At 61.4% G+C, this 57,671-nt stretch carries 41 protein-coding genes and 3 pseudogenes (1 of these 44 only partly in view); 11 read left to right on the top strand and 33 right to left on the bottom strand.

Annotated elements, in window-relative coordinates; all coding sequences use genetic code 11:
* Positions 1-2: 2 nt before the first annotated feature.
* Together rfbD and rfbB are read right to left on the bottom strand one after the other, a co-directional pair.
* Entirely contained in the window at positions 3-908 is a 906-nt protein-coding gene (gene rfbD / locus ACLCGK_RS10815; protein WP_103443882.1) for a dTDP-4-dehydrorhamnose reductase, read from the bottom strand.
* The gene (gene rfbB, locus ACLCGK_RS10820) at positions 905-1,975 is read right to left on the bottom strand and encodes a dTDP-glucose 4,6-dehydratase (RefSeq protein ID WP_103443883.1); all 1,071 of its coding nucleotides are present in this window, start codon (positions 1,973-1,975) and stop codon (positions 905-907) included. Before rfbB ends, rfbD begins: the two co-directional genes overlap by 4 nt.
* Before the next feature lie 654 nt (positions 1,976-2,629).
* Between rfbB and wecB the strand changes: the two genes are divergently transcribed.
* Entirely contained in the window at positions 2,630-3,772 is a 1,143-nt protein-coding gene (gene wecB / locus ACLCGK_RS10825) for a non-hydrolyzing UDP-N-acetylglucosamine 2-epimerase (protein WP_103443884.1), read from the top strand.
* A 572-nt stretch (positions 3,773-4,344) separates the two neighbouring features.
* On the opposite strand, the gene ACLCGK_RS10830 is transcribed toward wecB, so the two are convergent.
* From ACLCGK_RS10830 to mtnA, 19 genes and pseudogenes are all read right to left on the bottom strand, one after another.
* On the bottom strand, positions 4,345-7,416 hold the full coding sequence (locus ACLCGK_RS10830) for a glycosyltransferase (protein WP_410951987.1): 3,072 nt from the start codon (positions 7,414-7,416) through the stop codon (positions 4,345-4,347).
* Positions 7,417-8,700, bottom strand: a complete 1,284-nt coding sequence (locus ACLCGK_RS10835) for an ABC transporter ATP-binding protein (protein WP_374755427.1) — start codon at positions 8,698-8,700, stop codon at positions 7,417-7,419.
* A gap of 67 nt (positions 8,701-8,767) precedes the next feature.
* Complete coding sequence (locus tag ACLCGK_RS10840) at positions 8,768-9,607, bottom strand: ABC transporter permease (protein WP_103443877.1); 840 nt, start codon at positions 9,605-9,607, stop codon at positions 8,768-8,770.
* Positions 9,608-9,789: 182 nt separating this feature from the next.
* Complete coding sequence (locus ACLCGK_RS10845; RefSeq protein ID WP_103443876.1) at positions 9,790-10,956, bottom strand: glycosyltransferase; 1,167 nt, start codon at positions 10,954-10,956, stop codon at positions 9,790-9,792.
* A gap of 332 nt (positions 10,957-11,288) precedes the next feature.
* The gene (locus tag ACLCGK_RS10850) at positions 11,289-13,286 is read right to left on the bottom strand and encodes a polysaccharide biosynthesis protein (protein ID WP_103443875.1); all 1,998 of its coding nucleotides are present in this window, start codon (positions 13,284-13,286) and stop codon (positions 11,289-11,291) included.
* Positions 13,287-13,345: 59 nt separating this feature from the next.
* Complete coding sequence (locus ACLCGK_RS10855) at positions 13,346-14,359, bottom strand: MraY family glycosyltransferase (protein WP_410951988.1); 1,014 nt, start codon at positions 14,357-14,359, stop codon at positions 13,346-13,348.
* Positions 14,356-15,348, bottom strand: coding sequence for a UDP-glucose 4-epimerase family protein (locus tag ACLCGK_RS10860; protein ID WP_103443873.1), 993 nt, complete (start codon positions 15,346-15,348; stop codon positions 14,356-14,358). Before ACLCGK_RS10860 ends, ACLCGK_RS10855 begins: the two co-directional genes overlap by 4 nt.
* 522 nt (positions 15,349-15,870) lie before the next feature.
* Complete coding sequence (locus ACLCGK_RS10865; protein ID WP_103443871.1) at positions 15,871-16,794, bottom strand: glycosyltransferase; 924 nt, start codon at positions 16,792-16,794, stop codon at positions 15,871-15,873.
* 96 nt (positions 16,795-16,890) lie between these two features.
* Positions 16,891-17,209, bottom strand: a pseudogene (locus tag ACLCGK_RS10870) (transposase); the annotation flags it as partial.
* 240 nt (positions 17,210-17,449) lie between these two features.
* Positions 17,450-18,875, bottom strand: a pseudogene (locus tag ACLCGK_RS10875) (MBL fold metallo-hydrolase RNA specificity domain-containing protein).
* 102 nt (positions 18,876-18,977) lie between these two features.
* Positions 18,978-19,241, bottom strand: coding sequence for a lipopolysaccharide assembly protein LapA domain-containing protein (locus tag ACLCGK_RS10880; RefSeq protein WP_016715026.1), 264 nt, complete (start codon positions 19,239-19,241; stop codon positions 18,978-18,980).
* 19 nt (positions 19,242-19,260) lie between these two features.
* Complete coding sequence (gene ihfB / locus ACLCGK_RS10885) at positions 19,261-19,560, bottom strand: integration host factor subunit beta (RefSeq protein WP_013971456.1); 300 nt, start codon at positions 19,558-19,560, stop codon at positions 19,261-19,263.
* Between the two features lie 488 nt (positions 19,561-20,048).
* Positions 20,049-21,725 (bottom strand): 30S ribosomal protein S1, encoded by a 1,677-nt coding sequence (gene rpsA, locus ACLCGK_RS10890; protein ID WP_003252673.1) that lies wholly within the window; start codon positions 21,723-21,725, stop codon positions 20,049-20,051.
* 124 nt (positions 21,726-21,849) lie between these two features.
* Positions 21,850-22,536 carry a (d)CMP kinase gene (gene cmk / locus ACLCGK_RS10895; protein WP_013971455.1) on the bottom strand — a complete coding sequence of 229 codons (687 nt, stop codon included), beginning with the start codon at positions 22,534-22,536 and terminating at the stop codon, positions 21,850-21,852.
* Complete coding sequence (locus ACLCGK_RS10900; RefSeq protein ID WP_410952000.1) at positions 22,533-24,740, bottom strand: bifunctional prephenate dehydrogenase/3-phosphoshikimate 1-carboxyvinyltransferase; 2,208 nt, start codon at positions 24,738-24,740, stop codon at positions 22,533-22,535. Before ACLCGK_RS10900 ends, cmk begins: the two co-directional genes overlap by 4 nt.
* Before the next feature lie 110 nt (positions 24,741-24,850).
* A complete protein-coding gene (gene pheA, locus ACLCGK_RS10905; RefSeq protein WP_013971453.1) occupies positions 24,851-25,945 on the bottom strand; it encodes a prephenate dehydratase in 1,095 nt (364 codons plus the stop codon).
* Positions 25,945-27,030, bottom strand: coding sequence for a 3-phosphoserine/phosphohydroxythreonine transaminase (gene serC / locus ACLCGK_RS10910; protein ID WP_024086447.1), 1,086 nt, complete (start codon positions 27,028-27,030; stop codon positions 25,945-25,947). The genes pheA and serC overlap by 1 nt, the downstream gene beginning before the upstream one ends.
* Positions 27,031-27,287: 257 nt before the next feature.
* Complete coding sequence (gyrA, locus tag ACLCGK_RS10915; protein ID WP_085589990.1) at positions 27,288-30,053, bottom strand: DNA gyrase subunit A; 2,766 nt, start codon at positions 30,051-30,053, stop codon at positions 27,288-27,290.
* 347 nt (positions 30,054-30,400) lie between these two features.
* Positions 30,401-31,477: an S-methyl-5-thioribose-1-phosphate isomerase gene (gene mtnA / locus ACLCGK_RS10920; protein WP_410951989.1), complete on the bottom strand. Its 1,077-nt coding sequence runs from the start codon at positions 31,475-31,477 to the stop codon at positions 30,401-30,403.
* A 111-nt stretch (positions 31,478-31,588) separates the two neighbouring features.
* Between mtnA and ubiG the strand changes: the two genes are divergently transcribed.
* From ubiG to ACLCGK_RS10935, 3 genes are all read left to right on the top strand, one after another.
* On the top strand, positions 31,589-32,287 hold the full coding sequence (gene ubiG, locus ACLCGK_RS10925) for a bifunctional 2-polyprenyl-6-hydroxyphenol methylase/3-demethylubiquinol 3-O-methyltransferase UbiG (RefSeq protein WP_003260863.1): 699 nt from the start codon (positions 31,589-31,591) through the stop codon (positions 32,285-32,287).
* Positions 32,288-32,289: 2 nt separating this feature from the next.
* Positions 32,290-32,961, top strand: a complete 672-nt coding sequence (gene mupP / locus ACLCGK_RS10930) for an N-acetylmuramic acid 6-phosphate phosphatase MupP (RefSeq protein WP_024086445.1) — start codon at positions 32,290-32,292, stop codon at positions 32,959-32,961.
* Positions 32,962-33,120: 159 nt separating this feature from the next.
* Positions 33,121-33,861 carry a YciK family oxidoreductase gene (locus ACLCGK_RS10935; protein ID WP_013971448.1) on the top strand — a complete coding sequence of 247 codons (741 nt, stop codon included), beginning with the start codon at positions 33,121-33,123 and terminating at the stop codon, positions 33,859-33,861.
* Between the two features lie 118 nt (positions 33,862-33,979).
* Here the strand turns inward: ACLCGK_RS10935 and ACLCGK_RS10940 are convergent, their stop codons facing one another.
* The 7 genes from ACLCGK_RS10940 to ACLCGK_RS10970 form a co-directional block, all read right to left on the bottom strand.
* Complete coding sequence (locus ACLCGK_RS10940; protein ID WP_015269299.1) at positions 33,980-34,765, bottom strand: TenA family transcriptional regulator; 786 nt, start codon at positions 34,763-34,765, stop codon at positions 33,980-33,982.
* Between the two features lie 30 nt (positions 34,766-34,795).
* Positions 34,796-37,252, bottom strand: coding sequence for an EAL domain-containing protein (locus tag ACLCGK_RS10945; protein ID WP_410951990.1), 2,457 nt, complete (start codon positions 37,250-37,252; stop codon positions 34,796-34,798).
* 238 nt (positions 37,253-37,490) lie between these two features.
* Complete coding sequence (locus ACLCGK_RS10950) at positions 37,491-39,323, bottom strand: ABC transporter ATP-binding protein (RefSeq protein ID WP_054573485.1); 1,833 nt, start codon at positions 39,321-39,323, stop codon at positions 37,491-37,493.
* The gene (locus ACLCGK_RS10955) at positions 39,316-39,948 is read right to left on the bottom strand and encodes a DsbA family protein (RefSeq protein ID WP_015269296.1); all 633 of its coding nucleotides are present in this window, start codon (positions 39,946-39,948) and stop codon (positions 39,316-39,318) included. The genes ACLCGK_RS10950 and ACLCGK_RS10955 overlap by 8 nt, the downstream gene beginning before the upstream one ends.
* Positions 39,949-39,951: 3 nt before the next feature.
* Positions 39,952-40,884, bottom strand: coding sequence for a rhodanese-related sulfurtransferase (locus ACLCGK_RS10960; RefSeq protein WP_013971443.1), 933 nt, complete (start codon positions 40,882-40,884; stop codon positions 39,952-39,954).
* A 219-nt stretch (positions 40,885-41,103) separates the two neighbouring features.
* Positions 41,104-41,400 (bottom strand): BolA family protein, encoded by a 297-nt coding sequence (locus tag ACLCGK_RS10965; protein ID WP_003252644.1) that lies wholly within the window; start codon positions 41,398-41,400, stop codon positions 41,104-41,106.
* A gap of 10 nt (positions 41,401-41,410) precedes the next feature.
* Complete coding sequence (locus ACLCGK_RS10970; RefSeq protein ID WP_225776760.1) at positions 41,411-41,935, bottom strand: DUF2059 domain-containing protein; 525 nt, start codon at positions 41,933-41,935, stop codon at positions 41,411-41,413.
* A gap of 155 nt (positions 41,936-42,090) precedes the next feature.
* Here ACLCGK_RS10970 and ACLCGK_RS10975 point away from each other — a divergent pair, with 155 nt between their 5' ends.
* Positions 42,091-43,485 (top strand): class II fumarate hydratase, encoded by a 1,395-nt coding sequence (locus ACLCGK_RS10975; RefSeq protein WP_054573483.1) that lies wholly within the window; start codon positions 42,091-42,093, stop codon positions 43,483-43,485.
* A 124-nt stretch (positions 43,486-43,609) separates the two neighbouring features.
* Here ACLCGK_RS10975 and ACLCGK_RS10980 read toward each other — a convergent pair whose 3' ends face one another.
* Together ACLCGK_RS10980 and pap are read right to left on the bottom strand one after the other, a co-directional pair.
* Entirely contained in the window at positions 43,610-44,572 is a 963-nt protein-coding gene (locus tag ACLCGK_RS10980; RefSeq protein ID WP_410951991.1) for a DMT family transporter, read from the bottom strand.
* Between the two features lie 255 nt (positions 44,573-44,827).
* On the bottom strand, positions 44,828-46,321 hold the full coding sequence (pap, locus tag ACLCGK_RS10985) for a polyphosphate:AMP phosphotransferase (protein WP_085721647.1): 1,494 nt from the start codon (positions 46,319-46,321) through the stop codon (positions 44,828-44,830).
* A 153-nt stretch (positions 46,322-46,474) separates the two neighbouring features.
* Here pap and mnmC point away from each other — a divergent pair, with 153 nt between their 5' ends.
* The 5 genes from mnmC to ACLCGK_RS11010 all read left to right on the top strand — a co-directional run bounded on the left by mnmC (position 46,475) and on the right by ACLCGK_RS11010 (position 53,933).
* Positions 46,475-48,439 (top strand): bifunctional tRNA (5-methylaminomethyl-2-thiouridine)(34)-methyltransferase MnmD/FAD-dependent 5-carboxymethylaminomethyl-2-thiouridine(34) oxidoreductase MnmC, encoded by a 1,965-nt coding sequence (gene mnmC / locus ACLCGK_RS10990; protein ID WP_410951992.1) that lies wholly within the window; start codon positions 46,475-46,477, stop codon positions 48,437-48,439.
* Between the two features lie 231 nt (positions 48,440-48,670).
* On the top strand, positions 48,671-50,458 hold the full coding sequence (locus tag ACLCGK_RS10995) for an N-acetylglutaminylglutamine amidotransferase (protein ID WP_410951993.1): 1,788 nt from the start codon (positions 48,671-48,673) through the stop codon (positions 50,456-50,458).
* A gap of 3 nt (positions 50,459-50,461) precedes the next feature.
* A complete protein-coding gene (gene ngg, locus ACLCGK_RS11000) occupies positions 50,462-52,207 on the top strand; it encodes an N-acetylglutaminylglutamine synthetase (RefSeq protein WP_410951994.1) in 1,746 nt (581 codons plus the stop codon).
* Positions 52,208-52,337: 130 nt separating this feature from the next.
* Positions 52,338-53,522 carry an osmoprotectant NAGGN system M42 family peptidase gene (locus ACLCGK_RS11005; RefSeq protein ID WP_085617662.1) on the top strand — a complete coding sequence of 395 codons (1,185 nt, stop codon included), beginning with the start codon at positions 52,338-52,340 and terminating at the stop codon, positions 53,520-53,522.
* 183 nt (positions 53,523-53,705) lie between these two features.
* Positions 53,706-53,933 (top strand): YheU family protein, encoded by a 228-nt coding sequence (locus ACLCGK_RS11010; protein WP_013971435.1) that lies wholly within the window; start codon positions 53,706-53,708, stop codon positions 53,931-53,933.
* A 96-nt stretch (positions 53,934-54,029) separates the two neighbouring features.
* Here ACLCGK_RS11010 and csrA read toward each other — a convergent pair whose 3' ends face one another.
* Both csrA and ACLCGK_RS11020 read right to left on the bottom strand, forming a co-directional pair.
* Positions 54,030-54,218, bottom strand: coding sequence for a carbon storage regulator CsrA (gene csrA / locus ACLCGK_RS11015; RefSeq protein WP_003259056.1), 189 nt, complete (start codon positions 54,216-54,218; stop codon positions 54,030-54,032).
* Between the two features lie 126 nt (positions 54,219-54,344).
* Positions 54,345-55,148 (bottom strand): SDR family oxidoreductase, encoded by an 804-nt coding sequence (locus tag ACLCGK_RS11020; protein ID WP_410951995.1) that lies wholly within the window; start codon positions 55,146-55,148, stop codon positions 54,345-54,347.
* A 158-nt stretch (positions 55,149-55,306) separates the two neighbouring features.
* Here ACLCGK_RS11020 and ACLCGK_RS11025 point away from each other — a divergent pair, with 158 nt between their 5' ends.
* Positions 55,307-55,459, top strand: a complete 153-nt coding sequence (locus ACLCGK_RS11025) for a DUF3309 family protein (protein WP_003252624.1) — start codon at positions 55,307-55,309, stop codon at positions 55,457-55,459.
* A gap of 111 nt (positions 55,460-55,570) precedes the next feature.
* Here the strand turns inward: ACLCGK_RS11025 and ACLCGK_RS11030 are convergent.
* Positions 55,571-57,671 (bottom strand): annotated as a pseudogene (locus tag ACLCGK_RS11030) (transporter substrate-binding domain-containing protein); its annotated part runs 974 nt beyond the window's last position; the annotation flags it as partial.

Consider the following 57,671-nt stretch of genomic DNA (forward strand, 5'->3'; position numbering starts at 1 on the left):
TCCTAGTGCTGGATTTCGTCCAGCATGCGTTGCACACCCTGTTGCCAAGGCGGCATCTTGAGGTTGAAGTTCTCTTCGAGTTTAGCCAATGCCAGCCGAGAATTGCGCGGGCGCAGCGCGGGCAGCGGGTGGTCCTCGGTACTGATAGCGACCAGCTGCTCGGCTGACACCTTCAAGGCAAGCCCACTACTGCGGGCATGCGCCAATACGAACTGGGCATAGCCGTGCCAGCTAGTTTCACCGGCTGCTGCGAGATGGTAGGTGCCTGCCAGGCGACTTGCATCGTGAGCACTGAAGAGACGATGCAAAATATGGGCGGTGACATCGGCGATCAGATCTGCACCGGTAGGGGCGCCAAACTGGTCCGCCACAACCCTGAGTACATCGCGCTCGGCTGCCAGGCGCAGCATGGTCTTGGCAAAGTTCTGCCCGCGCGCAGCATATACCCAGCTGGTACGCAGCACCACGGCAGCGGCACCGCTGCTTAGAATGGCCAGTTCGCCCGCGCGCTTGGTACGGCCATAGACAGACAACGGAGCGCTGGGGGCATCCTCTTGCCACTGCGCCTGGCCACTGCCATCGAACACATAGTCTGTAGAGTAGTGAATCAGCCAGGCGCCCAACTTCGCAGCCTCACGCGCCAGAACGCCTGGCGCTTCGGCATTTATTCGGGCAGCCAGAGCAGGCTCGCTCTCGGCTTTGTCCACTGCCGTGTAGGCCGCCGCGTTGACGATTACATCTGGAGCCAGCGAGCGTACTGTAGCGCCCAGGTCTTCGAGATTGGTCAGATCGCCACACAGGCCGCTTTCGCCCTGGCGATCGAGAGCGATCAGTTCGCCCAATGGCGCGAGGGCGCGCTGCAACTCCCAACCGACTTGACCATTTTTCCCCAACAGCAAGATCTTCAAACTTTATTAGCCCCATATTGCTGCGCGATCCAGTCACGATAGCTGCCGTCCATGACGCCTTTGACCCATTCCTGGTTAGCCAGATACCAAGTAACGGTCTTGCGAATACCAGTTTCGAACGTTTCGGCAGGCTTCCAACCAAGCTCGCGCTCAATCTTGTGGGCATCAATGGCATAACGGCGGTCGTGGCCCGGGCGGTCGGTGACGAGGCTGATCTGGCTGGCATAAGACTGCCCGTCAGCACGAGGACGAAGTTCATCGAGCAGCTCGCAAATGCGATGGACAATGCCTAGGTTAGGCATCTCGTTCCTGCCGCCAACATTGTACACTTCACCCACGTGCCCTGCTTCCAGCACACGGCGGATGGCGCTGCAGTGGTCCTTGACGTACAACCAGTCGCGAATCTGCTGGCCATCGCCATACACCGGTAGTGCCTTGCCAGCCAAGGCATTGACGATCATCAGCGGGATCAGTTTCTCGGGGAAATGCAGCGGCCCGTAGTTGTTCGAGCAATTAGTGGTCAGGACCGGCACGCCATAGGTGTGGTGATAGGAACGTACCAGGTGGTCGCTGGCGGCCTTGCTCGCCGAGTACGGGCTGTTTGGCTGGTATTGATGGTCCTCGGTAAACGCAGGCTCATCGGCTTTCAACGAGCCATAAACCTCGTCGGTCGAAACATGCAGGAAACGGAACGCCTCCCGCTCCGCTGTATCCAGGCCATGCCAATAGCTGCGCACGGCTTCCAGCAACTGAAAGGTACCCACCACATTGGTTTCAACGAAGGCCTGGGGTCCATGAATTGAGCGGTCGACGTGCGACTCGGCGGCGAAATTGAGCACAGCGCGTGGGCGATGCTCTGCCAATAGCCTTTGCACCAACGGGCCATCGCCGATATCTCCATGCACGAAGACATGCTGCGGATTCCCCTCAAGGCTAGCCAAGCTCCGCAAGTTGCCGGCGTAGGTCAGTTTGTCTAGGTTGACGATGGTTTCGCCTGACTGGCTTACCCAATCCAGCACGAAATTCGCACCGATGAAGCCGGCGCCGCCAGTTATCAGGATTGTCATAGGGTTGAACGCTTCTCGAATGAGTGTCAGTTAGAAAATAGCTGGCGCAATTCTAGACGGGAATGTTGCAGGAGTGTTGTGGTAAGACGGCGCTCACGCTTTGAGAGTGGTACCTTCATTAGCGGCAAGGAACCCCATTCCTACAAAAGCGTGTATAGGCGCGCAGGCACGGTCTACACGCCTACTCCTCCGGTCGCTCTGCGGCCTTGTTTGCATCCACGCCTGCCTGACAGGTAGTCCTGCAGCTTGGTGACTGGATGCGCCCTCCCTATACATGGCCCATCCCCGGAATCACCGGGTAGCCATGACGAGCCGACGGAAACCACAGCCACATTTAAAAACGATTTAATTGATCGATAACGCACATTGACATCGATTTTATAGGCATCATCTGCGTTCAGCTCGACCAGGGGGAGCACGCCATTGGAGGTGTTTTTCCGATCGCCAGATGATAGATTTGGAGGTCCGGAAGGCTCGCTGCTCAGGACGGAATAGAGGCGAGTGGTTTATCAGATTCAGCGCCTGGTACCGCGGTATCCCGTCTGCTACCAGCCAATTGCCATCCAACCATAGGGGCTCCACTCTGCGCATCTCGTTTCTGGCCCCATTGCGCCTGCTCTATCCAACTCAATCCATCGCATAGAAGACGTTGCCGTGTTACTCAAGACTCTTACCGTGTTTGGCACCCGCCCAGAGGCCATCAAAATGGCCCCCTTGGCTCTCAAACTTGCCCATGACGACCGCTTCGAGTCGCGTGTATGCGTGACCGGCCAGCATCGCCAGATGCTTGACCAAGTGCTTGAACTGTTCGAGATCACCCCAGACTACGATCTGAACATCATGAAGCAGGGGCAGGATCTGACCGATGTGACCACTGCTATCCTGCAGGGTCTCAAGCCTGTGCTGACCGAGTTCAAGCCCGACGTGGTATTGGTGCATGGCGACACCGCAACAACCTTAGCCACCAGCCTGGCCGCCTACTATCAGCAGATTCCTATTGCTCACGTAGAGGCCGGCCTGCGCACAGGCAACCTGTATTCGCCCTGGCCTGAAGAAGGCAACCGCCGCCTGACCGGCGCCCTGGCCGCCCTGCATTTCGCGCCGACCTCCACTTCAGAGGACAACCTGTTGAAGGAAGGGATCGACGCCACGACCATCCATACCACCGGCAACACAGTGATCGACGCGCTGCTAGAGGTGGTACGCAAGCTGGAAAGCCCTCAGCTGAAAAGCCAATTCGAAACCCAGTTCAGCTTCCTGAACCCGCAACGCCGCATGGTGCTGGTCACCGGTCACCGCCGCGAAAACTTCGGCGGCGGCTTCGAGCGCATTTGCCAGGCCTTGGTACAAACCGCGCGTCAGTTCCCTGACGTGGACATCGTTTACCCGGTGCACCTCAACCCCAACGTGCGCGAACCGGTTAACCGCCTGTTGGCCGACGTCAGCAACATTCACCTGATCGAGCCACTGGACTACCTGCCGTTTGTCTACCTGATGAGCCGCTCGTACCTGATCCTGACCGACTCCGGCGGCATCCAGGAAGAAGCCCCTGCCCTGGGCAAGCCGGTGCTGGTAATGCGAGACACTACGGAGCGCCCGGAAGCAGTTGCGGCCGGCACCGTGAAGCTGGTCGGCACCGACGTGGCTTCGATCACTGAGCACCTGGCGCAACTGCTTACCGATGATGCGACCTACACTGCTATGAGCTTTGCTCACAACCCTTACGGCGACGGCGAGGCATGCGCGCGGATATTGGGCGTCCTTTCCAATTTCGCTAGTAGCAAAGAGTCAGCTTGAGTTTAAGATAGGGGCGGCGGCAAAAACTGAGCGCAACAATTTCAGTCTGTAAAAGCTGTACGACTTTGCATGCATTCATGCCGCTCCTCCTGCCACCACGTGCTGATAACGGCCGGTCAACGCCCCTTATCACAAAAGCTTCGTCACTCCTACGGGTGGCTTCGCCCCTGGACCTTGCATCGGTATTCTTCTCTGCGTTAGCACCGCTTAATCATCTCGCCCGGCATCAAAGTGAAACGCCCCTGGTGTTCTAGACATCAGGGGCGTTTCAGGATGCCGTGACAGTGGTAACCGAGGCGGGTCAGCCTGGCTACGCCAGGCTGTGTGGTGTTTGTGGATCGCTTACGATCTGGAGGCACCGATTAAGCACTACCTAGAAACGCACGATCAAAAACCGAAGCCAGTTCGGAGGCACAAAAGGCAGAGGACACACCTGCCTCAATCACTCGTGCCGCATTAAAAGCAGGAAAGCCCCATAGGCCTGAATGGGCCGAACAAGGTCGGGTAATTATCGGCCTTGTTCGGCTCTCATGATAAACGGAGATCATCCGTTAACCGTACGGCTACTCGAGTTAGTGCCCAGGGTAGTCAAGGAAAAACGTGGGATGGGCTTTCCATTTCTCTTTAAAATATTCTGCGTTTCTTACAAAAAGCTTGGTGTAGCTCTGACTCTGTGAGCTAGCGTTAGTGGTCTGATGCGGCTGATGCCGAATGCCGGTCAGGTCTCTAAAGCTAACCTTCAGTCCGAGCTTTTTAATTTGGAAACTCATATCGGTATCCTCGAAGCAGGTCGGATCGTAGAAAGTGTCGAATCCACCTGTCGCATCGAAGACAGATCGCGGAACAAAAAATCCACCTGTCCCCAAATAACCAATGTCGGCACGATAGCCCTTGAACAACGCCTCGACATTCATAGCGCGATTATGGCAATAGTCAGCGATCATGCCTCCCAGATCAGATCGGGTCCGATCAAACCACCCTGCTGCCCAGCCCACAACGCCCACGCTTGCATCGCGAGAAAGGATATGTAGGGCTTCCACAAAGAATGAAGAGCTGGTGAACCACTGATCCGAATCGAAAAAGGCGAGATACTTACCCGTTGCCAAACTTACACCGAGATTTCTTCCGGAAGCACAACCATTGACAGCATTGGTGACGACCTTAACACCCGGGAAGTTCTCAGTCACGAAGTCGGCACCACCATCCGTACTTGCATTATCAACGACGATGATTTCGCGCAGGAAACCTTCTCCGTGCCGCTGCAACGACTCCAGGCAGCGCCCAATGATGCTCCGATTGTTATGGATCAAAATGACAGCACTAACTGACGAAGCATACCGCTTTTTCGCCTCTTCTCCGGTCAGCTTATCAAGGCGAGCAAACCAGGAGTTCTGGGAAATAAACCTATCACTGTCTTGCGCAAGTGCAACAGAGTCAAAGGATCCATTACAGAGACGTGAAAATTCTTCGGGGGTGTCGGCAACATACACACCCGGATACTCGACAATTTCGGGGAGGCGCGTAGAGATCACCGGCTTGCCAATAAACAAATATTCAAAAACCTTGATAGGTGATACGGCATCAGAGATCTTTCCTGGAACAAAAGGAAGCAGAGCCATGTCCGAGTGCTGCAGATATCCAGGCAACTCATCGATGTTCTTTGATCCCAAGAAATAGATGTTATTCGGCAGCCCCTTCCTCTCGGGGCTATCCCCAATCAGAACAATGTCGAGGTGCGGGTTTGACGTGGCAGCTGCCACCACCCAGTCCCAAGCGAACCACTCGCCGTACAATGAGCCAAAATACAGCGCTGTTTTCTTGCCTCGCTTTGGCAGATCGCCAGGTCGCTCAAAAGACTTATACTTGTCAAAAATATATTCATTCGAGGCATTGGGCAGGTACAACGCATCTTTACGTCCTAGATCAACCAATCGCTTCACGAGCAATTTAGCCGTTCCAACCACCACAAGTGACTTGTCGACAAACTGGCGGTAGGTTTCCATGCTGAACCAATCGCCACCGAGACTCGTTTCCCAGTCGTCGATGAGTTCAAACACGCTTCTCAGTCCGCGGACATTACAGGCGTCGAGAAACGGCAGAATTTTAGGGTGTGGCAGCTCCATCAGAACAGTAGCGTGCTCCGAAACAAGATCAAGCAGACCGCTAGGATCGATTTTATCGATGGAAATATGCGTCAGGCCCAGAATATTAAGATCGGACTCGACATGCTGGCGAGTCGCGAAGTCATATTTCGGATAGACATAGATATAGATTACTTTTCGGCCAGCTTTCAGCGCGCAGCGGGCCAATTGAGCAGCACGCTGACCGCCGCCAACGTCGTCAAACGGCACGCCGGTGATCACAACGAGTTCGTCTTGGACCAGGGGGATAAAGTGATTGCCATTCATTGATCCGGCCGGATTCGCACCTTCCGAATGAGAAAACAACCCATGTGGTGCAGCCAGAGACAGCGCCCTTCTATGCAAAATCTTCGTTTTGACGGCCCGAATTAACGCTGAGACACCGCCCGTCGCCAACAACTGATGCGATCGATTAGCATAGTGCCGGATACGCTTGAGTCTCTGTTTCGTCTTCCAAACTGCGCCCGGCAGCCCACTATTTCTCATCTCGATTTCCTGTGTTAGCTGAGCAATGTAGATCTCTTTGTCGATCCGGTAGGCTTCCGCCGAGTGAAGCAAGGCATCGCGCTCGCTTATATCCTGAGTGAGGCGGACAATGCACTCGTTACGCTCATCCAGTGTCTGCTTGATGTTCGCAATGTAATCGTTACGCTCGTCCAGTGTCTGCTTGATGTTCGCAATGTAATCGTTACGCTCGTCCAGCGCCTGCTTGATGGTCACGATTTGGTCGTGTCGCTGGTCGAGAGTCTGCGTTAAATGTAAGATTTGAGCACTACGTTCCAATGCCTCTGTGTTCAGCAGAGACACTTGCGCCGCGAAATTATCGCTTTCAACATTATAGTCGTTTAGCGTAAGAGATAACTCGCTTGTCCAATGCGGATCTGCATAGACTAGAATAATCTGATACCCTGCCCAAAGTGTGTCTTGTATTGACCTGCAATCAACGACCCTTGACCAGCTAAGCCTGAACCCATTTGGTAGTTGGACTGGAATATTTTCAGCTAAAAATGAGAAAAAATGTTCATCAATACGCTCGATTTCCCGATAAGGCACGGCCAATATAACGGCCTTCCTTGCATAACCGGAGATAGTATTCAATACCTCATACGGCCGATGAAAGTGCTCAAGCGTATTAGAAGAGAAAACGACATCGAACATTTCCGACTGTTGAGCGTCCCCTGCGAGCCAGTCCGTACTGATAAAACGAATGGCGGGGTAGCGCTGAGTGGCCTGTTCTATCGCCACGGTCGAGAAATCGACGCCGACAAGCTGTTCTGCTGCGATGTAGCTGCCCCAGACATCGGTGCCATCACCCTGAGCGCAGCCCCAGTCAACAAGCGTGAGGCACTGCCGCTTCAGTTGATCCATTAACCATCGCGGGAGATGCTCAATGGCGATTCGTGCGAAGAAGCGTGACTGCATTGGCCCCTGAGCAGCCTCCCAATTCTCTGAGAAACGGGCGTCCCAGTAGGAATCGGAATTTATAATTTTGGGAGTGTTCACTTAATTCACCAGAACTTGCTGCTCTATAGCAGGCTGAAAGATGCCAAAAAGCCGTTGATCAGAAAGGGATGAGAAGTAGTGCGCACCTTCAACATATTCGTAGTAGTGGATATCGCGATGCTGGCGGTTCTCCACTGCTGCAACCAGAAGATATTTACCTGTAACGAGTTGATTTGTCAGTTGGAATAAGACACTGAAACGCTCCTCATCAGGCAAAATATTTCCTCCGAAATCGTGTGTCGTCGACACAATGAGATCAGTGCCTTTCAAATCCTTGATGGAAAAGGCTACGCTTAGGTGCTCACGCGAGATCGCTTTCGGTACATGCAAATCGATCACGATCTCCAATTTATCACCCCAAGGAAGAACATCCTTGCGGATACCATGACAATCACGCACCGAGGCACCTAGAATGATGCCCTTATGCGATCCCCAGTGGGTGACAGGGCGGGAATCGAGCAGGCTTTCCGGCGCTGCCGCTGGTGCCGCGATCACTACAGACTGGATCCTAGCCTCGCTCGTAACGCATCCCTCTTTCTGGAAAGAGTCAGTCGCGTTGCCAAGAAGGTCAACGTTCTGTTGCGAAGTGATTTCCTCCCGCAATGTTTCGTCGGCGGAATCTTCATCCTTGAACATGAACTCCATATATCGACCAGTTACCGGGAACACATCGCCGTCTTCGAACAAACGCCCCTTGTCGAGCCATATCGCTCGGTCGCATAGGGTACGAACTGAACCGACATCGTGGCTGACGAACAGGATAGTCGCTCCATTCTTTTGAATGTCCTTTATACGCCGCATGCATTTTGCGACGAAGCGAGCATCACCGACCGCCAGTGCTTCATCAACAACGAGAATATCTGGATCCACGTGAATCGCAATCGAGAAGGCCAACCTCGCATACATGCCACTCGAATACGTCTTCACGGGCTGGTCGAGAAAGTCTCCCAACTCTGAAAACTCCAGGATCTGCTCCATTCTGGCCATCATCTCTTCACGCGGAAACCCGAGAATTGAGGCGTTCAGCATCACATTCTCGCGCCCAGTGAATTCACCATTGAACCCGGCGCCGAGTTCGAGCAGTGCCGCCAGGCGCCCACTCGTCCGGACTTCCCCAGATGTAGGCGTCACAGTGCCACAGATCATTTGCAATAATGTCGATTTTCCGCTGCCATTTCGTCCGATGATGCCAACGGTCTCTCCCTTCTTGATCTCGAACGAAACATCGTTGAGTGCCCAGAACTCCTTGTAAAACTGCCTTTTGCCTCGCACAAGCATCTGCATGAGCCTGTCTCGTGGCTTATCGTATATATGATAACATTTGGCTAATCGGTCAACACGGATCGCGATCTCAGAGGACATCAGCAAACCCCTTTCGCGTTTTTTGGAACCAGGCAAAACCCAACCAGGCAATCATCAAAGCGACGACAAGGTAGAGCCCCCAAGCTGCCCAATCAAGGCCTTTACCCCAAATCATCACGTCGCGCGCCTGCTCAATTGTCAGGGTCAACGGATTCAGTTGAAGAAAGGGACGGTATTCAGCGGGGAGAATTGAGACGGGATAAAAGATTGGAGAAAGGAACATCAAGACAGAAGTAATGACAGTAGTGACTTGAGTAACATCGCGCAAATATACCCCTAGAGAAGCAAGTAGCCAGCTAAGCCCAAGCGTCAGTAGTGCAAGCGGTAGCAGAACTAAAGGAAGCAGTAACACCGTAAGTGGCGGCATGCCAAAAAAGATCAAATAAAACAGCAACCACACACCGAAACTGATCAGCATATGAAATGCAGCAGAAGCAAGGATCACGAAGGGCAAAAGCTCAAGAGGGAAGACTACTTTCTTGACATAGTTTGCATTTCCCACGACCAAACCAGGCGCGCGGTTAATACACTCGGAAAACAGATTGAACGCCATCAGACCGGTAAAAAGCACTAGCGCGAATTCAGTCTTCGAATCCGATCCACCGGCCCAGCGCGCCTTGAAAACGACCGAAAACACGAAGGTATATACCGCCAGCATCAGAAGCGGATTGAAAAAAGACCAGAGCAGGCCCAGAGCCGAGCCACGATACCGACCGGTGACTTCTCGTTTGGCGAGATCAAGGATCAGGCCTCGTTGCTGCCGCAACGAACGCAATATAGCTCGGGGATGGAGAGGAGGTGATTCATGAGGGTTTACGTTATCGTTCATAGGACTCTGCTAAAAGGTGTGTCGCTGTACAATTCGCGGCAGAAACGTTATCAAGATGACATGCGCCCCTCGGATCACGTTGATCAATGTATCCTGGCTAGCGTGCTACGTCGTGAAGACGCTCCCGCCGCATAGTCATATCTTCTTGATTTTCATCAAGAAACTCTCTCACGGTAACTGACTTAATTTTGAGGCCGCGCGCTAGTGGCCACGCTGCTGCGCGCTGACCTTGGCTTGGCGGCGTGTTCTAGAACAGGTTCGAAACGCTTCGCCCAGGAAACCGCCTCGTTGAAGCTGGCAATTGCGTGCAGATCGACCACAGTCATTCGGGCTTCGTTCCACCTGGCACGCCAATTTTCGCCGCACTGGATCTTCGTGACCCCATCGCTGCTACCACGCAGCCGCATCTCCCCAAAATCGGTCGACCAAACCGGAACGCCCAGGCTACGGTATTCATAGAACTTGATGGGATCGACACTGTCGGTCAGCCCATTGAGTTGAAATGGAATCAAGCCTACGGCAAACTCACGGACAAACGCGGCCATTTCGTTAAACGGTCGCTCCCCAAGTAACTCAATATTCGGTGGAAGGTTCCCTGGACGCGGCACAAATTCGGGCCCTATCAGACGGACGGGCACTTCTGGCAACGCCCGAGCAATCTCACAGACCAAGGGCCAGTCGAACCATTCGCCGATGGTGCCGACATATCCGATATACTTTCGACTCGCCGCACCGGAGGGTTGCGGGAGGTGATCAGTCGCATAGCCATTCAACACAGTTATCACGTCGCGCTGAACAATAGCCTGGATATCCACGGAGATCTGACTTGATGAACAAAAGACATCCGTGACGGACTTACAGACCCTCTTCAAACGTTTATTCATTGATATGCGGGAAATACCGCGATAGAACGCTGGAAAGTTGTCGAGCACGTCAACAAAGGACCGCTCATGCGGCAGGTTTTCTAACGCCCAAATGCCTAGGGCGCTGGGACGACCAATCCCGATCACGCAATGCCCGCCACCCGAAACAAACTCGCGCAGACGCTTGCGCGCTGGCCGCCAACACAGCATATGATTGAGAAGGCTGCCTAGTGGCAGCGGCTCAACAGGCAAAGCGACCGGACGATACAACTCGACTCGATCATCTGAATCTTCGGCGCTAAGCTTCCCGCTGCACCGCCCCTTCAAGTCGGACAGGTTCGGCAAACGTGTCGGATAGGGGTCGATCCACAGCACGGCGCTATAGCCTGCGTTCACGAACGCGGTCGCCATGAAGTGCGGTCGCTGCGCGTAGCTGTGGTAGGGCACCGAAGAAAAATAGATGAGCCTTTTTCCGACTCCGCTCATGCTAAAACCTTCCATTCTCAATTTCAGGAGTTCATTCCACTGTGACTGCCCATCCAGCACCACGAACAGGCTTCTGGACTCGTCGGTAGACAGTTTGATGGCATGGTGAACTCTGACCTTTCGATCACCTATTCCACAGCACGTAATGCCGATTGAATGAATAACCGGTTAAGAGTACTGCCAGAAACGGCGTTTTTCAAGCGTAGTCGCCGCGTCAACCGCCTGACTTTGCCGCTAATTGCGCGCCCTGCTGCTTCGGAGATGAAGGGGTAGCTTTGAACCAGATATTCATGGATCAGTTACCTTACTCTCAGCCAAGCTGTAGATTCCGCTCAAAGCTCCTGACGCCGGCGCTGGTACAGCCAATCCACGATATCCCCGTCTGGCGTGTACCCACTTACCGTATCCCGAAGCAGTTGCCGCACCGTGACATAGTCATCGGCCGCGATCGCACCCCGTAATGCATCCAGGCGCTGCTTCAGCACATCCCATGGCAGGTACTCTTCGTTCGCGCTCATGATCATCGGGTGACGGGTAGCAATCACGTTGTCGCCAATCAGCAGTTCTTCATAAAGCTTTTCACCAGGGCGCAGCCCGGTGAAATGAATGGCTATGTCGCCCTGCGGGTTGCACTCGGAGCGGATTCTGAAGCCGGACAGGTGAATCATCTTTTCCGCCAGCTCCACGATTTTCACCGGCTCGCCCATGTCGAGCACGAACACATCACCGCCCTGCCCCATGGAACCGGCCTGGATCACCAGTAGCGCTGCCTCGGGAATGGTCATGAAGTAGCGGGTGATTTTCGGATGGGTCACCGTCAGGGGCCCACCAGCCTTGATCTGCTCGTAAAACAACGGAATAACCGAGCCCGACGAGCCCAGCACATTGCCGAAGCGGACCATGGTGAAGCGGGTCTTGTTCACCTGCGACACATTGCCTTTGTCGCCCATCAATACCGGCGCCAGCTCGTGGCTAAGGGCCTGCAGCACCATTTCGGCCAGGCGCTTGGTACCGCCCATCACATTGGTCGGCCGTACTGCCTTGTCGGTGGAAATCAGCACGAAGTTGGCGACGCCAGCCTGCAGGGCCGACTGGGCCGTATACAGGGTGCCGAACACATTGTTCAACACGCCCTCGGCAATGTTGTGCTCTACGATGGGCACGTGCTTGTAGGCGGCGGCGTGGTAGACAGTATCGACCTGCCAGGCACGCATTACGTCCAGCATCTTCGCCTGGTCGCGAACCGAACCCAATATCGGGATCAAACGTACAGTCAGCCCTTCACAGACGATGCGCTGCTCCAGCTCGGTGGCAATGGAGTACAGGTTGAATTCGCTGTGCTCCAAAAGCAACAGGGTACTCGGCCCCCGCCCCAAGATCTGGCGGCAAAGCTCGGAGCCTATCGAGCCACCGGCACCGGTCACCATTACCGTCTGCTGGACGATGCAGTGATCCAGCAGGTCTTGCTGGGCGGGCACCGCATCGCGACCCAACAGGTCGGCGACATCCACTTCCTGGATATCGTCCACCTTGACCCGGCCGCTGGCCAGGTCCATGAAACCGGGCACACTGCGCACGTGCAGCGGGTAGCCTTCGAGCAAGTTGAGGATTTCACGGCGGCGGCTCCTGCTAACGGATGGCAACGCCAGTAGGATTTCGTTGGCATCGGTGTCGTCGATCATCTGTTGCAGCTGTTCTGGCCGGTACACCTGCAGCCCGGCAATAACCCGGTCGGTGATGCTGACATCGTCATCGATGAAAGCTACCGGGCGCATAGCCTTGCCCATGCGCAAGGCCGCCACCAACTGGTTACCCGCCGAACCTGCACCGTAGACGGCAACCCTAGGCAGGCCATCGGCGCGGTTGGCGAAGGGTACGTGCTGCACAGCAGTGGCAAACCAGTCACCCAAGAAGTACTGGCGCATGGCCAGGCGCAACCCGCCCACCATGATCAGGCTTAACCACCAGTAGTTGAAGGTGATGGAGCGCGGCACTACGTTCTGGTGGTTGCTCGCCCAATAGATGATGAAACCCAGAATCAGCGCCGACAGGGTGACGGCCTTGATGATCGCGATCAGCGCGTCATTGCCAAAATAGCGCATCACCGCCCGGTACATCCCGAAGCGGATGAACAGCGGAATTGAAATGATCGGCGCGATGGCGAACAGCCAAGTGTGGTCCAGGACAGGGTTGGCTAGGTTATCAATGCCCAGGCGCACAACAAACGCCAACCACAGCGCAAACCAGATCAGGATAACGTCTGCCGCCACCTGAATCAGCCGTTTGTGGTGCCGAGGTAGCCCGAGCAGCCTTGAGCGCAACCTATTCATATAACCTCTGAAGTCATTCCAAAGTGACATGGCTACAAACTTGTTTCCTATCACTTTAGCTAGCGCTCAAGTTCGCCAGCTCGCCAGAGCGCGGCCAAAAACGCCAATGGCAGGTAGCCGATGATCACGCCCAACACGCCGTCCAGGCCCAGTAACAGCACACACAGAGCCACCGGCAACAGCCAGAATAGGTTAAGCGCCACCACCGCCAAGGTCACCGGCAAGTGCTTGCCGTAGTGGCGCGACGCGAACTGGTAGGCATGACTGCGGTGAGCTTCGTAAACCTTGTCACCACGCTGCAGGCGGCGGAACAGGGTGAAGGTGGCATCAACCACGAACACGCCCAGCAAGATCAGCCAGCACCAAAACAGCTGGGGTGCAGCCCAGGCGGTCTGCAGTGACATGCCTGCCAATACAATGCCGAGGAACCCACTACCCGCGTCACCCATAAAGATCTTGGCTGGCGGAAAGTTCCAGAACAGAAAGCCCACGGTAGCGGCTGCCAACAGTAGCGGCAGAACCATCAGCTGCGGCGCGTCGACCAAGGCCACAAGCAGGACCATGCCCAAGCATACAGTGACCGCTTCGGCACTAGCAATGCCGTCGATGCCATCCATAAAGTTGTAGAGGTTGAGCATCCACACAGCGTAGAAGGCAGCCAGGATGTAGCCGAACCACTGCAGGTCGACGGTGAAACCGAATACCTGCAACGGTGCCAGGCCACCCAGCCAGTAAAGCATCCAGGCAGCCGCAGCGAGGTGGCCGAGCAACCGCCACCGGGCGGCAATGTGTGCGTGGTCATCCATGAAACCGATCACTGCGATCAGCCCCCCCGCCCCGCCGATGGCGACCAACGTCGACAGTGGCATCGCATCGGACAGTGCAAGCACAGGCAGACAGGCCAGAAAGCTCAACACGATCGCCACACCACCGCCCCGTGGAGTCGGCACAGTGTGCGAACTGCGCGCGTTGGGCACGTCTATAATCTGCTTGCTCAAAGCGTAACGCCGCAATGCCGCAGTCAAAAGCAGGGATGCCCCTGCAACGAGAGGGATGAGCCACCATGCCTTCATTTGCTGTCTTGCTCTTTCAAAAAGTTGATCGCAGTGTCCCGCAGTGCCTGATCGACATCGAGCGGGGGCTTCCAGCCTAGCATTTCACGTGTTTTACCGATGTCCACCTGCAACGAACCGCACAGCCGTCTGGACAACGCGCCCTTGCCGACCAGCGTTGCCGCACCTTTGAGCCAGGCTGCAGGCACCGGCAGAAGCCTGGCGGGCTTGCCCAATGCTTGGCCTAAGCGCTGTAGCAGTTCGGTGGTGGAAAGGTCGTAACCATCACTGGCCAGAAAAGTCTGGTTGGCAGCGGCCGGGTGATCGATACAGGTCACCAGCAGGTCCACCAAGTTGCCCAGCGCCACTAGGCTACGTTTATTGTGAACGGCGCCGAAGGGCAGCGGCAAGCCATTGCTCAACCAGTTCATCATACTTCGAAAGTTGGCCTTCACGCCTGGACCATAGACCAGCACAGGGCGAACGATTACCACTTCCAGCCCGGTTTGCGTCGCCAGTTGGCGTAGGCCTTCTTCGGCCTCGCGCTTGGAGATGCCGTACGGATCCAAAGGCGCCGGCGCCTCATCAGCAGTGAATGGCATACGGCCGTCGGTGCTCTCGCCATTCACTTTCACCGAACTTACAAAAATGAAACGCCGCACGCCTGCCTGGGCCGCTGACCGGGCTAGGCTCAGAGTGCCATCTACGTTGACTCGGCGGAATTCGGCTATTGGATCTATTGCGGTCTCCTGCATCACATGCACCCGCGAAGCCAGATGGATCACGGTGTCCACCAGATCGAACTGCCCGGCGGCGGCATCCACTGCCGACAGTCCGCCGAACAGGCGGTAATCGACTCCGACAAGCTGCTGAGCAGGCCGCTGCCTTACCAGCGCCCTTGGCGCCCAGGCCGGATTGGCGGCAAGCTGCTCCAGCAGCGCACGACCGACAAATCCACTGCCGCCAGTAACCAGCAGACCGCGACGCGGCGCATCACCTTGGCCAGCCATCACGCTCTCCCCACCCGGCTCGGCAGGCGCATGAACACGGCCTGATAGCGGTCAGTCCCAATAGCACAACGGCGATTGCGCCCCTGAATGGAGCGATCAATAAGCGACACGGCAGCAACATTCAGCAAGACGCGTGGCCTGTCCAGATGTCCAAAACCGGTTCCACCGGTCACCAAAATAATCATCGAGCAATCCGTCTTCTTGGGCTCTTTGCTGTTGCTAGCTTGCCAGCCAGGGCTTTTGGGCTGCCCTCTACTGACAGGCACTAGCTTCCAGTCCGCTCTTAGTCAAAATATTCAGCACAGTTGAACGATTCGTCCTTCTGGTCCTTGCCAAACAGGATGGGCTGCCCGGTCACAGGCCAACGTACACTCAACTCCCAATCGTCCCACGCAGCGATCACGCTGAAGTGTGTAGAAGTCAGTGGTCTGGTAGAAAAACTCGGCAACTTCTCAAACAGCATAAGTCCGGAATTTCAAGATGCGTTATTTTCATATAGTTGCCATCATCAATAAAGCGGGCCTATGAAAACCTCTGCCCCGCCAGCCTGGCACACATAAGAATGAGACAAAGTCCGAAGAAATAAACCCTGTCTCGATTTCGCCGACGGCACTGCCGCGCATTAACCACAAGCCGCAGCAGGCTCTTGATATCCAGTTCCGCCCAGCCCGCAACCAATGCAGACTTTTCCATCCCGACAAGTGATGCGATATGCATGGATTGGTGTAACCACCATCCCGAAAGAACCTTGCGTAGCCGAGCCCTCATGGCCACAATACCGTTGTTGACCCCCACTTGGTTGCTCGCATGTTGCCGGTAGCGCATAGACGGCTGGGGGTCAATGAACCACTTCATGTGTTGTGACCGCGCATAGGCGTAGATCAGCCAGTCATGTAGCGCAACCTCCTGAATTTCCAGCCAGTTCGCGAGCAGAAACGCCTTGAACTGACCAGCAAGCGCCGAGGATAGTAGGTAGGTGCAGCCTGGTCCGGCCGCTTCGAAAAGGTAATCGAATTTCACCTGGGGTTGATGTTTCTCAACCAGCATTTCACGGCCATCTGGCCAAAATGCCACGACATTGCTCGAATACGCGGCATTACCTAACGCAATCTGCCGATACGCCCGCGCTAGTTTATCCGAATACCAGATATCATCTTGGTCCGCTAGGGAAACGGCATCGAATGGCGACAGATCTACATCGCGGAGCAGACGGAAGAAATTCTTGCCTGCCCCACCAAACCGCTGGCCAAACGGTAAGATCTGTACAGAAGGGGTGTTTTCCTGAATCGTTTCGCACCAAGCCTCGGTACCATCATCCGAACTATCCACACTGATGAATAAAGTCACATCGACATCATCTTGCTCCAGGATAGACGCTACCTGCTCAGGCAACCAGCGCATACCATTATAAGCAGCTAAAAGCACGGCAATCCTAGGCATTTTCATATAGGTCCACCCAGTCAAGACATAATTTCATAACGCTCCTCAGCCCCAGCATAGTCCGCGCCAGCGAAGACAATATTTTCATCACAATGCAGTAGTTTTACGGAAGTTGAGGATGGCGGTCTCATCCGGGATTATATCCAGATTCAGGCCTACAAACTTACGCAGGGTGGTCGTTTCAAACAGAGCTTCTTCCACTGCCGTATCTTGCAGCCGAACCAGTTCTACTTTAGATGCACGCGCAGCATCAGCATCAGTGAATAGGCCGTCCCCCCTCACCCGTTGGATAGTACGGCTGGATCAGGGCGCTCAAGCTCTTCCAGAGCATCACCTGATCCATCTCGATCAGGAACAACTCCTTGCGAGTCTGCTTGCGCTTACCGGCGTACTCAGCGTCGGTACAGGTCATCTGCCTCATCTGGTATCTCGGCGTTTGAGGTCACGTATTTTGCCAAATTTGGAGGTCTTCTTCAGAGTTTCCTTAGGAATGAGGGGCGCGAGCCCCGTGCCTTCACCATGCCTGAAGGTGAGCCGAACAATCTCGCCTTGGGGAGGAGGCTGAATATACAGCTTCGCCTCGTACAATAGTGAAGCGAGCATAACGCAAGCCAAACGCAAGGCAATCACCGGGGCTTCGACCAACCCCACCCAATGGTCATCACGCAATTGTGACATCCACCTCATTTCCGACTTGGGCAAGCAGCTCCCGCAGCACCCGAGCGAGCACTTGCTTAGCCCTCGCCTCCCCATGCACCAGCACCACCCGCAGCGGCTCGCACCCTACCACAAACCGTACCAACCCCGCCTGATCCGCATGCCCCGAATACCCACTTAAACTAAGAACCTTGGCATTGATTTCATACATCTGTCCGTCTAGGTCAATCTGCACAAACCCCTCTGCCCCCTCGCTAGCCTGAATCACCGCCCCTGGCGTGCCCTTGGCCTGATACCCCACAAACATCACCTCATGCCGCGCATCCCCCAGCATGGCCTTGAGGTAATTCACAATCCGCCCACCCGAACACATGCCGTTGCCAGCGATGACGATTGCCGGACGCCCTGTGCTGCTCAGGTAGTTGACCACTTGCTGGTGCTTGGCATGGCTGTCGACGCAGATGAGCTGGTTGAACCCGAGCGGATCACGCCCTTCAGCAAGCCGCGCCCTCGCCTCTTCGTTCCAGAACTCATGCAATTCCCGGTAGACGGTGGTTATACGCTGGGCCAACGGCGAGTCAAGGATAATGGGCAATTGTGACCAGTTGAACGGATCACCCCCGTTGGCAGGCGCTTCAACACCCAACAACGCCCTGCGGTGCAGAATATCTTCCAGCTCGTACAGGAGCTCCTGCGTACGACCCAGGCTGAATGCCGGGATTAGGATGGTGCCCTTATCTGCCAAGGCACGATCGATAGCGACCTCCAACTGCTGCAGACGATCGCCAGCCACCGGATGCAAGCGGTCACCGTAGGTGCTTTCCAGTACAAGCACGTCTGCCCGCTCCGGGGGCTGGAGCGGGCGCAGCAAAGGGTTGCCGGCGCTGCCCAGGTCACCTGAAAACACGTAGCGGGTGTTTGCCTGCCCAAGCAGCAGGTCGCACTCGACATATGCCGAACCCAGCAGGTGCCCTGCACGCTGCAGGCGGATGCGGCATTCCAGCCCCGGCTCCAGGACAACGTCGTGCCACTGCTCGAACGGCAAAGGCACTATCAAACCTTCAATAAACTCAAGATACCGCGCCACATGGGCGGGCTCGCTGCTGATGCTGAGCTTGTAGGAATCTTCAAGCACCAGTGGCAGCAACCGGGCGGACGGCTCGCTGCAGAATATCGGGCCTCGGTAGCCCGCCGCCAGCAAAGCGGATATGCGGCCGACATGGTCGAGGTGCACATGGGTAATGACCAGCGCCCGAATGCCCTGGATATCAAAACCGAGCGGGGCGGTTTCTGAACCGGGGCGGCGCATCGGCACCCTGTTCCAGGCCGCAGTCGACCAGCAAGCTGGTGGACGAGTCCAGGTGCAGTTGGTGACAGGACCCGGTGACACCCCGGGTACCACCGTGATGGGAAAGACAGGGGTACTCCATGCTACGCACACTCGCCTGGGCCGAAAATGAAGTGGGCTATTACTCCACGACAGCCGACTGACGCATAGGTGAGCCTTTCCTAAAAGTGCGTAGGATATTTCTTTAGTTGCCGCTCAGTGCTGCCTGACGGGCAGACGCCCTGATCTTGCGTTTGCTTCGCTGCACGCCGTAGGCACCCAGCAACGGCCCGACTGCCAGGCCAATGACCAGGGCGGCCAACACCAGCACGGCAACCGGCATGGCCGGGGCGGCCCAACCGAACAGTACCAACGAGACAGTTTGCTGGTTCTCCAGCACGAAGAACAACACCACAGCCGCCAACAGCAGCACGAATACCGCCGCCAGGGCGCGCTTGAGGTTACGCATCAGATTGCTCCTTGTGGAATCAGGTGTGGGCCTCATGCTCTTCTTCATTGACCCGATCGCGCAACTCTTTACCGGGCTTGAAGTGCGGCACGAACTTGCCTTCGAGGCTGACCGACTGGCCGGTCTTAGGGTTGCGGCCTACACGAGGTGCGCGATAGTGCAGCGAGAAGCTACCAAAACCGCGGATCTCGATGCGATCGCCGGTGGCAAGGCATTGTGACATCTGCTCAAGCATGGTCTTGATGGCCAGCTCCACGTCCTTGGACGAGAGCAGCCCCTGATGGGTGACAATACGTTCGATCAGCTCCGACTTCGTCATATTTTTCCCTTCGTTATCAAGCAGCTAGATCATTGCTTAACCAGTTTGTAGCACGCTGGGAAGGATTTGAACAGGGTGGTTCTTGACTTAATAAAAAAATTCAAGATTGAAGTTTTACAGGAATGGTCTAGCTGGATGGGGTTGGCAGGGCCGGCCTCATCGCCGGCAAGCCGGCTGCCACAGGTATCGTGTAAGCTTTTTGGAAGCCTGGGCAAGAGCGCTGCACCGCAGAGATGCCACATGCGTTGCATGCCTGCGCCACCCAGGTGGGAGCGGGTTCACCCGCGAACACCGGCGCAGCCGGTGCCATACACCGCGGCGCCTGCTTCGCGGGTAAACCCGCTCCTACAGGGATCGTGCATGCCTTGTAATGCCTGCGCCACCCGCTTCCACAGGTAATGCGACACCCTCTCGGACCTTGCATCTTGCGCGACAGGCATAAAAAAAGGCGACCCGAGGGTCGCCCTTTTTTACCGATCAAACAGAACTCAGTTCTGCTTGGCCATCGCTTCGCGCAGCAGCGCAGCCATGGTGGTGTCGGCAGCCGCTTCCGGAGCGTTTTTCAGGCTCTGGATGGCTTCGCGCTCTTCAGCGTCGTCTTTCGATTTGATCGACAGGCTGATAACGCGGGACTTGCGGTCAACGCTGATGATCTTGGCTTCGATCTCTTCGCCTTCCTTCAGGACGTTACGCGCGTCTTCAACGCGGTCACGGCTGATTTCGGAAGCTTTCAGAGTAGCTTCGATGTCGTCGGCCAGAGTGACGATGGCGCCTTTGGCGTCAACTTCTTTCACGATGCCCTTGACGATAGCGCCCTTGTCATTGACAGCAACGAAGTTGGAGAACGGATCGTCTTCCAGCTGCTTGATGCCCAGGGAGATGCGCTCGCGCTCTGGGTCAACCGACAGGATGACGGTTTCCAGCTCGTCGCCCTTCTTGAAACGACGTACGGCTTCTTCGCCGGTTTCGTTCCAGGAGATGTCGGACAGGTGAACCAGGCCGTCGATGCCGCCGTCCAGACCAATGAAGATACCGAAGTCGGTGATCGACTTGATGGTACCGGTGATCTTGTCACCCTTGTTGAACTGGCCGGAGAAGTCTTCCCATGGGTTGGACTTGCACTGCTTGATGCCCAGGGAGATACGACGACGCTCTTCGTCGATGTCCAGAACCATGACTTCCACTTCGTCGCCAACCTGAACGACTTTCGACGGGTGGATGTTCTTGTTGGTCCAGTCCATTTCGGAAACGTGTACCAGACCTTCAACGCCTTCTTCCAGCTCAGCGAAGCAGCCGTAGTCGGTCAGGTTGGTAACGCGAGCCTGTACGCGAGTACCTTCTGGGTAACGGGCAGTGATAGCTACCCACGGATCTTCGCCCATCTGCTTCAGACCCAGCGAAACGCGGTTGCGCTCGCGGTCGAACTTCAGAACGCGTACGTCGACTTCGTCGCCAACGTTAACGATTTCCGATGGGTGCTTGATGCGCTTCCAAGCCATGTCGGTGATGTGCAGCAGGCCGTCGATACCGCCCAGGTCCACGAAGGCGCCGTAGTCGGTGAGGTTCTTGACGATACCTTTGACTTGTTGGCCTTCCTGCAGGGTTTCCAGCAGGGCTTCGCGCTCGGCGCTGTTCTCGGCTTCCAGCACGCTGCGACGGGAAACGACAACGTTGTTGCGCTTCTGGTCCAGCTTGATGACCTTGAATTCCAGCTCTTTGCCTTCCAGGTGGGTGGTGTCGCGCACAGGGCGGACATCAACCAGGGAGCCCGGCAGGAACGCACGGATGCCGTTAACGTCGACAGTGAAGCCGCCCTTAACCTTACCGTTGATAACGCCCTTGACCACTTCTTCGGCGGCGAAAGCTGCTTCCAGAACAATCCAGCACTCGGCGCGCTTGGCTTTTTCACGGGACAGCTTGGTTTCGCCAAAGCCGTCTTCGACCGCGTCCAGCGCAACGTGAACTTCGTCACCGACCTTGATGGTCAGCTCGCCAGCTTCGTTGTAGAACTGCTCGAGCGGGATGACGCCCTCGGACTTCAGGCCAGCGTGTACGGTAACCCAGTCGCCGTCGATGTCGACAACGATACCGGTGATGATGGCACCCGGCTGAAGATTGAGGGTTTTCAGGCTTTCTTCAAAGAGTTCTGCAAAGCTTTCGCTCATTTTAATTCCTGTAGATTCGGGCGAAACAGACGCCCATAGCCACATTCCAGACAATGTGGGTTTGTTTTAAGTAAAGGAAAGCCGGCAGGACGTTGACTGGTGCCCCTGCCTGCTTTCCTGGCTATCAGAGAAGGTCGCGCAGTGCGATCTCGCTCCTGATACGTTGCAACACCTGCTCGATGGACAACTCGGTAGAGTCCAACTGAATGGCATCGGCCGCTGGCTTCAGCGGGGCCACTGCACGTTGGGTGTCGCGCTCATCACGCGCACGAATCTCATCCAGCAGACTCGACAGACTAACATCTTCACCCTTGCCCTTCAACTGCAGGTAGCGGCGACGCGCTCGCTCCTCCGCGCTGGCGGTGAGGAAGACTTTCAACGGCGCATCCGGGAACACTACGGTGCCCATATCGCGTCCGTCGGCTATCAGGCCAGGCGCCTCGCGGAATTCGCGCTGGCGCACCAGCAGTGCATCACGCACGGCCGGCAGCGAAGCAACCATCGAGGCACCGGCACCGACGGTCTCGGTGCGGATGACGTTGCTGACGTCCTCGCCCTCGAGGATGATCTGTTGCAGCTTACCGGGCTCGGCGGCGATGAACTGCACATCCAGATGGGCGGCAAGCTTGGTCAGCAGCTCTTCGTTGGTCAAATCGACGCCATGGTTGCTGGCGTTGAACGCCAGCAGACGGTACAGCGCGCCAGAGTCCAGCAACTTCCAGCCCAGCTCGCGGGCCAGCAGCCCGGCGACCGTACCCTTGCCCGAACCGCTTGGCCCATCGATGGTGATAACCGGCGTCAGGGCACTCACGACTTGCCCTCTTCCGCCACGCGGATGCCCACTTCGGCGCACAGCGCCAGGAAGTTGGGGAACGAGGTTGCGACGTTGGCGCAATCGTGGATGCGGATCGGCGCGCTGGCGCGCAGCGAGGCAACACTGAAGGCCATGGCGATACGGTGGTCACCGTGGCCATGCACTTCGCCGCCGCCCAACTGGCCGCCATCAATGATGATGCCGTCCGGGGTCGGCTCGCACTTGATGCCAAGGGTGATCAGGCCGTCGGCCATGACCTGGATACGGTCGGATTCCTTCACCCGCAGCTCTTCGGCTCCACGCAGCACGGTACGCCCTTCGGCGCAGGCAGCGGCGACGAACAGCACCGGGAACTCGTCGATGGCCAGTGGCACCAGCTCTTCAGGAATGTCGATACCCTTCAGCTTGGCGCCGCGCACACGCAGGTCGGCCACCGGTTCGCCGCCGACTTCACGCTGGTTTTCCAGAGTGATGTCGCCACCCATCAGGCGCAGGATGTCGATCACGCCGGTACGGGTCGGATTGATGCCAACGTGCTCCAGCACCAGCTCGGAACCTTCGGCGATGGACGCTGCCACCAGGAAGAACGCCGCCGAGGAGATGTCGGCCGGCACTTCGATACGGGTAGCAGTGAGCTTGCCGCCGGACTGCAGTGAGGCCACCGGGCCGTTGCTTTCGACGCTGTAGCCAAAGCCGCGCAGCATGCGCTCAGTGTGGTCACGGGTTGGTGCAGGCTCGGTGACGGTGGTCTTGCCTTCGGCGTACAGGCCGGCCAGCAGCAGGCAGGATTTGACCTGGGCACTGGCCATCGGCAGCGTGTAGGTCAGCGCCTTGAGCTTGTGGCCACCACGGATGGTCAGCGGCGGGCGGCCTTCAGGGCCAGTCTCGACCACGGCACCCATTTCGCGCAGCGGGTTGGCCACGCGGTTCATCGGGCGCTTGGACAGCGAAGCGTCGCCGGTCATGGTCACGTCGAACGGCTGGCCGGCCAGCAGGCCCGACAGCAGGCGCATCGAGGTACCCGAGTTGCCCACATATAGCGGCCCGGGTGGTGGCTTGAGGCCGTGCAGGCCGACACCGTGAATGGTCACGCGACCGTGGTTCGGGCCTTCAATGACCACACCCATGTCACGGAATGCCTGCAGGGTCGCCAGCGCGTCCTCACCTTCGAGGAAGCCTTCGACCTCGGTGGTGCCTTCGGCCAGCGAGCCGAGCATGATCGAGCGGTGGGAAATCGACTTGTCGCCCGGTACGCGGATTCGCCCGGACAGGCGGCCACCCGGTTGGGCCAGGAAAATCAGATCGTTGGCGTTCATAGCGTCCACATAGGCCCGGCGGGCCAGGATTTTACTGAAATGCTCGCGGGCAACGCGTGCGCGGGTGAATACACCCAGCAGCTGGTGCCCGTCCCCTTCAGCGATCGCGTCGCGCAAGGCGTCGAGATCGCTGCGATATGTATCAAGCGTGCGCAGGACAGCGTCGCGGTTGGCGAGAAAGATGTCGTGCCACATGGTCGGGTCGCTGCCGGCGATTCTCGTGAAATCGCGGAAGCCTCCCGCAGCGTACCGGAAGATCTCGAGGTTTTCATTGCGCTTGGCCAGTGAATCGACCAGGCCGAAGGCCAGCAGATGCGGCAGATGACTGGTGGCGGCAAGCACTTCGTCGTGGCGTTCGACCGACATGTGCTCCACATCGGCGTCCAGCGCGCGCCACAGGCGGTCGACCAGGGCCAGAGCGGCCGGGTCGGTTTCGGCCAGCGGCGTGAGGATGACCTTGTGTCGGCGGAACAGGGCAGCATTGGAGGCCTCTACCCCGCTCTGCTCGGAGCCGGCGATGGGGTGGCCGGGGACGAAGCGCGGCAAGCGCTCCCCAAAGACCACCCGCGCCTCACGCACGACGTTGCCCTTGGCGCTGCCGACGTCGGTGATGACGGCATCGCCAAGGTCGAGCGTGGCCAGGCGGGCCAGGACTTTTTCCATGGCCAGGATCGGCACGGCCAACTGGATGACATCGGCACCGACACAGGCGGCGGCAAAGTCTTCTTCGCAGCGATCGACCACGCCCAGGGCCACGGCCTGCTTGCGCGAGGGGGCGTCCAGGTCGACACCGACCACTTCGCGGCATAGGCCGCTTTCACGCAGGCCCTTGGCGAACGAGCCACCGATCAGGCCGAGGCCGACCACGACCAGGCGGTTGATGATTGGCGCGGGTTTGGTTGTTACTGCTTTTACCACTGGTGCGAACCCTGTTCAGAAGTCAGGACAGTCTTTGAGACCGCAGGGGGCTGCTTTGCGGCCCCGGCAATCTTCGATCAAAGCACCGCCTTCGGATACGACCCCAGCACCTTCAGCGCCACAGCCTCCTGGCTGATCTGCTCGAGCACCGCCTTGATCAGCGGGTCGCGGTGGTGGCCGACGAAGTCGATGAAGAACACGTAGGTCCACTTGCCGCTACGCGACGGGCGAGTCTCGATGCGAGTCAGGTCGATGCCGTTCTGGTGGAACGGTACCAACAGCTCGTGCAAGGCACCCGGCTTGTTGCTCATCGAAACGATGATCGAGGTCTTGTCGTCGCCGGTCGGCGGCACTTCCTGGTTACCGATCATCAGGAAGCGCGTGGAGTTGTCCGGGCGGTCTTCGATCTTCTCGGCCAGGCGAGTCAACCCGTACAGGTTGGCCGCCATGTCGCCGGCGATCGCCGCCGAATTCCACTCGCCCTTGACCCGCTTGGCGGCCTCGGCATTGCTAGACACGGCCACGCGCTCCACGTTCGGGTAGTGCGCGTCCAGCCACTTGCGGCACTGGGCCAGCGACTGGGCGTGAGAGTAGATGCGGGTGATACTATCGGTTTTGGTGTTCTCGCCCACCAGCAGGTGGTGGTGGATGCGCAGCTCGACCTCACCGCAAATCACCATGTCGTGTTCGAGGAAGCTGTCCAGGGTGTGGCTGACCGCGCCTTCGGTGGAGTTTTCCACCGGCACCACGCCGAAGTTGACGGCACCGGCCGCCACTTCGCGGAACACTTCGTCGATGGCCGCCATCGGCCGGCTGATCACCGCGTGGCCGAAGTGCTTCATGGCCGCAGCCTGGGTGAAGGTGCCTTCAGGGCCGAGGTAGGCGATTTTCAGCGGCTCTTCCAGGGCCAGGCACGACGACATGATTTCGCGGAACAGCCGTGCCATCTCTTCGTTGTCCAGCGGCCCCTTGTTGCGCTCCATCACGCGCTTGAGCACGGCGGCTTCACGCTCGGGGCGGTAGAACACCGGTTTTTCGCCTTCCGCCAGCGAGGCGGTCTTGACCTTGGCCACTTCCTGGGCGCACCGGGCGCGCTCGCTGATCAGCTCGAGGATCTTCTCGTCGAGGCTGTCGATGCGAACGCGCAACGCCTTCAGTTCGTGCTCGGACATCAGCCGTGCTCCTTCTCGAATTCGGCCATGTAGGCCACCAGGGCTTCGACTGCTTCAAGGCCCAGGGCATTGTAGATGGAGGCGCGCATGCCGCCTACCGAACGGTGGCCCTTGAGGTTGAGCAGGCCACGGGCATCGGCGCCGGCGAGGAAGGCCTTGTCCAGGCGCTCGTCAGCCAGGCGGAACGGCACGTTCATCCACGAACGGGCGTTGTGGCTGATCGGGTTGGTGTAGAACTCGCTGCTGTCGATGAAGCCGTACAGGCGGTCTTTCTTGGCGCGGTTGCGCTGCTCCATGGCATCGACGCCACCCTGCTCTTTCAGCCACTCGAACACCAGGCCCGAGAGGTACCAGGAGTAGGTGGCCGGGGTGTTGTACATCGAGCCGTTGTCGGCCGATACCTTGTAGTCGAGCATGGTCGGGCAGCTGCTGCGGGCGCGGCCCAGCAGGTCTTCGCGCACGATCACCACTACCAGGCCGCTCGGGCCGATGTTCTTCTGCGCGCCGGCGTAGATCAGGCCGTACTGCGACACGTCGATCGGGCGCGAGAGGATGTCGGACGACATGTCGACCACCAGTGGCACGTCACCGGTTTCCGGCACCCAGTCGAACTGCAGCCCACCAATGGTCTCGTTGGACGCATAGTGCACGTAGGCAGCGTTCTTGGTCAGCTTCCACTCGTTCTGGCCCGGGATGGCCAGGTAGTCGTAGGGCTTGGCGCTGGCGGCGACGTTGACGTTGCCGAAGCGGCGCCCTTCCTCGATGGCCTTTTTCGACCAGATACCGGTCTCGATGTAGTCGGCGGTGCCGTTTTCCGGCAGCAGGTTCAGCGGGATTTCGGCGAACTGCTGGCTGGCGCCGCCCTGCAGGAACAGCACCTTGTAGTTGGAGGGGACGGACAGCAGGTCACGCAAGTCCTGCTCGGCCTTTTCGGCGATGGCCACGTAATCGTCGCTACGATGGCTCATTTCCATCACCGACAAGCCCTTGCCACGCCAATCCATCATCTCGGCCTGGGCGCGCTGCAGAACAGCATCAGGAAGCGCGGCAGGGCCCGCGCAGAAGTTAAAGGCTCGTTTGCTCACATCCACTCTCGCTCTGCCAAATGGTACAAAATCGTAATTCGGTGCTGACCAACTAAAACTGTGTCGCCTGTCATGGGCCTGCCTTGCAGGCCATCGCCGGCAAGCCAGCTCCCACAGGGACTGCGCAAACCCCGAAGCTCGCGCTGAACCTGTGGGAGCCCGGCTTGCCGGCGATGGGCCGCACAGCGGCCCCAATGACCTGGCCTGATCAGTCAAACGGGGCGACCTTGGTCGCCCCGTTCGGGTTTTACGCTTGCTTACTCCTGCGGGGCCTCTTCGGCACCAGCAGCTTCTTCGTTGTCTGGCGCTTCAGCCTCGACGCCCTCTTCGTCCGTCTCGATCACATCATCGAGTTCGTCCTCGGAAGGCTCCTGGATACGCTCCAGGCCCACCAGCGTCTCGTCGGTAGCCAGCTTGATCAAGGTCACACCCTGAGTGTTACGACCCAGGCTGGACACCTCGCCAACGCGGGTACGCACCAGCGTGCCCTGGTCGGAGATCAGCATGATCTCCTCGCCTTCCTGAACCTGGATGGCACCGATCAACAGACCGTTGCGCCCCTTGGTGCCCATGGCGATCACACCCTGGCCACCACGGCCGCGACGCGGGAACTTGGACAGCGGAGTACGCTTGCCGAAGCCACGCTCGGAGGCGGTGAGGATCTGCGCGCCAGATTCCGGGATCAGCATGGAGATGATCTGCTGGCCCTTGCCCAGCTTCATGCCGCGCACGCCACGGGCGTTACGGCCCATCTCGCGCACCACGCTTTCAGCGAAGCGGATCACCTTGCCGGCGTCGGAGAACATCATGACTTCCTTGGCGCCGTCGGTGATGGCCGCGGCGATCAGGGTGTCACCTTCCTTGAGCTTCAGGGCGATCAGGCCGTTGGAGCGCGGACGGGCGAACTGCACCAGCGGGGTCTTCTTCACGGTACCCGAAGCGGTGGCCATGAAGATGTAGGCGCCGGTCGGCTCGGCCACCCATTCAGGGGTGTCGCCGTCTTCCTCGTCCACTTCCTCGGCCTCGACCACTTCGCCTTCGAGCACGGTGTCTTCCGCGTCCTCCAGCTCTTCGTCGGCGTCAGCGTTCTGCTGCAGGGCCTCGAGGTCGATCTGCAGCATGGCGGTGATGCGCTCACCTTCCTCCAGCGGCAACAGGTTGACCAGCGGGCGGCCGCGGGCGGCGCGGGACGCTTCAGGGATGTCGTAGGTCTTCAGCCAGTACACCTTGCCCTTGCTGGAGAACAGCAGCAGGGTGGCATGGCTGTTGGCAACCAGCAGGTGCTCGACGTAGTCCTCGTCCTTCACCCCGGTAGCCGACTTGCCTTTGCCGCCACGGCGCTGGGCCTGGTAGGCGGACAGCGGCTGGGTCTTGGCGTAGCCGCCGTGGGAGATGGTCACCACGCGCTCTTCTTCCGGGATCATGTCGCCGTAGTTGAGGTCGTGGCGCGCATCGAGGATTTCGGTACGGCGGGCATCGCCATATTCGGCGCGGATGGCTTCCAGCTCTTCGCGGATCACTTCCATCAGGCGCTCGGCGCTGCTGAGGATGCGGATCAGTTCGCCGATCTGCTCGAGGATTTCCTGGTACTCGGCCAGCAGCTTCTCGTGCTCCAGGCCGGTCAGGCGGTGCAGGCGCAGGTCGAGAATGGCCTGGGCCTGTTCCGGCGACAGGTAGTACTTGCCTTCACGCAGGCCGTACTGCTCCGGCAGGTCCTCGGGGCGGCAGGAATCGGCGCCGGCGCGCTCGACCATGACCTGCACGGCACTGGATTCCCAGGCAGTGGAGATCAGGGCTTCCTTGGCCTCGGACGGGGTCGGCGAGGCCTTGATCAGGGCGATGACCGGATCGATGTTGGACAGCGCGACCGCCTGGCCTTCGAGGATATGGCCGCGTTCGCGGGCCTTGCGCAGCTCGAACACGGTACGACGGGTCACCACTTCACGACGGTGACGCACGAACGCTTCGAGCAGGTCCTTGAGGTTGAGCAGGCGCGGACGGCCGTCGACCAGGGCCACCACGTTGATGCCGAATACGCTCTGCAGCTGGGTTTGCTGGTAGAGGTTGTTGAGCACCACCTCCGGCACCTCGCCGCGACGCAGCTCGATGACGATGCGCATACCGTCCTTGTCGGACTCGTCGCGCAGCTCGGTGATGCCTTCGATCTTCTTCTCTTTGACCAGCTCGGCGATCTTCTCGATCAGGCGAGCCTTGTTCAGCTGGTACGGCAGCTCGGTAACCACGATCTGCTGGCGGCCACCAACCTTGTCGATGTCTTCGATCTCGGAACGGGCGCGCATGTAGATGCGGCCACGGCCGGTGCGATAGGCCTCGATGATGCCCTGGCGGCCGTTGATCAGGCCGGCAGTCGGGAAGTCCGGGCCAGGGATGTGCTGCATCAGCTCATCGATGGTGACTTCAGGGTTGTCGATGAGTGCCAGGCAGCCATCGATGACCTCGCCGAGGTTGTGCGGCGGGATGTTGGTCGCCATGCCCACGGCGATACCGCTAGAACCGTTGACCAGCAGGTTGGGAATACGGGTCGGCATGACCGCCGGGATCTGCTCGGTGCCGTCGTAGTTGGGCACCCAGTCGACGGTTTCCTTGTGCAGGTCGGCCAGCAGCTCGTGGGCCAGCTTGGCCATGCGCACTTCGGTGTATCGCATGGCTGCGGCGTTGTCGCCGTCCACCGAACCGAAGTTGCCCTGGCCGTCGACCAGCAGGTAGCGCAGCGAGAACGGCTGGGCCATACGCACGATGGTGTCGTAGACCGCGGTGTCGCCGTGCGGGTGGTACTTACCGATCACGTCACCGACCACACGGGCGGATTTCTTGTACGGCTTGTTCCAGTCGTTGCCCAGTTCGCTCATCGCATAGAGAACGCGACGATGCACGGGCTTCAAGCCGTCACGCGCATCGGGCAGCGCTCGCCCGACAATCACGCTCATCGCGTAGTCGAGGTAAGACTGTCTCAGTTCGTCTTCGATATTGACCGGGAGGATTTCTTTGGCCAGTTCGCCCATGAGAAGCCTGATTCCTTTTTCTGGTGAAACTTCGCAGCTCCATCAAGGGCCGAACGAAGCTCGCCGCCGCAGCGCATAAGGGTGCGACGACTTACGACAAATCAATGAGTTGTGCCATGGATCTGCGCAATGAAGGCCGCCGTGGTGGGCGGTCTTGGAAACTGCCGGATGTTATCACAAAGGCGGGGGCGGTGGGGAGATGTGGCAGGTGGCCTCACACGAGGTTGAATCTTAGGATTTTCATTGGCTTCTTCGCGGGCACGCCCGCTCCCACAGGGATATCGCAACACTCGAGAGTGGTGGTGCCCCTGTAGGAGCGGGCGCGCCCGCGAAGAGGCCAGCGAGGTTCAGTGCAGGCGCTTGCGGCAGATCAATTGCGCCAGCTTGGCGGCATCCGGCCGCTCGACGATGCCGCGCTCGGTCACGATCACGTCGACCAGGTCGGCCGGGGTCACGTCGAATACCGGGTTGAACACCTCGACATCCGGCGCCACGCGGGTGCCGCCAATGTCCAGCAACTCGTCGGCAGCGCGCTCTTCCAGCGGGATGTCCTCGCCCGTGGCCAGGTTCAGGTCGATGCTGGTGCTCGGCGCCACCACCATGAACCGTACGCCGTGATGCATGGCGCTGACCGCCAGCTGATAGGTGCCGATCTTGCTGGCCACATCGCCGTTGGCGGCGATGCAGTCCGCGCCCACAACCACCCAGGTGATGCCCTTGCTCTTCATCAGGTGGGCCAGCGCCGAGTCGGCGCACAGGGTCACCGGGATGCCCTCGTTGGCCAGTTCCCAGGCGGTCAGGCGCGAACCATGCAGCCAGGGGCGGGTCTCGCCGGCATACACCCGCTCGACCATGCCCTCCAGGTAACCGGCGCGGATCACCCCCAGCGCGGTGCCGAAACCACCACCGGCCAGGGCGCCGGCGTTGCCATAGGTGAGCAGGATCTGGGCGTTGCCCTGGTGGCGGCGGATCAGCTCGATACCGTGCTGGGCCATGGTCAGGTTGGCCTCGCGATCGCTCTCGTGGATGGCCACCGCCTCGGCCTCCAGTGCCGCCAGCACGTCTTCCTCCGGACGCAGGCGCTGCAGGCGCTCACGCATGCGGTTCAGCGCCCAGAACAGGTTGGCGGCGGTAGGGCGCGCTTCAGCCAGGACAAGGAAGTCTTCCTCCAGGTCCATTTCCCAGTCGCCGCCCTCGGCCAGCCGCTCTTCCAGGGCCAGCACCAGGCCATAGGCCGCGGCAATGCCGATGGCCGAGGCGCCGCGCACGGCCATGTCGCGGATCGCCGCTGCAACCTGCGCGACATTGTCGCAGGCCAGCCAGCGCTCTTCCGACGGCAGCAGGCGCTGGTCGAGCAGGTGCAGGACGCCGCCCTGCCAGCGGATCCCGGTCACCTTCTCCGCCGCCAAAAGTCGCTCGCGCATCGCCTCTCCCCGTCGTTCGGATATCAAAAGCCGGCGATTATAGCGACCCTCGGGGCCGAGCGCTCGGGTATACTCCGGCGCAATTTTGCGAAGTTTCAGAGGACTGTTCTAATGAGCAACGTCGACCGCGCCGAAATCGCCAAGTTCGAAGCGCTGGCCCACCGCTGGTGGGACCGCGAAAGCGAGTTCAAGCCGCTGCACGAAATCAACCCGCTGCGCGTCAACTGGATCGACGAGCGCGTCAGCCTCGCCGGCAAGAAGGTGCTGGACGTGGGTTGCGGCGGCGGCATCCTCAGCGAGGCGATGGCCCTGCGCGGCGCCACGGTCACCGGCATCGACATGGGCGAGGCGCCACTGGCCGTGGCCCAGCTGCACCAGCTGGAGTCGGGCGTGCAGGTGGAATACCGGCAGATCACCGCCGAAGCCCTGGCCGAGGAAATGCCCGAACAGTTCGACGTGGTCACCTGCCTGGAAATGCTCGAGCACGTGCCCGACCCGTCTTCGGTCATCCGCGCCTGCTACCGCATGGTCAAGCCTGGCGGCCAGGTGTTCTTCTCCACCATCAACCGCAACCCCAAGGCCTACCTGCTGGCCATCGTCGGCGCCGAGTACATCCTGAAGATGCTGCCGCGCGGCACCCACGACTTCAAGAAGTTCATCCGCCCGTCCGAGCTGGGCGCCTGGAGCCGCGTTGCCGGCCTTCAGGTGAAAGACATCATCGGCCTGACCTACAACCCACTGACCAAGCACTACAAGCTCAGCAGCGACGTCGACGTCAACTACATGGTCCAGACCCTGCGCGAGGAATAAACATGAGTTTGCGAGCAGTACTCTTCGACATGGACGGCACCTTGCTCGACACGGCGCCGGACTTCATCGCCATCTGCCAGGCCATGCTCGCCGAGCGCGGCCTGCCGGCCGTCGATGACAAGGTGATCCGCGACGTGATCTCCGGCGGTGCCCGCGCGATGGTCGCCGCGACCTTCGCCATCAGCCCGGAGGCCGAGGGCTTCGAAGCCCTGCGCCTGGAGTTCCTCGAGCGCTACCAGCGCGACTGCGCGGTGCACAGCAAGCTGTTCGACGGCATGGCCGAGCTGCTGGCCGACATCGAGAAAGGCAACCTGCTGTGGGGCGTGGTCACCAACAAACCGGTGCGCTTTGCCGAGCCGATCATGCAGCAACTGGGCCTGGCCGAGCGTTCGGCGCTGCTGATCTGCCCGGACCACGTCAAGAACAGCAAGCCCGACCCCGAGCCGCTGATCCTCGCCTGCAAGACCCTCGGCCTGGACCCGGCCAGCGTACTGTTCGTCGGCGACGACCTGCGCGACATCGAGTCTGGCCGCGACGCCGGTACTCGCACGGCGGCAGTGCGCTACGGCTATATTCATCCAGAGGACAACCCCAACAACTGGGGCGCCGATGTGGTGGTGGACCACCCGCTGGAACTGCGCAAGGTGATCGACAGCGCGCTGTGCGGCTGCTGAGTTGCAACGGCTGACAACCGACCCTGTGGGAGCGGGCACGTCGATGCGTCGAACCGCCGCGAAGCAGGCTCTGAGGTGGATGGCACCGGCTTCGCCGCTGTTCGCGGGCACGCCCGCTCCCACAAGGGTATGTGTCGCGCCATAAATAGGGAATACACAATGTTCGACTACACCGCCCGTCCCGACCTGCTGCAAGGCCGGGTCATCCTGGTTACCGGTGCCGGCCGCGGCATCGGCGCCGCTGCCGCCAAGGCCTACGCTGCGCTGGGCGCTACTGTGCTGCTGCTGGGCAAGACCGAGTCCAATCTCAACGAGGTCTACGACCAGATCGAAGCCGCCGGGCACCCGCAACCCGTGGTGATCCCGTTCAACCTGGAAACCGCCCTGCCCCACCAGTACGACGAACTGGCGGTGATGATCGAAGACCAGTTCGGCCGCCTCGACGGCCTGCTGAACAACGCTTCGATCATCGGCCCGCGTACGCCGCTGGAGCAGCTGTCGGGTGACAACTTCATGCGCGTGATGCACATCAACGTCAATGCCACCTTCATGCTCACCAGCACCCTGCTGCCGCTGCTGAAGCTGTCGGAAGACGCTTCGGTGGTGTTCACCAGCAGCAGTGTCGGGCGCAAGGGCCGGGCCTACTGGGGCGCCTATGGCGTGTCCAAGTTCGCCACCGAGGGCCTGATGCAAACCCTGGCCGATGAACTGGAAGGCGTGGCACCGGTGCGCTCCAACAGCATCAACCCCGGTGCCACGCGCACGGCGATGCGGGCACAGGCCTACCCTAGCGAAAACCCGCAGAACAACCCGCTGCCGGAAGAGATCATGCCGGTGTACCTGTACCTGATGGGGCCGGACAGCAAAGGGGTGAATGGGCAGGCCTTCAACGCCCAGTAAGCCTGCACCGGCCTCTTCGCGGGCGCGCCCGCTCCCACAGGATCACCACAGCCCTTGAGGACTGCGCCATACCTGTGGGAGCGGGCGAGCCCGCGAAGAGGCCGGGACAGGAGAGCGATCAGCCCGCTGCCAAAACCGGGCGCATGCGCCCTTGCTGGCGCCCTTCCAGCTGCATGCACCGTTCCAGGAACAGGTACATGCAGTCGTAGCTCTTGCAAATCGCCTTGCGCAGTTCATTGCGCAGCCCCAGTGTCGGGTTCTCGCCAGCCAGCGTACAGATGATCTCCAGCGCCTCCCACGGGTGCGCGTCGTCATACTGGGCATGCATCTTCAGCCACTTCATCGCCCGCTTGCGCTGGTCCTCCGGGAAGCCCAGGGCATAGGTGTCGGTGGAGCACACCACCGCCGACCATTCACCGGTCGCACCTTCGATGGCGTAGTTGGTCGCCGCCATGGAAATGGCCAGGTTCTCGGTGGCGCACACGCGCCAGCACCAGTCGTTCAGGCCGTTCAGTTCAGGCGGCACTTCCTGGGCCTGCAGCTCGTGCAGGTGCACGCCATGCGCCTGGCACCAGTTCACCCAATAGTCGGCGTGGTTAAGCTCGACACGGATGTTGCGCATCAGCCAGCGCCGCGCCATGTCTTCGCCCTGGTGCCGGCCATAGCGGGTCTTGGTCAGGTTGTGGGCCATGTACAGCGAAAACTGCTCCACCACCGGCCAGCCACCGATCAGGTACTGGCGAATGGTCGATTGCTTCAACTGGCCATCGCGCAGGCGCGCGTAGAACTCATGCTCGACTACCCGGCGCTTGCTCTCGCGGCAGTCTTCAATCAGTTGCTGGGCCCATTGGGGGTAGCTGGCGGGATCCATCAAAGGCCCGATACGAACGAATGCGTCAATCACTTTCAGCTCCTTGATCCTTGTGATTTCTAGCTAGCGAAACGTGCCAGGTGCCCGCTGCAACAGAGGCCGGGTGGCGATCCGTTGGCGCTGCAGACTGTCACAGGTGAACACCTGAGGGCGTTCGATGAGGTAGCCCTGGGCGTAATCCACGCCGATTTCCTGCAAGGCCTGCTCGATCAAGGGTGTTTCGACGAATTCGGCAATGGTGCGCTTGCCCATTACGTGACCGATGTGGTTGATGACCTCGACCATGGCCCGGTTGACCGGGTCGTCGAGCATGTCCTTGACGAAACTCCCGTCGATCTTCAGGTAATCCACGGGCAAATGCTTGAGATAGGCGAACGACGACATGCCGGCGCAGAAATCATCGAGCGAGAAGCGACAACCCAGCCCCTTCAGCTCGTTGATGAAACGGATGGCGCTGCCAAGGTTGGCTATGGCGCTGGTTTCGGTGATTTCGAAACAGATCATCCGTGGCGGAATGGCGTATTCGACGAACAGGCGTTGCAAGTATTCGAGGAACTTGTCATCGCCAATGCTCGACCCCGACAGGTTGATCGCGCAGATCGACAGCGGCCCCTCGCGCCCTTCGTCCAGGCACTGGCGGATGACCAGAAACACATTGCGCACCACCCAGCGGTCCAGCGCGGTCATCAGGCCGTAGCGCTCGGCCGCCGGGATGAAACTGCTGGGCAGGATGGTACGCCCGCTTTCGTCGTGCAGGCGCAGCAGGATCTCGATATGGCCGGGGCCTTCGAAGGTTTTCAGCGGGGCAATTTCCTGGGCGTACAGGCAGAAGCGGTTTTCTTCCAGGGCCACGTGCAAGCGCTGGATCCAGGCCATTTCACCAAAGCGCATGGACAGCTCGCTGTCGTCGGCATGGTACACCTGCACGCGGTTGCGGCCCTTTTCCTTGGCCATGTAGCAAGCCATGTCGGCGGCGCGCAGCGAGGTTTCGAGGGTGCCGGGGGACTGGGCCATGTGCACCAGGCCGACACTGACGGTGGTGACGAACGGCCGCCCTTTCCACACGAAATGCAGGCTCTGCACCAGCTGGCGCAGCTGCTCGGCAATGCGCTCGGCCTGGTCGGGCGGGCAGTTTTCCAGCAGCACGCCAAATTCGTCACCACCCAGCCGGGCCAGGGTATCGCCCTCGCGCAGGCCGGACTGCAGCACGGCGCAGATGTGCCGCAGCAGCTCGTCGCCAGCGGCATGCCCGCAGGTATCGTTGACCAGCTTGAACTGGTCGAGGTCCAGGAACATCAGCGAATGCCGCCCGGCCTGGCGCGCCAGGTCATTGAGCGCCTGCTCCAGGCGGTATTCGAACTCGCGGCGGTTGGCCAGGCCGGTCAGGGCGTCATGGGTCGCCTGCCAGGACAGGTTGGCGATGTACTGGCGCTCCTGGGTCATGTCGTGCAGCACCAGCACGATACCGCTGACCTGGCCGTCATTGACGATCGGCGAGCCGACCAGGTTGACCGACACAGTGCTGCCGTCCAGGCGCTGGATCAGCCGGGCATGCTCGGCGCCGCCCTTGAGGCTGCCGCTGAGCACCTGCTCGACCAGGCTGCGGCCGTCTTCCTCGGCCTGCTCGTCCACCAGGCTGAACAGCGCCGACAACGGCAGGCCCTGGGCTTGGCCGGCCTGCCAGTGGGTCAGTTGTTCGGCGGCCGGGTTCATGTAGCCGATACTGCCCTCCACATCGGTGGTAATCACCGCATCACCAATGGCCTGCAGGGTAATCTGCGCCCGCTCCTTTTCTTCTTGCAGGGCGCTGGCAAAGGCCTGACGCTGGGCCAGCAGCTTGCTGGAGCGGCGCCAGGCAATGGCAATCAGGAACATCGCGGTCAGCAGGTTGGTGATAAGCAGCACCCGCAGCAGCATGCGCGAGCCTTCGCCCAAGGCATCGCTGAACGCCTTGGCGGCCGGGGTTACCCCTTCGTTGATGGTGACGATGCGCGCCTTCCAGTCGCTTACCGTGCGGGCGTCGACCGAGCCAGCGGCGAAGCTGCTGCGCATTTCCACGGCCAGCATATCCAGCTTGCCCAGGTAGTCGTCGCCGATGTCCCAGTAGTCGATGGCCGTCTGCATGTAGCTTACGTTGCGAAAGTTACGGTAGAACCAGATGATCCGCTCGACATCGTCGGGGTGGTTACCGCCTTGCAGCACGGCCTGGCGCGCGGCATCCAGGTCGGGGCTGGGCTGGTCCATCACTTCGCGCAGTTGGTGATCGCCCTGGGGCACGGTGATGGCCTGGCGATAGCGCTGATAGGTGCTGTCGTCGCGGGTTTCGGCGTACAGGTTGAGGTAGTAGATGGCGTCTTTCTGCGCCTTGGACCACAGGCTTTCGCCCGCGACGTAGGCACGCACGGCCGAGAGCGTATAAAGGCTCAGGCTGCCCAAGGCTACCTGGAAGACCACAACGGCGATGAAGGGCCAGGTGATGCCGAGCAACTTTGGCGCTTCTAGAGTGCGATGTCCCTTCATGGAGTCCCTGTCACAGAGCAGATAAGGCGCAAATCAACCCAGACAAAGCACAGCGTAGGCCATTTGCCATCCTCGCGGTTGGGTTTTTTATGACAGGAAACCCGGGGGTTTTCGCACGGCCTTCCCGGCCCTATCGCCGGCAAGCCAGGTCCCACAGGTACCCCACAATGCTCAGGCCTGTGGTAATCCTGTGGGAGCCGGCGTGCCGGCGATAGGGCCCGCACAGGCAGCCACAAATTCAGCTCTGCTGCAGGTGCCCGTAAAGCTTGGCGTACAACCCACCCTCGGCAATCAGCTGCTGGTGGTCGCCATCCTCGGCCACATGCCCGCCGTCGAACACCAGCACCCGGTCGGCCTGTTTCACCGCCGACAGGCGGTGGGCGATGATCAGTGTGGTGCGGCCGCTGAGGAAGCGCGCCAGGGCCTGGTGCAGGTTGTATTCGGTGGCGGCATCCAGGGCCGAGGTGGCTTCGTCGAGGATCACCACCTTGGGTTCGGCCAGCACCATGCGGGCAATGGCCAGGCGCTGGCGCTGGCCACCGGACAAGCGCACGCCGGAGCGCCCCACCACACTGTCCAGGCCCTGCGGCAAGGCGGCGATGGTGGCATCCAGCTGGGCAATACGCAGCGCCTGCCAGCAGGCCTCATCGCTGCAGTCACGGCCCATGGTCAGGTTGGCGCGCACGGTGTCGTTGAACAACGACGGGTGCTGCAACACCACCGCGACGTTTTCACGCAGGGTTTCCAGGCCAATTTCCTGCAGGCTGGCACCGCCAAAGCGGATGGTGCCGGCCTGGGCGCTGTAAAGCCCCAGCAACAGCTGCACCAGGGTGCTCTTGCCACCACCGCTGGCGCCGACTATCGCCACCTTCTCGCCCGGGGCGATGGACAGGTCGAGGTGCTCGAGCACCGGTTCGTCGGCATAGGCAAAGCGCAGGTCGCGTACTTCGATACCTACCGTCTCGCGGCCGGCGAACGGGTTGCTGGCCGCCGGGTACTGCGGCTCGTCGGCACGTGCCAGCAGCTCGTTGAGGCGGCTCAATGCGCCGCCGGCGGCGTAGTAGGCGTATTGCAGGTTGAGCAGTTGCTCCACCGGGCCGATCATGAACCACAGGTAGCTGAACACCGCCAGCATCTGGCCGATCGACAGGTCGGAGAACAGCACGGTGAGCATGGCCGCGGCGCGGAAGATATCGATGCCGAACTGGAACAGCAGGCCACTGGCGCGGCCGCTGGCATCGCTCTTCCACTGCGAGTCCACGGCGTAGTCCCGCACTTCGCGGGCGCGCAGGCCAAGGCGACCGAGGAAGTAGCCCTGGCGGTTACCGGCGCGGATTTCCTGAATGGCGTCGAGGGTTTCCGCCAGCGCCTGGGTAAAGCGTGCGGTGCTGTCGTTCTCGAGCTTTTTCAGGTGCTTGACGCGCTTGCCCAACTGCACGGTGAAATAGATCACCAGCGGGTTGAACAGCAATATCAGCATGGCCAGCTGCCAGTGCATCCAGATCAGGATGGCCGCCGTGCCGGTAAGGGTCAGCATGGCCACCAGGAAGCGGCTCAGCGTTTCGCCGACGAACTTGTCGAGGGTGTCCAGGTCGGTGACCAGATGGGTGGTTACCGTGCCGCTACCCAGGCTTTCGTATTCCTTCAGCGAGATGCGCTTGAGCCGCTCTATCAGGCGAATGCGCAGGCGATAGACGATGTCCTTGGCCAGGCCGGCGAACAGCTTGGCCTGGATCACGTTGAACGCCAGCGCGGCCAGGCGCAGGCACAGGGTCAGCAGCAACATCAGGCCGATGTAGCCCGCGGCCACCTGCCAGCTGGATGGCAGCAGGTGGTTCATCCACTTCAACGCGGCATCGCCATGGCCCAGCAGCACTTCGTCCACCAGCAGCGGCAGCAGCAGCGGGATAGGCACGCTGCAGCAGGCCGCCAATACGGCGATGAAGTTGGCGGACCAGAGGTTTTTCTTGTGATGCAGGGCCAGGCGGCGGATTTCCGCCCAGCTCAGTCGATCGGCCGCAGTGTGGGGCTTGCCCGGCACCGGGTCGGGTGACCCAGGCACATCAAGCACAGGCGGCCTGCTGCAGCCAGCGGCCGAGCAAGGGTTGCAGGCGCTCCAGCGGCTGATAGCCGTTGGTCAGCAGGGCCAGTTGGCCATTGCGTTCGGCCAGCAAGGTCGGGAAACCGGCGATGCCCAGGTCCTGGGCCCAGCTGAAATCGGCTGCAGTGGCGGCGCGGGTGTCGGCACAGGCGAAGGCCTCGGCGAACACGGTGCGGTCGAAGCCTGCCTGTTCGGCCAGGTCGACCAGATGCGGCGCAATGGTGACGTCCACGCCCTGCTCGTAGAACGAACGCTGGATCAGCGCCAGCAGCGGCCAGACGCGTTCGGCGTCCAGCTCGCGGGCGGTGACCAGGGCACGGCAGGCCGGCTCGGTGTCGTAGACGAAGCCGTCGGGCATGGCCCCCTCGAAGCGGAACGGCTGGCCGGTGGCGTCGGCCACCGCCTGCCAGTGTTCAAGGATGTACTTGCGGGTAGAGCTGTCCAGGGCACTGCCGCCGGTACGCAGCCCGCCCGGCACCAGGCGGGTAGGCACGCCTGCGTCACGCGCCTGGGCGATCAGGGCCGCTGCCACGGGTGCGAAACCCCAGCACCAGGAGCACATCGGGTCCATCACATAGATCAGGCGTGCAGACATGCATCAAGCCTCGGCTTTGTAGTTGTAACCGATCGGGTGCGGCAGGTTGCGGGCCTTGGCCAGCTCGATCTGCTTCTGCCGGTCGATGGCGCTACGCCGGGTCTTCTCGCTCAGGGTGTCCCAGCAGTGCGGGCAGCTGACCCCTGGCGAATAGTGCTCGGACGCGCGCTCCTCTGCGTTGATCGGGTGGCGGCAGGCGTGGCACTGGTCGTACTCGCCTTCGCTCAGGTCATGGCGCACCGTGACGCGGTTGTCGAAGACGAAGCAGTCGCCGTCCCACAGGCTTTCTTCCTGAGGCACTTCCTCGAAGTATTTCAGGATGCCGCCCTTAAGATGATAGACCTCCTCGAAGCCTTCACCGAGCATGTAGCTGGAGGCTTTTTCGCAACGGATACCGCCAGTACAGAACATGGCAACCTTCTTGTGCTTGCTGGGGTCGAAGTTGGCCTTGATGTAGTCGGGGAACTCACGGAAGGTTTCGGTCTTCGGGTCGATGGCGCCCTTGAAGGTGCCGATGGCCACTTCGTAGTCGTTGCGGGTGTCGATCAGCAGCACTTCCGGGTCGCTGATCAGCGCGTTCCAGTCCTTGGGCTCGACGTAGGTGCCGACCGCCTGGTTCGGGTCCACGCCCGGTACGCCGAGGGTTACGATCTCTTTCTTGAGCTTGACCTTGGTGCGGTAGAACGGCTGTTCGTCGCAGTACGACTCCTTGTGGTCGACATCGGCCAGGCGTGGGTCGTTGCGCAGCCAGGCCAGCAGGCCGTCGATGCCTTCGCGGGTGGCCGACACGGTGCCGTTGATGCCCTCGTGGGCCAGCAGCAGGGTGCCCTTGACGTTGTTGTCGAGCATGGTCTTGAGCAGCGGCTCGCGCAGCTCGACGTAGTCTTCCAGGGTGACGAACTTGTACAGCGCCGCGACGACGATGGGTTGGGACATGAAGCAGGATCTCCAGTGGTTGCCCTCGTAAGGGGCGGACCGGGTTACACAAGAAACAGGGGGCCGCTGCGCGCCCCATCGCCGGCAAGCCAGCTCCCACAGGTATTGCGCCACACTCAAGAAGGGCACTTTACCTGTGGGAGCCGGCTTGTCGGCGATGGGCTGCACAGCAGCCCCCTTTTGGGATGTTGCGGATTCTACCAGAACAACAACAAGGTTTCAGTGCCCGCCGCCCGCGCACACCGGCGAGGCCGGTGCAACGCCGACCTTGGCCCACTCTTCGGCGGTGTAGGTGTGGATGGCCAGGGCATGGATCTCGCCCATCAGCTCACCCATGGTGGCGTACACCTTCTGGTGGCGCTTGACGCTGTTCAACCCGGCAAACTGCTCACTGACAATCACTGCCTTGTAGTGGGTCTCCTGACCACGACTGTGCATGTGGCTTTCATTGAGCACTTGCAGGTGTTGCGGCGCCAGGGCGGCCAGCTGCTGTTCGATACGCTGTTGCATGGTCATCGCGGCGTACTCACTTCTTCGCCGGGGCGGCGGCCTTGCCAGCGTTCGGGTCCAGTTCCTTGGTCATGTCGTCCAGCAGCTTGTTCACCACCGGTACCGCTGGCTCCAGGCTCTGCTGGGTCAGCTGGGCCGACTGCTGGGTGACCTTGGGCATTTCGCGCAGCACTTTCTTGCCCAGCGGCGATTCGTAGAACTTGACCAGGTCCTTGAGCTCCTGCTCGGTGAAGGTCTGGGTGTACAGGTCGACCATCTTCGGCTTCAGCTTGTTCCAGCCGATGGCGTTGTCCAGCGCGGCGTTGGCCTTGGCCTGGTAGCTTTCCAGCACCGACTGCTTGGTGGCCGGGGCCTTGGTCTGGGCGAAACGCTGGGCGAACATCTGCTGGACCTGCATGTACACCGGGGTGCCCAGCTTGTCGGCGTTGGCCAGGGTCAGGAATTTCTCGGCAGCAGCATTGTGGCTGGCGGTGGCAGCGAGTACCTGGCCGCTGGCGCAAGCCAGGGCAACGGCGGCACAAAGGACACGGAGACGGGTCATTGCATTTCCTTCAGAAGAAAGGGAGGCGGGTACCTCAGAGTAGAGCATTCTGCGCCGTGGTGGCGATGTGCTCAAGTGGCACGACGAGCGACGGAACCGCTCGGTCGAATCAGGGCCTAAACTGCGATTTCGAACTACACAGGAGTGAGTACAGAATGAGCCGTATCGAGACAGACAGCCTGGGCCCGGTCGAAGTTCCTGAGGACGCCTACTGGGGTGCGCAGACCCAGCGTTCGCTGATCAACTTCGCCATTGGCAAGGAACGCATGCCCATCGCGGTGCTGCATGCCCTGGCGCTGATCAAGAAGGCCGCGGCACGCGTCAACGACCGTAACGGTGACTTGCCAGCCGACATCGCCCGGCTGATCGAACAGGCCGCCGACGAAGTGCTGGGCGGCGAGCATGACGACCAGTTCCCGCTGGTGGTCTGGCAGACCGGCAGCGGCACCCAGAGCAACATGAACGTCAACGAAGTGATCGCCGGTCGGGCCAATGAACTGGCCGGCAAGGGCCGTGGCGGCAAGGCGCCCGTGCACCCCAACGACCACGTCAACCGCTCGCAGAGCTCCAACGACTGCTTCCCCACCGCCATGCATATCGCTGCGGCGCAGGCGGTGCACGACAAGCTGCTGCCGGCCATCGCAGAGCTGTCCTCGGGGCTGGCCGAGCTGTCGGCACGCCACCACAAGCTGGTAAAGACCGGCCGCACGCACATGATGGACGCCACGCCGATCACCTTCGGCCAGGAGGTCTCGGCCTTCGTCGCGCAGCTCGACTACGCCCAGCGCGCCATCCGCGCCACCCTGCCGGCAGTGTGCGAGCTGGCCCAGGGCGGCACCGCCGTGGGTACCGGGCTCAACGCCCCGCATGGTTTTGCCGAAGCCATCGCCGCCGAGCTGGCGGCGCTGTCCGGCTTGCCGTTCGTCACTGCGCCGAACAAGTTCGCTGCCCTCGCCGGCCACGAACCGCTGACCAGCCTGGCCGGCGCCCTGAAGACCCTGGCCGTGGCCCTGATGAAAATCGCCAACGACCTGCGCCTGCTGGGTTCCGGCCCGCGCGCCGGGTTGGCCGAGGTACGCCTGCCGGCCAACGAGCCGGGCAGCTCGATCATGCCAGGCAAGGTCAACCCTACCCAGTGCGAGGCGCTGTCGATGCTGGCCTGTCAGGTGCTGGGCAACGACGCGGCGATCGGCTTTGCCGCCAGCCAGGGGCATTTGCAACTGAACGTGTTCAAGCCGGTGATCATCCACAACTTGCTGCAGTCGATCGAATTGCTGGCTGACGGCTGCCGCAACTTCCAGCAGCACTGCGTGGCGGGCATCGAGCCGGATGCCGAGCAGATGGCGGCGCACCTGGAACGGGGGTTGATGCTGGTGACGGCGCTGAACCCGCATATTGGCTATGACAAGGCGGCGGAAATTGCCAAGAAGGCCTATGGCGAAGGCAAGACCTTGCGCGAGGCGGCACTGGAGTTGAAGTACCTGACCAATGAGCAGTTCGACCAGTGGGTGAGGCCGGAGAACATGCTGGCTCCGGGGGGCAAAGGCTAGATCACCTGTCGCCTGTACCGGCCTCTTCGCGGGCTTGCCCGCTCCCACAGGATCTCCACAGTCTTGCAGATTGGTGCAGTACCTGTGGGAGCGGGCAAGCCCGCGAAAGCGCCGGTACAGGCGATCAATGAGCCTGGGCCAACCGCGCCCTGCGGGCGCGCCACCCGGCCACCAACGAAGGCCCCAGCGCCACCAGCGCCGAACCCAGCACCACCGTCACTGCCCCCACATAACCCAGGGCATTGATGTCCTCGGCGTGCACATACTCAGGCCAGACCAACGCCGCCAGTGCCACCGCGACAAAGGTCACCAGCGGGGTCAGCGCCAGCGTGGCACTCACCCGCGACGCCTCCCAGTGCGCCAGCGCCTCGGCGAACGCGCCATAGGCCACCAGGGTGTTCAGGCAACAGGCCAGCAACAGCCAGCCTTGCACCGGGGTCAGCTGCAACGCCTCCAACGGGTGGGCCCAGGGTGTCAGCAGCGCGGCGCAACTGAGGTAGATCACCATCATTACCTGCTGCGAATGCCACACCGTCAGCAACTGCTTCTGGCTGAGCGCATAGAACACCCAGACGCTGGTGGCCAGCAGGATGGTCAGCACGCCGGTGGTATAGGTGCCGAGCGAGGTCAGCAGCTCTTCCAGGCGCTGGTTGAAAAACAGCCCGAACCCCGCCAGCAGGATCAGCAGGCCCACGCCCTGCCCCAGGCTGAAGCGTTCGCGGAACACGAACACGCTGGTCACCAGCAACAGAACGGGGCCAATCTGCACGACCAGTTGCGCGGTGCCCGGGCTGAGCAGGTTCAGGCCGATCAGGTACAGCACGTAGTTGCCCATCAGGCCAAGCACGGCCACTACCACCAGGCCTTTGCCCTTGGGCGTCAGCTTGCTGAAGGAAGGCAGCCTGCGCTTGGCGGCCAGCCAGGCGAACAGCAGGCCGCCGGAGACCAGCAGGCGGTACCAAGTGACGGTGACCGGGTCGACCACTTGCAGCACCTGCTTGAGCTTGATCGGCAGGATGCCCCAGAGCAACGCCGTCAAAAGTGCCAGGAAAAGGCCATAGCCCCAGCGGCCGGTAATGGTGTGCATAAAATCCTCGATCGAGCCCGTGGTGGGGGTGGTTGAATTCTACGGGCTTGAAAGGCGGGGACGGTGGCGGGTGCCGGGAAAAGAATTCATCAGGTCATTCTTCTGCGGCATGGCTTGGCAGTTGTGCTGCCTGTTCTGGCCCTTTCGCGGGCACGCCCGCTCCCACTGGGACCCCACAAGATTCAGAGTGTGTGCAAATCCTGTGGGAGCGGGCGTGCCCGCGAAGAGGCCAGAACAGGCAACCAACAAGCCTGGCTATTTCTTGTCCCTGGCAAACGCCGCCTCAAGCGCCTGGTTGATGGTGCGCAACACCTTCACCCGCGCCCAGCGCTTGTCGTTGGCCTCCACCAGCGTCCACGGCGCAATCTCGGTGCTGGTGCGGTCGACCATGTCGCCCACCGCCTGGACATAGTCGTCCCACTTGTCGCGGTTGCGCCAGTCATCCTCGGTGATCTTGTAACGCTTGAACGGGATCTGCTCGCGCTCTTCGAAACGCTCCAGCTGGGTCTGCTGGTCGATCGCCAACCAGAACTTGACCACCACCGTGCCGGCATTCACCAGCTGTTCCTCGAAATCGTTGATCTCGCTGTAGGCACGCATCCAGTCGGCCGGGCTGCAGAAGCCTTCCACACGTTCCACCAGCACCCGGCCATACCAGGAACGGTCGAAGATGGTGAACTTGCCACGCGCCGGAATGTGCCGCCAGAACCGCCACAGGTATGGCTGCGCGCGTTCTTCTTCAGTGGGTGCGGCAATTGGCACGATGCGGTACTGGCGCGGATCCAGCGCTGCCGCCACGCGGCGGATCGCCCCTCCTTTGCCGGCAGCGTCGTTGCCTTCGAACACCGCCACCAAGGCATGCCGGCGCATGTGCTTGTGACGCAGCAGGCCTGCCAGGCGGGCCTGTTCGGTGACCAGTTGCTCCTGGTAGTCGGCCTTGTCCAGGCGCAGGGTCATGTCCAGCGCGCCGAGCAGGCTAAGCTGGTCGATGCTGCGGCCCAGCGGTGCAACGTTGCCCCGGTGCTTGTCCTTGGGGTTGCTGGCCAGTGCCGCCTGCAGGCTTTCCAGCAGGATGCGCCCTACCGCCAGGCTGCGGTAGTTCGGGTCGACGCCTTCGATGATATGCCACGGTGCATAGTCGCGGCTGGTGCGGCGCAGAACGCGCTCACCAAAGCGCACGAAACGGTCGTAGGTTTCCGACTGCTGCCAGTCCAGCGGGCTGATTTTCCAGCTGTGCAGCGGGTCGTCCTTGAGCGATTTCAGCCGCGCCTTCATCTGCTTCTTGGACAAGTGGAACCAGAACTTGATGATCAGCGCCCCCTCGTCGCACAGCATCTCCTCCAGCCGTTCGGCGCCGGTGATGGCCTGGTCGAGCACGGCATCCTTGAACACCCCGTGCACCCGCCCCTGCAGCATCTGGCTGTACCAGTTGCCGAAGAACACGCCCATCCGCCCCTTGGGTGGCAGGGCCCGCCAGTAGCGCCAGGCCGGCGGGCGGGCCAGCTCTTCGTCGGTCTGCTGGTCGAAGGTGAGCACATCGATCATGCGCGGGTCCATCCACTCGTTCAGCAGTTTGACCGTCTCGCCCTTGCCGGCGCCTTCGATACCGTTGATCAGCACGATCACCGGGAAGCGCGCCTGCTGCTTGAGTTCGTACTGGGCTTCGAGCAGGGCCTCGCGCAAAGCGGGTACCTCGGCGTCGTAAGCCTCCTTGTCGATGCTGTGGCCGATTTCTGCGGATTCGAACATGCACTGGCTCCTTCAATGGATAAGCAAGACTAGCGGATTTGAAGGCTTGTGCAGTACCTGTGGGAGTTGGCTTGCCGGCGATAGGGCCGGCACAGCCAGCGCAAAATCCTCAGATGGCATAAAATCCGCCCATCCGCTGCAACCGAGCCAACCATGTCCACCCTCCTCCAGCACGCCCAGATCGACTGGGACGACCAGGGCCGCCCCCATTCGCGGCAATACGACGACGTCTATTTCGCAGTCAACGAAGGCATCGAAGAAACCAGGCACGTGTTTCTCGGGCAAACCCGTCTGGCCGAGCGCTTTGCCAACCTCGCCCCGCACGCCTGCGTGGTGATCGGCGAAACCGGGTTCGGCACCGGCATGAATTTCTACTGCGCCTGGCAACTGTTCGAGCAGCACGCCCATGCCGAGGCCCGCCTGCATTTCGTCAGCGTCGAAAAATACCCCCTCGGTCGCGACGATCTGGCCCGTGCCATACGCCTGTGGCCGGAACTGGCGGCCTACAGCCAGCCCCTGCTGGAGCAGTACGTGGCGGTGCACCCTGGCTTCCAGCAGTTCACCTTCGACAACGGCCGGGTCACCCTCACCCTGCTGATAGGCGACGTACTGGAGCAGCTGCCGCAACTCGATGCGCAGATCGATGTGTGGTTCCTCGACGGCTTCGCGCCGGCCAAGAACCCCGACATGTGGACCCCGGAGCTGTTCGCGCAACTGGCACGGCTGTCACACCCGGGCACGGTGCTAGGCACTTTCACCACCACCGGCTGGGTACGCCGCAGCCTGGTCGATGCCGGCTTCGCCATGAAGAAGGTGCCGGGCATCGGCAAGAAATGGGAAGTGATGAGCGGCGCCTATGTCGGCCCTGTGCCCAGCCCCGGTGCGCCATGGTATGCGCGCCCGGCTGCCGTTGCGGGGCCGCGTGAAGCGCTGGTGATAGGCGCCGGGCTCGCCGGCAGCACCACCACCGCCAGCCTGGCACGGCGTGGCTGGCAGGTTACCGTGCTGGAACGCCACGACACGCCAGCTCGGGAAGCTTCGGGTAACCCGCAAGGGGTGCTGTACCTCAAGCTGTCCGCCCATGGCACGGCGTTGTCGCAGATGATCCTCGCCGGTTTCGGCTACACCCGGCGCCAGCTGCAGCGCCTGCAACGTGGCCACGACTGGGATGCCTGCGGCGTGCTGCAACTGGCCTTCGACAGCAAGGAAGCCGAACGCCAGGGCAAACTGGCTGGGGCCTTCGAACATGGCCTGCTGCACTCGCTGGAACGTGCAGAAGCCGAAGCCATCGCAGGTGTGGCCTTGCCGGCTGGCGGGCTGTTCTATCCCGAAGGTGGCTGGGTGCACCCGCCGGCGCTGTGCCAGCAGCAGTTGCAGCACCCGGGTATTCGCCTGCTGACGCACCAGGAGGTGCTCGAGCTGCGCAAGGTCGACGGGCAGTGGCAAGCCTGGGCTGGCGAACGTTTGCTGGCCAGCGCGCCGGTGGTGGTGCTGGCCGGTGCCGCCGACATACTGCGCTTCGAACCATGCGCGCAGCTGCCGCTCAAGCGCATCCGCGGGCAGATCACCCGCCTGCCGGCCACCCCCAGCAGCCGCGCGCTGCGCACCGTGGTGTGTGCGGAAGGCTATGTAGCGCCGCCGCGCGGCGATGAACACACCTTGGGCGCGAGCTTCGACTTCCACAGCACAGACCTGGCGCCGACGGTAGCCGAGCACCAGGGCAACCTGGCATTGCTGGACGAGATTTCGGTCGACCTTGCCCAGCGCCTGGGCGCCGCCGAACTGGACCCCGGGCAGTTGCAGGGGCGTGCAGCGTTCCGTTGCACCAGCCCGGATTACCTGCCGATCGTCGGGCCGGTGGCGGATGCGCAGGCGTTCGCCCAGGCCTATGCAGTGCTGGGCCGGGATGCGCGGCAGGTGCCGGATGTGGCCTGCCCCTGGCTGGATGGGTTGTATGTGAACAGCGGGCACGGCTCGCGCGGGTTGATCACGGCGCCGTTGAGCGGCGAACTGGTGGCGGCGTGGGTATGCGGGGAACCGCTGCCGATGCCACGGGCGGTGGCGGAGGCGTGCCACCCGAATCGGTTTGCCTTGCGCAGGTTGATTCGCGGGAAGTGATCGGGCCGGGGGCTGCTGCGCAGCCCAATCGCCGGCATGCCAGCTCCTACAGGGACCGCGCAAGGCCCCAGGCCGGTGGTGAACCTGTGGGAGCGGGCGAGCCCGCGAAGGGCTGCGCAGCAGCCCCATATAACAGATCGATCTAAAACTCTCGCAAACCACATGGGTCAGTTCCTTAAGGTGCCCTAATCCGGGGCACCCCCTCCCCAACGGAAAAACCGGTAAGGACCTATGTGCGGATTAGCAGGAGAGTTGCGTTTTACACCCATCGACCAAGCCCCTCGCCCAGCCGACCTGGCTGCGGTAGAGCGCATAACCCACCACCTGGCGCCCCGCGGCCCGGATGCCTGGGGCTTCCATAGCCAAGGCCCGATCGCCCTCGGCCACCGGCGCCTGAAAATCATGGACCTGTCCGACGGCTCTGCCCAGCCGATGGTGGACAACACCCTGGGCCTGTCGCTGGCCTTCAACGGCGCCATCTACAACTTCCCCGAACTGCGCCAGGAGCTGCAGGCCCTGGGCTACAGTTTCTGGTCCGACGGCGACACCGAGGTGTTGCTGAAGGGCTACCACGCCTGGGGCGCGGCCCTGCTGCCCAAGCTCAATGGCATGTTCGCCCTGGCCATCTGGGAACGCGACAACCAGCGCCTGTTCCTCGCCCGCGACCGCCTGGGCGTAAAGCCCTTGTACCTGTCGCGCAACGGCGAGCGCCTGCGCTTCGCCTCGACCCTGCCAGCGCTGCTCAAAGGTGGTGACATCGACCCGATGCTCGACCCGGTGGCACTCAACCACTACCTGAATTTCCACGCCGTGGTGCCGGCGCCACGCACCCTGCTGGCCAACGTGCAAAAGCTGGAACCCGGTACCTGGATGCGCATCGATCGTCATGGCGAAGTGGAACGCCAGACCTGGTGGCAGCTGCACTACGGCGCCAACCCCGATGAACGTGAGCTGGACCTGGAAGGCTGGACCACCCGCGTGCTCGACGCCACCCGCGACGCCGTGGCCATTCGCCAACGGGCAGCAGTGGACGTAGGTGTACTGCTGTCTGGCGGGGTCGATTCCAGCCTGCTGGTCGGCCTGCTGCGCGAAGTGGGCGTGGATGACCTGTCGACCTTCTCCATCGGTTTCGAGGATGCCGGTGGCGAACGCGGCGACGAGTTCCAGTACTCCGACCTGATCGCCAAGCACTACGGCACCCGTCACCACCAGCTGCGCATTGCCGAGCACGAAATCATCGACCAGTTGCCAGCCGCCTTCCGCGCCATGAGCGAACCCATGGTCAGCCATGACTGCATCGCCTTCTACCTGCTGTCGCGGGAAGTGGCCAGGCACTGCAAGGGCGTGCAAAGCGGCCAGGGCGCCGACGAGCTGTTCGCCGGCTACCACTGGTACCCGCAGGTGGACGGCGCAGAGGATGCCTTTACCGCCTACCGCGAAGCCTTCTTCGATCGCAGCCACGCCGAGTACCGCGACACCGTGCAGGCACCCTGGCTGCTGGAAAGCGACGCAGCGGGCGACTTCGTCCGTGAACACTTCGCCCGCCCTGGCGCCCCCGATGCGGTAGACAAGGCGCTGCGCCTGGACAGCACGGTGATGCTGGTCGACGACCCGGTCAAACGGGTCGACAACATGACCATGGCCTGGGGCCTGGAGGCACGCACACCATTCCTCGACTACCGGCTGGTGGAGCTTTCGGCACGCATTCCGGCACGCTTCAAGCTGCCCGACGGCGGCAAGCAGGTGCTCAAGCAGGCGGCGCGGCGGGTGATCCCGCACGAGGTGATCGACCGCAAGAAGGGCTACTTCCCGGTGCCGGGCCTGAAGCATCTGGAAGGCGCCACCCTCGGCTGGGTACGTGAACTGCTGACCGACCCCAGCCAGGACCGCGGGCTGTTCAACCCGGCCATGCTCGACCGCCTGCTGAGCAACCCGCACGGCCAGCTGACACCGCTACGCGGCTCCAAGCTGTGGCAGCTGGCGGCGCTGAACCTGTGGCTGAGCGAACAAGGAATCTGACCGATGAAAGCCCATGAAATCGCTTACGGTCAGCGCCTGCTGCGCGGCCAGGCGCCGTCCTACGAGCGCCTGCAGGCGCGCCTGGCCGGCGACGGCAGCCAGCCCCACAACCAGCCGCGCGCAGTACATTGCGGCTGGGGCCGGCTGCTGATCGGCCACACCTACCCCAACCCGGCCGACCTGGCCGCCGACCTGCTGGAAGAACGCCCCGGCGAGCGCGATATCGCCCTGTACGTGGCCGCGCCGCAGCAGCTGCTGGCCCAGGCCCCGCAGCAACTGTTCCTCGACCCGTCCGACACCCTGCGCCTGTGGTTCACCGACTACCGCCCGGCGCAGCGGGTGTTCCGCGGCTTTCGCGTGCGCCGGGCGCAGAACCCGGGCGACTGGCAGGCGATCAACACCCTGTACCAGGCGCGCGGCATGTTGCCGGTGGACGCCGAGCTGCTTACGCCTCTGCACTTGGGCGGCCCGGCGTACTGGCTGGCCGAGGACGAAGACAGCGGCGCGGTAATCGGCAGTGTCATGGGCCTGAACCACGCCAAGGCGTTCGACGACCCCGAGCACGGCAGCAGCCTCTGGTGCCTGGCGGTAGACCCGCACTGCACCCGCCCCGGCGTGGGCGAGGTGCTGGTGCGCCATCTGATCGAACACTTCATGAGCCGCGGCCTGGCCTACCTGGACCTGTCGGTGCTGCACGACAACCGCCAGGCCAAGCGCCTTTACCAGAAGCTGGGTTTTCGCAACCTGCCGACCTTCGCGGTCAAGCGCAAGAACGGCATCAACGAACAGCTGTTTCTGGGGCCGGGGCCTCAAGCCGACCTCAACCCCTACGCACGCATCATCGTCGACGAAGCGCTGCGTCGAGGCATTGAGGTACAAGTGGACGATGCCGCTGGCGGCCTGTTCACCCTCAGCCTGGGCGGGCGCCGCATTCGCTGCCGTGAGTCGCTCAGCGACCTGACCAGCGCCGTGACCATGACCCTGTGTCAGGACAAGCGCCTTACCCAACATGCCTTGCACAATGCCGGGCTGCAGGTGCCGGCGCAGCAGCTGGCCGGCAATGCCGACGACAACCTGGCGTTTCTCGAAGAGCATGGCGCGGTGGTGGTCAAGCCGGTCGATGGCGAGCAAGGCCAGGGAGTGGCGGTGAACCTCACCTGCATCGACGACATCACCCAAGCCGTGGCGCATGCCCGCCAGTTCGACAGCCGCGTGTTGCTGGAAAGCTTCCATGCCGGGCATGACCTGCGCATCGTGGTGATCGGCTACGAAGTGGTGGCGGCAGCCATCCGTCACCCAGCGCAAGTGCTGGGCGATGGCAAGCACAGCATCCGCGAGCTGATCGATGCCCAGAGCCGTCGGCGCCAGGCCGCAACCGGTGGCGAAAGCCGCATTCCACTGGATGACGAAACCGAGCGCACCCTGCGCGCGGCGGGCTTTGGCTACGACGACGTGTTGCCCGCCGGCCAGCGCCTGGCCGTGCGACGCACCGCCAACCTGCACACCGGCGGCACCCTGGAAGACGTGACCGAACGCCTGCACCCGGTGCTGGCCGACGCCGCCGTGCGCGCTGCACGGGCGCTGGAGATCCCGGTGGTGGGGCTGGACTTCATGGTGCGTGATGCCGGGCAACCGGAGTACGTGATCATCGAGGCCAACGAGCGTGCCGGCTTGGCCAACCATGAACCGCAACCGACCGCCGAGCGTTTTATCGATCTGCTGTTTCCGCATAGCCGGCCTTTGGCGTAAAGGCTGATGGCCTCTTCGCGGGCTCGCCCGCTCCCACAGGTCCAGCACAGCCCTCGAGACTTGTGGGGTTCCTGTAGGAGCGGGCGTGCCCGCGACGAGGCCGGCACAGGAGTAAAGGAGTCCCCCAACCATGTCCGACCGACATCCCGAACCCGATCTCGACTACCTCAAGCGCGTGCTGCTGGAGATGCTCGCCATCCCCAGCCCCACCGGTTTCACCGACACCATCGTGCGCTACGTGGCCGAGCGCCTGGACGAACTGGGCATCCCTTTCGAGCTGACCCGCCGCGGCACCATCCGCGCCACCCTGAAGGGCCGCCAGACCTCGCCCGACCGCGCCGTGTCCGCTCACCTGGACACCATCGGCGCCAGCGTGCGCCAGTTGCAGGACAACGGCCGCCTGGCCCTGGCGCCGGTCGGTTGCTGGTCCAGCCGCTTCGCCGAAGGCAGCCGGGTCAGCGTGTTCACCGATACCGGCGTATACCGGGGCAGCGTGCTGCCGCTGATGGCCAGCGGGCATGCCTTCAACACCGCCATCGACCAGATGCCGGTCAGCTGGGAGCACGTTGAGGTACGCCTGGACGCCTACTGCGCCACCCGCGCCGACTGCGAGGCGCTGGGTGTAAGCATCGGTGATTTCGTTGCCTTCGACCCGCTGCCCGAATTCACCGAAAGCGGCCACATCAGCGCCCGCCACCTGGACGACAAGGCCGGCGTGGCAGCGCTGCTGGCGGCGCTGAAAGCCGTGGTGGAAAGCGGCCGCCAACCGTTGATCGACTGCCACCCGCTGTTCACCATCACCGAAGAGACCGGCTCGGGAGCGGCTGGCGCCCTGCCCTGGGACGTCAGCGAGTTCGTCGGCATCGACATCGCCCCGGTGGCGCCCGGGCAGGCCTCCAGCGAACATGCAGTGAGCGTGGCCATGCAGGACTCGTCGGGGCCTTACGACTACCACCTGTCCCGGCACCTGCTGAAACTGGCCGGCGACCACGACCTGCCGGTGCGGCGCGATCTGTTCCGCTACTACTTCAGCGATGCCCATTCGGCAGTGACGGCGGGGCACGATATTCGTACCGCGCTGGTAGCCTTTGGTTGCGATGCCACCCATGGCTACGAGCGAACACACATCGACAGCCTGGCGGCGTTGAGCCGCTTGTTGTCGGCGTACCTGCTGAGCCCGCCGGTGTTTGCCAGTGATTCGCAGCCGGCCAATGCGTCGTTGGAGCGCTTCAGCCACCAGCTGGAACATGATGCACAGATGGAAAGCGATACGCGGGTGCCGGCGGTGGATAGCCTGGTTGGCAACAAGGGCTGAGGGCCCTGGGGGCTGCTTTGCAGCCCAATCGCCGGCAAGCCAGCTCCCACAGGATCACCACAGGCCCAGGCTTTGTGCTGTCCCTGTGGGAGCTGGCTTGCCGGCGAGTGGGCCGCAACGCGAGCTCAAAGACCCGAATGTTTCGCGTAGCATGCCCCCACCAACACCTAGGCAACGCCCACCATGCTGATCCCCTACGACCAACTGCAAGCCGAAACCCTGACCCGCCTGATCGAGGACTTCGTCACCCGTGACGGTACCGACAACGGCGACGACACCCCGCTGGAAACCCGCGTGCTGCGGGTGCGCCAGGCATTGGCCAAGGGCCAGGCGTTCATCCTGTTCGACCCGGAAAGCCAGCAGTGCCAGTTGCTGGCCAAGCATGATGTGCCCCGCGAGCTGCTCGACTAACAGGTCTGACCTCTTCGCGGGCTCGCCCGCTCCCACAGGAATTTCACAAGTCTTGAGGGCGGTGCAGTGCCCGCGAAGAGGCCGGCACAGGCAACATCAAACCCTGCGGGCCTTGGCCTGCTGCCCTTCCTTGATGCGCTTGTACACCTCGGCCCGATGCACCGGTACCTGCCGCGGTGCATCCACGCCAAAGCGCACCATCCCGTCCCGCGTTTCCACGACCATGATCCGAATGTCATCACCAATCACGATGATCTCTCCCACTTCGCGCCCTATTACTAGCATGCTCCGTTCCTCCAGCGAAAGGGAAAACCGGAGCCTGCCTTGACAGCATAGGGCTACTCAATAGTTCTACCGTGATTCAGAAGCACCCTACATCTGCCGGTAACTTTCCTTACAGACGAATCATCGCTACTGAGCCTTGGCCCGCATTTTCACCGCCATCTCAGCCATCTCGTCATACAGCCGCTCAGGTGCCTGACGCTTCAGTTTCCAGGCCTGGCGCCCGGCCTCATGGGGCAGGATGAGGAACTCACCAGCGGCAACCTGCCGGTGGATGTATTCGGCGATGTCCGCCGCATTGATCGGCGAGCCTTCAAGCAGCTTGCCAACCTGGGCTTTCATCGCCGGGTTCGGCCCGCGGAACGAGTCCAGCAGGTTGGTCTGGAAGAAAGACGGGCACACCACGTGCACCGCCACTTCCAGTTCGCGTAGCTCGACCAGCAGGCTTTCCGACAGGGCCAGTACGCCGGCCTTGGCCACGTTGTAGTTGCTCATGCCCGGCCCCTGCATCAGCGCAGCCATCGAGGCGATGTTGATGATTCGCCCCTTGCTGCGCTCCAGCAGCGGCAGAAAGGCCTTGCAGCCCTTGACCACGCCCATCAGGTTGACCGCGATCTGCCAGTCCCAGTCCTCCAGCGACAGTTCAGCGAAGAACCCGCCCGAAGCAACGCCGGCGTTATTGACGATCACATCGATACCACCGAACTGCTCGGTGCAGGCCTGGGCCAGGGCGGTGAGCTGGCTGTAGTCGCGCACGTCGCAACGCTGGGCAAAGCCATCGCCACCGGCTGCGCGGGCCAGCTCCAGGGTTTCGCGCAGGCCGGCTTCGTTGACATCGGCCAGCGCCAGGCGCCAGCCCTCGCGCGCCCAGCGCAGGGCGATCTCGCGACCGAGGCCGGACCCGGCGCCGGTGATCATGATGCGGTTTTGCATGGTGGCTGGCCTTGTTCTGCTGACTGGTGAAAGGAGTCTAAACAAGGGGCCGGTACAGGCAGCACACAAATGGAATCTTTGACACTCACCACCAGTCCTTATTTACAAGAGGCCAGCAGTCCGAGGCCCTTGACCCTCAACCACGCAAGGACTCCGTCATGACCACGATCCTCATCATCATCCTGATCCTTCTGCTGATTGGTGGCTTACCGGTCTTCCCGCACTCGCGCAGCTGGGGCTATGGCCCGTCCGGCATCATCGGCGTGGTGCTGGTGATCCTGTTGGTGTTGTTGTTGCTCGGCATGATATGACCCCACCACGCCCTGCCCGGCCTGGCGCACCAGCTGCCGTTCGAGGCGCCGCATGGCGTCGCCCATGGCACGTACCGCCAGGCCGAGCGCAGCGCGCTCCACCGGCTGGGCGTGGCAACACCGTTCGACCTGCTCGCACAGGGCAACCAGGGCACCGGCGCGGACAATGCGTGCGCCGCCCTTTACCCGATGGGCCAGGCCGGCGATGGCCTCTGGCGCATCGCCGAGGCTTTCCAGGCGCTGCAGGTCCTCACGATTGCTGGCGCGCAGATCGCCCAGCAGCGCCTTCAGCGCAGCTTCGTCGTTGCCCACCAGGTGCCTCAGGTGCTGCAGGTCGAGCAGGCTGCTGCCGTCATCGGGTTCCGGCACTGGCCGTGCGCTGATCAGGGCCTGGGTCAGGCTGTCGAGGTCCAGGGGCTTGAACAGGCAATCATCCATCCCCGCCTCGCAGCTGCGCCTGCGATCGACCTCCTGGGCGCTGGCGGTCAGGCCGATCAACCGGCAACGCGGGCGCCCGCTGCGGCGCTCGTGCTCGCGGATGGCTCGGGCCAGTCCGTCGCCATCCAGCCTCGGCATGTTGCAGTCACTGATGACCACATCGAAATGCTCCTTCAACCACAGGCGCAAGGCCTGTGCGCCATCTTCCGCCACCCGGGCCTGGTGGCCGAGATAATCCAGCTGCTGCGCCAACAGCAGCCGGTTGGCCGGATAGTCGTCCACCACCAATACCCGCAGCCGCGCGCCTGGTTCGACATCCGGCAAGGAGGATGTGCCAGGTGGCGCTCCCGCGCTCGGCAACAACGGTAACTTGAGCTCCACCTGCACCTCGGTGCCCTCCCCTAGCGTGCTGCGCAGCTGTAACTTGCCGCCCATCAACTGGCACAAGCTGCGACTGATGTTCAAACCCAGGCCCGTGCTGGCACGTGGCGACTGGCGCTGGTTGCTGGCCTGCCTGAACGGCTCGCCGAGTGCCGCCAGCTCGCTGGCGGCGATGCCCACGCCACTGTCCTTGACCCGCAGCACGATATCGAGCTGCCCGTCTACCGGAGCCGCCTGCAGGCTGACCACGATGCGCCCGCGCTGGGTGAACTTGATCGCGTTGCTCAGCAGATTGGCCAGCACCTGCTTGAAACGCAGGGGGTCGAGCATGACCTCGGCTCCCACTGCCCCACTCAGCTGCATCTGCAACTCCAGGCCTTTGCCACGGGCCAGTTGCTCGAACAGTTGCACCACCCGCCCGACCAGCTCGCTCACGCGTACCCGTTGTGGCGAAAGCTGCAGATGGCCCGTTTCGATGCGGGTGATGTCGAGTATGTCGCCAATCAGCTCTTTCAACCCGCGCGCCGCCTCGGTAGCCACCTCTATGGCCAGGCGATCAAGCACACCTTGCGCGGCCTTGCGCTGGGCCAGCTCGAGCATGCCCAGCACCGCATGCAACGGCGTGCGGATCTCGTGGCTGATGGTGGCGAGAAATTCGGTCTTGGCCTGGTTGGCCGCATCTGCCGCACGCTTGGCCCGCCGCAACCGTACCTGCAACCGGCCCAGGTAGCGAATCCACAGCAAGGCCATCAGCAGCAGGCACAGGGCAATGCCAAAGCCGATCAGGATTTTGCCGCGCAAGCGCGGCCATGCGCCGTCGGGGACGATCATCGGGTTGCGCCAGCGGCGCACCAGCGCATTGGTCTCGTGCGGCGCAAGGCTGAGCAACGCGCTGTCGATGATGCCCAGCAGCTCGCTGGCACCCCGGGCCCCGGCGAGGGCGAAGTGCGCTGGCGGCAGGGCCAGGCTGGCACTGACCTGCAACTGCCCGGGGTACCAGCGGGCGACCAGTGGCCGGGCGTCGTCAAGGGTCAGCAAGGCCGCGTCCACCCGGCCATCGGCAACCGCGTGCAGGGCCTCCAGCGGGCCGTGCAGCAAGTGCTGGCGCACCTGCGGATATAGTTCCCGCAGCAGTTCGACCATTGCACTGCCCCAGACCAGCGCCACCTGCCGCCCGGCCAGTTGCTCGAGGCTGGCCGGCGCCTGGGCGCCCGTGCGGCTGACCAATACCCGCGAAGCACTGAGGTAGGCACGGCTGAAATCCAGTCGCTGCGTCAGGCTGTCGCTGTAGGGCAGCCCGGCAATCAGCTGCGCCTTGCCCTGGGTTACCTGGCCGATCATTTGCTCCACGCCCGCCCCTGACTGCACGTCGAACTCAAGGCCGGTACGCCGG

This window comes from Pseudomonas sp. S1(2024) (assembly GCF_046557535.1).

Coding starts and splice junctions, on each gene's coding strand:
- rfbB (WP_103443883.1), bottom strand. CDS start 1,975: ATGACAATCCTGATAACTGGCGGCGCCGGCTTCATCGGTGCGAATTTC.
- ACLCGK_RS10835 (WP_374755427.1), bottom strand. CDS start 8,700: ATGCAGATGCTTGTGCGAGGCAAAAGGCAGTTTTACAAGGAGTTCTGG.
- ACLCGK_RS10840 (WP_103443877.1), bottom strand. CDS start 9,607: ATGAACGATAACGTAAACCCTCATGAATCACCTCCTCTCCATCCCCGA.
- ACLCGK_RS10845 (WP_103443876.1), bottom strand. CDS start 10,956: ATGAGCGGAGTCGGAAAAAGGCTCATCTATTTTTCTTCGGTGCCCTAC.
- ACLCGK_RS10850 (WP_103443875.1), bottom strand. CDS start 13,286: ATGAATAGGTTGCGCTCAAGGCTGCTCGGGCTACCTCGGCACCACAAA.
- ACLCGK_RS10855 (WP_410951988.1), bottom strand. CDS start 14,359: ATGAAGGCATGGTGGCTCATCCCTCTCGTTGCAGGGGCATCCCTGCTT.
- ACLCGK_RS10860 (WP_103443873.1), bottom strand. CDS start 15,348: ATGGCTGGCCAAGGTGATGCGCCGCGTCGCGGTCTGCTGGTTACTGGC.
- ACLCGK_RS10865 (WP_103443871.1), bottom strand. CDS start 16,794: ATGAAAATGCCTAGGATTGCCGTGCTTTTAGCTGCTTATAATGGTATG.
- ACLCGK_RS10880 (WP_016715026.1), bottom strand. CDS start 19,241: ATGCGTAACCTCAAGCGCGCCCTGGCGGCGGTATTCGTGCTGCTGTTG.
- ihfB (WP_013971456.1), bottom strand. CDS start 19,560: ATGACGAAGTCGGAGCTGATCGAACGTATTGTCACCCATCAGGGGCTG.
- rpsA (WP_003252673.1), bottom strand. CDS start 21,725: ATGAGCGAAAGCTTTGCAGAACTCTTTGAAGAAAGCCTGAAAACCCTC.
- pheA (WP_013971453.1), bottom strand. CDS start 25,945: ATGTCCGAGCACGAACTGAAGGCGTTGCGCGTTCGCATCGACAGCCTC.
- gyrA (WP_085589990.1), bottom strand. CDS start 30,053: ATGGGCGAACTGGCCAAAGAAATCCTCCCGGTCAATATCGAAGACGAA.
- mtnA (WP_410951989.1), bottom strand. CDS start 31,477: ATGCGCGAGCGACTTTTGGCGGCGGAGAAGGTGACCGGGATCCGCTGG.
- ubiG (WP_003260863.1), top strand. CDS start 31,589: ATGAGCAACGTCGACCGCGCCGAAATCGCCAAGTTCGAAGCGCTGGCC.
- mupP (WP_024086445.1), top strand. CDS start 32,290: ATGAGTTTGCGAGCAGTACTCTTCGACATGGACGGCACCTTGCTCGAC.
- ACLCGK_RS10935 (WP_013971448.1), top strand. CDS start 33,121: ATGTTCGACTACACCGCCCGTCCCGACCTGCTGCAAGGCCGGGTCATC.
- ACLCGK_RS10945 (WP_410951990.1), bottom strand. CDS start 37,252: ATGAAGGGACATCGCACTCTAGAAGCGCCAAAGTTGCTCGGCATCACC.
- ACLCGK_RS10955 (WP_015269296.1), bottom strand. CDS start 39,948: ATGTCTGCACGCCTGATCTATGTGATGGACCCGATGTGCTCCTGGTGC.
- ACLCGK_RS10960 (WP_013971443.1), bottom strand. CDS start 40,884: ATGTCCCAACCCATCGTCGTCGCGGCGCTGTACAAGTTCGTCACCCTG.
- ACLCGK_RS10965 (WP_003252644.1), bottom strand. CDS start 41,400: ATGACCATGCAACAGCGTATCGAACAGCAGCTGGCCGCCCTGGCGCCG.
- ACLCGK_RS10970 (WP_225776760.1), bottom strand. CDS start 41,935: ATGACCCGTCTCCGTGTCCTTTGTGCCGCCGTTGCCCTGGCTTGCGCC.
- ACLCGK_RS10975 (WP_054573483.1), top strand. CDS start 42,091: ATGAGCCGTATCGAGACAGACAGCCTGGGCCCGGTCGAAGTTCCTGAG.
- ACLCGK_RS10980 (WP_410951991.1), bottom strand. CDS start 44,572: ATGCACACCATTACCGGCCGCTGGGGCTATGGCCTTTTCCTGGCACTT.
- pap (WP_085721647.1), bottom strand. CDS start 46,321: ATGTTCGAATCCGCAGAAATCGGCCACAGCATCGACAAGGAGGCTTAC.
- mnmC (WP_410951992.1), top strand. CDS start 46,475: ATGTCCACCCTCCTCCAGCACGCCCAGATCGACTGGGACGACCAGGGC.
- ACLCGK_RS10995 (WP_410951993.1), top strand. CDS start 48,671: ATGTGCGGATTAGCAGGAGAGTTGCGTTTTACACCCATCGACCAAGCC.
- ngg (WP_410951994.1), top strand. CDS start 50,462: ATGAAAGCCCATGAAATCGCTTACGGTCAGCGCCTGCTGCGCGGCCAG.
- ACLCGK_RS11005 (WP_085617662.1), top strand. CDS start 52,338: ATGTCCGACCGACATCCCGAACCCGATCTCGACTACCTCAAGCGCGTG.
- ACLCGK_RS11010 (WP_013971435.1), top strand. CDS start 53,706: ATGCTGATCCCCTACGACCAACTGCAAGCCGAAACCCTGACCCGCCTG.
- csrA (WP_003259056.1), bottom strand. CDS start 54,218: ATGCTAGTAATAGGGCGCGAAGTGGGAGAGATCATCGTGATTGGTGAT.
- ACLCGK_RS11020 (WP_410951995.1), bottom strand. CDS start 55,148: ATGCAAAACCGCATCATGATCACCGGCGCCGGGTCCGGCCTCGGTCGC.
- ACLCGK_RS11025 (WP_003252624.1), top strand. CDS start 55,307: ATGACCACGATCCTCATCATCATCCTGATCCTTCTGCTGATTGGTGGC.